Genomic DNA, 55,463 nt, shown 5'->3' on the forward strand with positions numbered 1-55,463 from the left:
CCAACCTCCTCGACGCCAACGTGGCGATCAACTGCGCCGACACCGAGGAGACCGTGCCCGAGGAGCGGGTGCGCGAGCTGGTCGGCGAGTGGAGCGCCCGGTACCCGCTGTTCGGGGCCGGGGCGGCGGCCGGGCTGTTCACCTGCTCGGTGTGGGACGCCGAGCGCACGCCGGTGCCGGAGCGCGACGCCGAGGGCAGCGCACCGATCCTGGTGATCGGCAACGCGGGCGACCCGGTGACCCCGCTGCCCGGCGCCGTCGACCTCGCCGAGGACCTGGACAGCGGCGTCCTGCTGACCTGGCAGGGCCAGGGGCACACCGCCTACCCCAAGACCGAGTGCGTGACCGCCGCGGTCAACGCCTACCTCATCGATCTGGTGGCGCCGGTGGACGGGCTCACCTGCCCTGCGTGAGACTCGGCAGCCCACGGACGAGCGGAGCGGCGGAATGGCGAGCAGCAGCAAGGACGCCGTCGTCCTGCAGGTCGACGGGCACGAGGTGCGGGTCTCCAGCCCGGAGAAGCCGTACTTCCCCGAGCGCGGGATCCGGAAGATCGACGTCGTGGAGTACTTCATCGCCGTGGGCGAGGGGATCCTCTCCGCGCTGAGGGACCGGCCGACGACGCTGGAGCGCTGGCCTGGCGGGGTGTTCGAGGGCGCCCGCATCTCCACGCGGGTGGACAACAGCGGCGACGCGTTCTACCAGAAGCGGGTGCCGAAGAACGCCCCCGACTGGGTGCCGACGGCGCACATCACCTTCCCCAGCGGGCGGACGGCGGATGAGATCGCGCCGGACTCGGTCGCCGTCGTCGCGTGGTGCGCGAACCTCGGCACGCTGACGTTCCACCCCTGGCCGGTGGGCAAGGAGGACGTCGAGTCCCCGAACCAGATCCGCATCGACCTCGACCCGCAGCCGGGCACCGACTTCTCCGACGCGGTGCGGGTCGCGCCGCACGTGCGTGAGCTGCTGCACGAGTTCGGCATGGAGGGGTGGCCGAAGACCTCCGGCGGGCGCGGGGTGCACGTCTACGTGCCGATCCTGCCGCGGTGGACCTTCACCGACGTGCGCCGGGCCGTCATCGCGTTCGGCCGCGAGCTGGAACGCCGGCTGCCCGACCAGGTGACGATGTCGTGGTGGAAGGAGGAGCGCGGCGAGAAGATCTTCATCGACTACAACCAGATGGCCAGGGACCGCACCATCGCGTCGGCCTACTCCATCCGGCCCCGGCCGCACGCGCCCGTGTCGGCACCGGTCGACTGGGACGAGCTCCCCGACGTCCAGCCGACCGACTTCGACGTGCTGACCATGCCGGCCCGGTTCGCCGCCGTGGGTGACAAGCACGCCGGCCTCGCCGACCACGCGTTCCGCATCGAGCCGCTGCTGGAGCTGTTCGAGAAGCAGGAGACCGACGAGGGCCTGGGCGACCTGCCCTATCCCCCGGACTACCCGAAGATGCCGGGCGAGCCGATGCGGGTGCAGCCCAGCCGCGCCCGCAGACCTGCCGGCGCGGACGACTGATCGAGGCGGCGCCGGACTTCGCGCAGCGCTCATTCGCCCGCTGATCTGTCACCGTGGCGATCCGGCTCGAGGACCGCCTGGCTCCCTTCCGGCGGCGCTGCGGGCGGACCGCCGAGGCGGCCCGCCTGCAGCCGACAGGGTGCGGTGGGCGCCGAGGTAGGCGGGTCCAACGCGCGCTGCGAGGTCACCGGCACCGAGCGGCTCGCCAGCGGCGGTACGAGCCACCTGGCCGGCGAAGAACCCGCTTCGGCGACGTCCGCGTGGCCTCGGCGCCCCGCCGGCCGCGTACCGCAGAGGAACCCGCTACGGCGACGGCCAGGTGGTTTCGCGGGTCGGCCGCGTGGTGTCTCGACGGGGATCGCCTTCGGCTCAACCTCGGTCGTGGTCAGCGCCCGCCTCTGCGCCCCACCGTCTGCGCGCCGCCGTCTGCCTCATCGACGGCGGGCACTGCCTGCACCGCGACGACCCTCCACCTGGCTCCAGCCCGTCACCGCCGTCACCGCCGGTGGGCATACCCACCGCGGTGATCTGGCTGGCCGTCGGCGCATCGCCGGTGGCGACGTCGCTCCTGCGGGCCTCGAGACTGCCTGCTCCTGCCAGGCTGGGTGGGTGCCCATGACCGTCAGAGAACAAGAGCTCAAGGCGCAGTACCGGCGCTACAACGCGGTCTGCAACGCCCACCGCTTCGACGAGTTCGGGCAGTTCGTCGCCCAGGACGTTGAGGTCAACGGCCAGGTCCAGGGGTTTGACGCCTACGTGGCGGGCCTGGAGGCCGTCGTGCGGACGTTCCCGGACTACCGGTGGCACCTGGAGCATCTGTTCGTGCGCGACAACTGGGTGTCTGCGCACTTCACCGACACCGGCACCCACAAGAGCGAGTTCCTCGGGGTGCCAGCGACCGGCCGCCGCATCCGGACTCAAGAGTTCGCCGTCTACCGCTTCGAGGCGGATCGAATCGTGCAGGTATGGGTGACGGCCGACAACCTGCACCTGCTCGACCAGCTGCGGTGAGGTCGCAGGACATGGCAGCCGAGCGCCGCGTGAACCCCCACGGCCGGGCATGAGCACGGGGCCACCGGCGACGGGGTCCGCGTCAGCCGTGCAAGACGCCCCAGGACCCCGGCGCGTGATCGGGCAGCGCCAGGTCGGCGACGACGCCGAAGTGGTCGCTGGCCCACACCCCCTCCACGGGCCGGTCCAGAAGCCGGTCGCAGGCAGCCACCTGCAGGGTGGGGCCGTGGATTCCGCTGCGGACCAGGACGTAGTCGATGCGCCGGCTGACGGCGGTGGCCACCTCCCCGGCACGCACCAGCGGGTTCTCGGCGCTGAAGGTGAATCCGGGCTCGGTGGGTCGCACGCTCTCCCACGCGTCCTGGTAGCAGACGCTGATGCCCGCCAGAGACCGGCGCCCACGCCAGAACTGGACGCTCGCGGCATCCGGAGTGGCGTCGAAGTCGCCGAGAACGATCGCGTGCGCCCCGCTGTCGGCGTACTTCTCAAGCATCCGGGCAGCAGCCAGGGCCTGTTGCTCGCGCTCGTGCTCGTAGCCGAACTGCCAGCTCGGCTTGTGATGGGCGACCAGCGTGCGACCAACCGCCGTGTCGACCTCGACCAATAGCGTGGCGCACCAGGCGAAGTCTCGAGACCGCGGAGTGCAGCGCTGGTCGATTTCCTCGAGCACTCGGTGCGGCTGCCGGGTCGCCAGCACAGCGCCGACGCCGTCCTCGGAGGCCCGTGCGAAGCCGCGCACGTGCCAACCGGGACCCAGCAGCTCCTCGACCACCTCCGATCGGCTGGCAATGGGCACTTCCTGCAACGCGACGACGTCCGCCTTCAGCTGCTGAAGCCTCTCGGCGAGCACGCTCCGGCGCCGCTGCCAACCCGGGTTCGCCGGCCCCAGCACGTTCATGGTGACGACGCGGATGCGCCCATGATCAACCATGGCGGGCAGCCAACCGCGCGGGCTCCTTGTCCCGCAAGCCGAACCCTCAGCGGTCAGCGCGACAGCGAAGCGCTCGACCGCTCCTCGTCGAGCCGCGCGCCCGCCAGCCGCACGGGTGCGAGGCTGGGGATGTGCATCGGTACCCGCAAGGCGAACTGGTCATGGTCTTGGACTGCGCCGACCTGGAGCGTGCCGCGGCCTTCTGGACGGCGGTCCTGGGATATCGCTGCGAGGCGTACCGCGGCGGGCCGTACTTGGCCTTGGTGCCTCACGGCGGCCAGGGCATGGAGCTGCTGCTGCAGCGGACCGACGACCGCAAGGCCGGTAAGAACCGGGTGCACCTCGACCTGCGGACCGAGGACCTGGACGCCGAGGTCTCACGCGTGCAGGCGGTCGGCGGTGTGGTGCTGACGCCCGAGCCGGTCGTCGAGGGCGGGTGGCGGTGGCATGTCCTGGCGGACCCGGACGGCAACGAACTCTGCGTGCTGCAGCCACCCCAGGAGTGACGTCCTGCTCCGGTAGCCGATCCTTCACCAGGAACGTGGCCTTGGAGCGGCTGCGCTCCACTCGGCCCCAGCGAGAGACCTACGTCGGGCCGTGGCTGCCCGAGCCGATCCTGACCGGCGGCGACGCGGCGGACGCGGTCACCGACGCGGAGTCGGTGTCGATGGCGACGCTCGTGGTGATGGAGACGCTGAGCCCGCTCGAACGGGCGGTGTTCGTGCTGAAGGAGGTCTCCGCCTTCAGCCACGCCGGGATCGCCGAAACGGTGGACAGGTCAGAGGCCGCCGTCCGTCAGGCAGTCCACCGCGCCCGCGAGCACGTGCAGGGACGGCGGCCCCGATTCGCGGCAGACCGTGCGCGGCAGCGCCCAGGTCACCGATCGGTTCTTCGCTGCCGCGACGGGCGGTGACGTCAACGCACTGACGGAGCTGCTGTCACCTGACGTCACGCTCTGGACGGACGGCGGCGGGAAGGTCCGCCAGGCCCTGCGCCCGGTCGTGGGCGCATCCCAGGTGGCGCGCTGGTTCGCCGGCGTCGGGAGCCGCGCCTACGAGGGCGTGGAGCCGGCGGAGATGAGCGCCGAGCTGGTGGAGATCAACGGTGGACCGGGCGTGGTCCTCAGCGGCGAGCCGGGTGATCTCCACCGTCACGTTCGACTTCCACGCCGATGGCCGCATCACCGCCATCCACAACGTGGCCAACCCGGACAAGCTGCGGGCGATCAGCGCCGGCCACACGTTCGCGCTGCCGTGACCGTTACACCGGAGATGCCCAGAACCGTGCGGTTCTGGGCATCTCCGGTTCAGCGCTTCCGGGACCGTCAGTGCGTCCGGCCGTCCTCGAGCAGCGTGTGGCGCACGAGGGCGTTGGCGTGGCCGTGGCCCAGACCGTGCTCGTCCTTGAGCCAGGTGACCAGCTCCAGGTGCTTCCGGAGCGAACTGGAGCGGATCAGTCTTTTCCACTCCTCGATCGGCCGCCCGTACTTCTTCTCGATCGACGGGAAGTAGGACGCGGGACCGTTCTCGGTGCCAGGCATGACTGCCTCCTTCGTTTCCGTGGTCAGTGGACGTGCTTGGCGAGGTGCGCGAGGACCGCGGACGTCCAGGACCAGCCGAGGACGGCGGCGACGTACTGGACCACCACGCCCACGTCGGTGCCCATCGCGGCCATCGGGACGAACAGCAGGACCCCGTTGGCCGCGGAGTAGAGCGCCCATCCACGGCGGCCGAGCGCGGCGAACCGGCGGGCGAACACGAAGCACGCCGCGATCAGGGCGAGGGCGCCGACACCGAATGCGACGCCGTGCAACGCGCCGTGCCAGCTGATCACCGGCGGAGCCCCGGAGGGTGCGCCGGCCGGGAACCCGAACGACGGGTCGGCCACGAACACCCCGCCACCGAGCATGGCGATGCCGAAGAGCCCGAACAGGCGCGGTCCCCAGGTGGCACCGCGTTCGCCCCGCAGGGCGGTCCGCAGACCGGCTGCCGCGGCCAGGAACGCCAGGCCGGTGGCCACGAAGGTCGCGATCTGGATCCAGCCGAGGCCGCCCAGGCTCAGCATGCTGAAGGGATGCCGCTGGAGGTCGAAGCCGTCCCGGATCAGCGCCTGGGTGAACCCGACGAGGAGGAACAGCGGCCAGGCGAGGGCACCGAGGCACAGTAATCGGCGGACCCGCACAGGGTCCGGGGTGCCGGTCGTCGACGTTGCCGGCCGGGGAAGGGTGGGTGCGGTGGCCATAGCGAGAACTCCCTAGTGAAGCGCTGGTTGACGGCGTTCACTCTTCGCGGGTGCACGATCGCCATCAAGCGATGATCTCGCTACGATCGTTGCCTCAAACGCAACGGTGGAGGCAGTGTGTGGGAGCGGCACGAGCTGGAGACGTTCCTGACGCTCGCGGACGAGCTGCACTTCGGCCGCACCGCTGAACGCTCAGGGGTGTCCACCGGCCAGGTCAGCAGGACCATCCAGCGGCTGGAACGCCGCGTCGGTGCGCCGCTGTTCGAGCGCACCAGCCGTCAGGTCCGGCTGACCTCCATCGGACGGCGACTGGCCGAAGAGCTGGCGCCCGTCATGGTCGACCTGGCTGCGGCGATCGGCACGGCCGTCGATGCGGGCCGTGGAGTATCCGGGATCCTGCGAGTGGGCTACATGACGGCTGGCGCGGAGAACTTGCTGCTCAGGGCCGTCGAACTCTTCGCCGGGCGGCATGGCGACTGCGACGTCCAGATGCTCGAAGCGCAGATCGACGACGCCGAACCACGGCTGCGCAACGCCAGCATCGACGTCCTGGTCGCCGCGTACCCGTTCCCGGGCATGACCTGCGGACCGGTGTTGATGCGGGAGCCGCGGGTGCTCGCGGTGCCGGCGGGCCACGACCTGGCGCGCCGGGACTCCGTCTCCATCGAGATCCTCGCCGAGCACCCGGTGATCCAGCTGCCCTCGGAGATGGCCGAGGAGTTCCGCCAGGACCGCACTCCGAGCCACACCCCGGCAGGATTCCCGGTGCCGGAAGGTCCCGTCGGCACGACGTTCGCCGGCATCCTCAGCCTGGTGGCGATGGGGAAGGGCGTCTATCCGGTCGGCGCGCACACCGAGCGGTACTACCCGCGGTCAGGGGTGGCGTACGTGCCGATGCACGACGCGCCTCCGGTTCTGTGGGGGCCGGTGTGGCTCCCGACGAACGACACGGCCATGGTGCGCGCCTTCGTCCAGGCGGCCCGCGACGCCAATCCGCCGGAAGGATGATCCACCAAGGTTGCGATGATCTTCGCCGCCGGCGGCGGTCAGATCATCGACCGGCAAACCTCGGGAAAGGGAAGCACCCATGTCCTTCCAGGCCTACCTCGACAACATCGAGGAGAAGACGGGGCTGACGCCTCGCCAGTTCATCACACTCGCCCAGGAGCGCGGGTTCGACGATTCCGCTACGAAGGCGGGCACCATCCTCACGTGGTTGGCCGACGACTTCGGGCTCGGCCGCGGGCACGCCATGGCTCTCGCCATGTGATCAAGAAGGGCGAGAAGATTGACGCCAAGCACGTCGGGTCGACCGGCGTGCACCGCGACGAGCCGACACGCTCTGGCTGGACGGCAAGGCCACCCGCCCGTGAGACCGCTCTCCGGGCAGCGGGTTCGACCGGTCGGGGCCGCAGCGCCGGCTGCTCGTAGTTCAACGGCAGCAACAGCGCGGGGTCGCTGATCGGGACCTCCCACACCGCCCCGCCGCCGTCGGGATCGATGACCTCGTTCCGCCCCAGGAAGGCGGCCACCTAGTCCTGTCCCTGCAACACCCATCCCAGCAGGACCACGGGCCCTCAACGTCTCCGGGCCAAGATCACGGTCACCGGCTCACGCCACGTCCTTCACCAGGAACCGAGAAGAGCCGTCATGACCTTCCCGGCTTGACAACTGTCCGTGAAGCCGCCTTCAGACACAGGCGCTGGCGAACCACCGCCGCACTCCACGAGGCAATTGCCGCCCAGTCGTCGGCCCCGTCGCGCATTTCAGCAGTTCCATCCGCGGTGACAATGCCGTCTCCGTGGAGGAACTCCTAACGGGAATGGGGCAGGTCAGGTCGTCGGCCACGGAACAGCCGTCCCGTATGACCCGCCCGCGCGCATGTCCGGTGATGGGGCGATATCCGGCACGGCCTCCCGCCGCCGGAGCGCCCCGTAGGACTCCCCAATGCCAACGGCAGGGTCTCGCTCCGCGGCGATGCCGAGGGGGCACCTCGGCCCTGGACCGTCAGGGCGGAGGGCTCAGGGACGTCGTGCGCGGCTTCCGCTGATCGGCCCTACGCTGCCTGGGTGAGTTCGCCCCCGTGGTGGCAGCGCGGCGCCGTCTACCAGGTCTACCCCCGGTCGTTCGCCGACGGGGACGGCGACGGCGTGGGTGACCTCCGCGGCCTGCGCGCACATCTCGACCACCTGGCCGACCTGGGCGTCACGGCGGTCTGGCTCTCCCCGGTCTTCACCTCCCCCATGGTCGACGCCGGCTACGACGTGGCCGACTTCTGCGACGTCGACCCGGTGTTCGGAACCCTCGAAGACCTCGACGGGCTGATCGCCGACTGCCACGCACGGGGCATCCGCGTGGTCCTGGACTGGGTGCCCAACCACAGCTCCGACCAGCACCCCTGGTTCCTCGCCTCCCGGTCGAGCCGGGACGACCCCAGGCGCGACTGGTACGTCTGGCGCGACAGCGCACCCGACGGCGGCCCGCCCAACGACTGGCGCTCGGAGTTCGCCGCGGCCGGCCCGGCGTGGAGCTACGACGAGCACACCGGCCAGTGGTACCTGCACTCCTACACCCCGCAGCAGCCCGATCTGAACTGGGACAACCCGGAGGTCGAGGCGGCGATGCACGACGTCGTCCGGTTCTGGCTGGACCGGGGCGTCGACGGGCTGCGCATCGACGCGCTGCAGCGGCTGGGCAAAGACCCGCTGCTGCGCAGCAACGCCGGCTCCGACCGGCGCCACGACCAGGACTGGGAGCCGGTCGCGCACGAGCGGCTCCGCGGCATCCGGCGGGTGGTGGACGAGTACCAGGACCGGATGATCGTCGGCGAGGTCTACCTGCTCGACCAGCGGCGCGTCGTCGACTACCTGAGCGGCGGCGACCAGCTGCACATGGCGCACAACTTCGTCTTCCTGCACCTGCCCTGGGACGCCGCCGCCTTCCGGCACGTCATCGCGGAGTTCGAGGCGCTGGCCGAGCCGGACGCCTGGCCGGCCTGGTTCCTCGGCAACCACGACCACTCCCGGATCGCCACGCGCTACGACGACGGCGGCTCCGGGCAGGCCCGGGCGCGGGCCGTCGCGCTGATGCTGACCGCGCTGCGCGGGACGCCGTTCCTCTACCAGGGCGACGAGCTCGGTCTGCCCGACGCGGAGATCCCGCCCGGCCGGGTCGTCGACGTCGACGGCCGAGACCCCGGACGGGCACCGCTGCCCTGGCGGCCACCGTCACTGGCCGGCCCGGGCGCCGGCTTCACGACCGGGGAGCCGTGGCTGCCACTGGTCCGCGAGGCCGAGCAGCTCTGCGTCGAGAGCCAGGCTGCCGATCCCTGCTCGACCTTGTCCCTGGTCCGCCGGCTCGGCGAGCTGCGCGCGGAGTCCGCGGCCCTGCGGTCCGGCGACCAGCACCTGCTCGACGCCGGCCCGGACGTCCTGGCCTGGCTGCGCACCGGGCCCGGTGAACGGCTGCTCGCCGCCGTCAACTTCGCCACGGAACCCCGGCCGCTGATCGTCCCCGGCATCCCGGGCGCGCGCCACGCCGTCCTCGTGTCCACGGACCCGGAACGAACCGGAACCGCGGTCCAGGACGGCACCGGGCCCCGGGCCCGGTTCGTCCTGCAGCCGAGCGAGGCCGTCCTCCTGGAGCTCGTGCCGCACGCCCGGCCGACCTGACAGGGGTCCATCAGGTCGGCCGTGACCGAGTGCGACCCTCAGTCCAGGGCGGCCGCGCGCTCCTCGCGCAGCGCCTGGAAGACCCGCCGGCGCAGCCCGTCCGCGTCCTTCTCCTCGACGTCGTGGAACTGCATGGACAGCAGCCACCGCGCCCCCTGCACCTGCTGGCGGACGATCGCACCGCGGACGTCGACGGTGTCGTCGCCGATCGTCAGGGTCATGTGGGCCCGCGTGCCCGGCTCCGGGGGCAGCCCCCACCCGTCCACCAGGGCGCGGAGCCCGGCCTCGCTGAGGTCGACCGTGGAGCCGACGAGCAGACCATCGAGCCACGGCATGACCACCGGGACCTCGACGCGGGCGCGCACCGTGCGCCGGCGCTGGCTGCGCTCCGCCGGCCCGGTGGGGACGAGGTGCCACAGCGGCTCCTCGCCGACCTCGACGCTGGTGATCTTCGCGGGCAGGGAGCGCTCCTCGTACCCGCTGACCCAGTAGAGGGCGACCGGGTCCCCGGGCTTGATCGCCCGCTTCCACTCCGTACCCTCGCCGAGGGGGCGGACGACGATGGTGTTCTCGTTGGAGACCTCCACCTGCGCCGTCGCCGTCAGGCCACGCGCCACGAGCGTGACGTCGGCCTGGGTGCTCTCCTCGGGCCGGTCGTGCTGCGGCTCGGTCATGGGTCCTCCACTGGGAACGGGACGTGCGGGCGTCGTTGCGCCCGGGCGGAAGCTAGCGCGGCGGCCAGCGGAAACCGCACATCGCCGTGGCGTGTCCCGCCGAACGGTGGGCCACCGATCGCCCGACGACGCAGGAAGGGCATCGGCAGCTCCGGCCCCCGGTAGGACCGGAACGGCCCGCCTCCCCACCCGGAGGGGTGAGGGGCGGCCCGTCGGCGTGCGCCCGCCGGGTCAGCCGGCCAACCGGCGCGCGGCCGCGCCGAGGTGGTGCGCCCGCAGCGCACCCGGCTGCCCGATCCGCCGCGTCAGCTGGGCGGCGGCCACCGCGGCGCGGAGCGCGTCGGCGGACTCGGCGAGGCGGTCGGCGAGGAGCTGGTCCAGGTCGGCGTCGTGCAGGTCCTCCACGTCGCGCAGGAAGACGGCACCGGCCGGGACGGCGGTGCGGGCGGGCACGGGCGAGGCGACGAGCTGCTGCATGGTGGTCCTCCTGGATCGGTGTGCGCCGGATCCGTCCGGCAGGTCCCACCGTCGGGGAGCACCCGCAGGGCGGTCCCGAGGGAAGCGCAGGAAAACCGCAAGACCGCCCGGCCGTGCACCGCTGCCCACCGCCGTCCTCCGCCCGGACGGCGCCGCTCCCCCGGACGGGTGAGCACCGGCGTCCGGACGCCACCGGGTGCTCCAGCGGGCGGTAGCGGTGGTCGATGCACCTGTCGACCACGGCGGAGGAGCACGGGTGAGGATCTGGTTGCTGGCGTACGGCGTGCTGTACGTCGTCGTCGAGATGGTCGGGCACCGGCTGGAGAGCATCGGCTGGCCCCGGATCACCGCCCTCGACGTCGCGACCGCGGTCACCGACGCCTTCCTCACCGTCTCGATCACCCTCGCCGTCCTGCTGGCCGGGCAGCTCCTGCTGCGCCGCTGGTCCCCGGCGGCGGTCGCCCGGCTGCGCCCGCCGGTGCCGCCGGCGCTCCTAGTGGACCGGCCGATCGGCGTCCGCTCGTGGCGCTCGGAGCCACTCGCCCTGCCGGCCGCCGCGCCCCCGCGCGACCCGTACTCGGTCGGCGCCTACGGGCCCGCGCGGATCCGCCGGGAACGGCGCGTGGCGCCCGACTTCCCCGAGGACCCGGGCCGCCTGCTCTGACCGCCGGACCACCCGCAGAAGAGTCGCAGGTCACAGTTCTGCCGCACCGGTGTCCCGATCCGGTGATCGACGGCTAGGGTTGGCGCGTCGGGAAGGCCCTGCGCTATGGCAGGACCCCGATGCACCACCTCAGCTAGGAGCGAGCAATGCCCGAAGGAACTGTCAAGTGGTTCAACGCGGAGAAGGGGTTCGGCTTCGCCACCCCCGACGGCGGCGGCCCGGACGTTTTCGTCCACTACTCGGCCATCCAGTCCAGCGGGTACCGCTCGCTCGATGAAGGCCAGCGGATCGCGTTCGACATCGAGCAGGGCCAGAAGGGCCCGCAGGCTGCGAACGTCACCCCGCTCTGATCACCTGATCAGCACCGCGCCCCCGTCCGGATCCCCGGGCGGGGGCGCTGTCGTTCGCGGGTACGTGCCGCGCGCTGTCGTTCGTGGGACCGGACGTGCCGAGCGTGTACGCCCGGGCCAGCGGAGGCGCGGTCGTTCGCATACCCGGCCGTACCCCGCCTGCGCTGCCGAGCGTGTGCGCCGGCGCGGGCTTTCCGAGCGTGGAACCGGGCGCTCGCGCACACGCAGGGCGCCAGGGCGGCCACCGCTCAGCGGGCGCGCGGCACGTACCCGCCGATGAGCGCCGACATCAGCAGCGCCCCGTCGTGCTCACCCACGGCAGCGGCCGCCTCGGCGAAGGCCCGCCAGCGCTGCCGCTCGACGTCGGTGGGCGCGTTCGCCGCCCGGGCCGCCAGCTGCTCGAGGAGCCGCTCCCACTCTCCCTGCGGCGTCGGCCAGAGCCCGGCCAGCCGGCGGGCCTCCGCCGAGATCGCGGTGATGCGCACGATGTCGCCGGCGTGGTTGGTCAGCGGCTCGATGTACCCGGCCGAGGCCAGCGCCTTCGCCGCGGCGATCACGTCCGCCTTCGGCAGCCCGCTGCCCGGCACGACCGAGCCCAGCAGGTAGGGCGCGCCGCCGTGCTTCGGCTCGTCCACCAGCCGGGCGATCGCCCGGAGCACGGGCAGGTCGCGGGTGAACCAGACGTCGGGCAGGAGGCCGTCGGGCGGCTGGGGGGCGGCGGTCACCCCGCCAGTCTCCCCCGGGGCGCGGACGCGACGGCGCCCCGCCTCCCGGGAGGGAGACGGGGCGGCGGTCGGTCGTTCAGTCGCGGGCGCCGGTGAGGTGCGGGCGGGTGGGTGGCGAGGATGACGCCCAGGGCGACGTACCCGACCAGCAGGTGCGCGGCTCCCACGTACTGGGTGATCGCGGGCAGGAGGAAGGCGGTCGGCACGGTGACCGGCGCCCAGCTCTCGGCAACCATCGGCCAGAAGCGAGCGACGCCCTGCCAGCGGCCGGCGATCGCGATGCGGACTCCCAGGGCGGCCATGCCCAGCATGGACAGCGGCCAGAAGAGGTCGATCACGAAGAAGAAGCCGGTGTCGTAGAGCCCGGGCGTGAATGCCCACATGAGCGAGGACACGATGGCCACCGAGAGCAGCCCGTGCTCGACGTGCAGCAGGCGTCGGGCCAGGCGGCCGGTGCCGATCGCACCGGTCCGCATCTGCACGGTCACCAGGAACATCAGGCCGATCTGGAAGGCGACCGCGGCCAGGTTGACGACGGTGGCCTGCCAGGTGCCGGCCGGCGGCGTCGTCCCGAGCAGGGCGCAGGCGACCGACCAGGAGCCGGCGCCGGCGGCGACCGCGACGCCGGCCCGGCGGACGAAGCCGGTCGAGGTGCCGGGCGCCGTGCCGCGTGCGGTCGCGACGTCGGTGCGGGCGGGGGCCGGGGTGGTGCTGAGGGACATCGGAGGACCTCCTGCTGGATGCGGCACCGGGTGCGCCGCGCTGGGAGAACCGTCGCGGGGACGCGTCCCGGGCTCCCAGGGCCCGCCGCCCCCGATCCGGTCCCGCGAGATGTCCCGCCCGACACGGGACACCGGCCCCGTGACGTCCGGGACGTCGGCGGGCGAGGATGCGCGCGTGCAGACACAGGCGCCGACGACCGGGCGGATCGGTGCGTCGCGGTCACAGGGCCCGCCACCACCCCCACCTCGCCGGGTCCGGGCCGGCCGGCCCGCCGCCTGGGCCGTGCTCGCCCTGTCGCTGGCCGCCTGCGCCGCCGCCGCCGTCCTGGACGTGCTGACGCCGTCCGCGGCGCGGGCCGCCGTCGAGGTCGCCCCCGGCTCGGTGGCCGCGCTCGCCGGTGTCGCCGTCGCCGTACCCGGGGCGCTGCTGCTCCTCCGGGCGCCGGGCAACGCCGTCTCCTGGGTGCTCGCCGGCACGGGGCTGTTCTGGGCGGTCGACGGCCTCGCCGAGTCGTGGCTCGCGTACGCGGTCCAGTACGACCCGGCGCTGCCCGGGGCGAGCCTCGCCTTCTGGTTCCTGCAGCGACTGGGCGCCGCGCTGCTGCTCGGGCTGCCGCTCCTGCTGCTCCTCTACCCCGACGGGCGACTGCCGGGCGGGCGGTGGCGGCCCGTCGCGATCGCCAGCCTGGCGTCCACCGCCTTCCTCCCGGCCCTTCTCCTGGTGGTCCCCGCGGAGGTCGCCTTCGCCGCCGACGACGGCGAGGTGCCCGCTGCCTTCCGCTCCCTGGACCTCGACCTGACCAGCCTGCCGCTGCCCGGCTCGGTCGCCCTCCCCCTGCTGCGGATCGCCTTCCCGATCGCCGTGCTCGGGATCGCGGTCCCCGCGGCCTCGGTGGTCCTCCGCTACCGCCGGACCACGAACGAGGACCGCCGCCGGCTGCGCTGGCTGCTCTGGGCCGCCGTCGTGGACCTCCTCGTCATGCTGGCCACGCTGCTGCTGCCGGGCGAGCCGAGCGCCATGGCCCTGATGGTCGCCGTCGCGCTGACCGGGGGCGCCGTGGCCCTCGGCATCCTGCGACCGCGGGCCGTGGACATCGACCGGCTGCTCGGCGCCACCGTCGTCTACGGCGTGCTCGGGATCGGCGTGGTGCTCCTCGACCTGGCCGTGCTGGCCGGCGCCGGCGCACTGCTGGGCGACCGGTTCGGCGAGCGCGACGCCACGCTGCTGACGCTGCTGGTCGTCGCGGCCGCGTACGTCCCCCTCCGGGCTCCGTTGTGGCGCCTGGTCCGGCGCTGGGTGCTGGGTGAGCGAGACGACCCCTACCGGGTCGTCTCGCAGCTGGCGGCGCGGCTGGAGCGGTCGGAGGGCGTCGAGGCGCAGCTCGTGGCGATCGCGGCGGCGGTCGCGGAGGCCTTCCGGTCGCCCTACGTCGGCGTGGAGGTCGACCACGCGGGTGGCGAGCGGCTGGTGGCCGAGCACGGCCGGCGCCCGGCGGCGGTGCGGTCCCTGCCCATCGCCTACCGCGGCGAGGAGGTCGGCCGGCTGCTCCTGCCCCGGGACGGCGTCCGGGCGCACCTGGTCACCCGCGACGAGGGGCTGCTGGCCGATGTCGTGCGCCAGGCGGCGGCCGCGGCGCGGGCGAGCTCCCTCGCCGCCCAGCTGCAGACCAGCCGGGAGCAGCTGGTGGCCGCGCGCGAGGAGGAGCGCCGCCGGCTGCGCCGCGACCTGCACGACGGCCTGGGCCCCAGCCTGGGCGCCGTCGTCCTCCGCATCGACACCGCCCGCAACCTGACCGCGGCGGGCCGCGCGGAGGACGCCGACCGGCTGCTCCGCGCGGCCCGGGACGACGTCGCCGGCGCCCTGGGCGACGTTCGCCGGCTGGTGCACGACCTGCGACCGCCGGCGCTGGACGACCTCGGCCTGGCCGGGGCGGTGCGCCAGCAGGCCGAGCGGCTGCTGGGCACGGGTACGGCCACCGCGGTGGCGGCGGACCCGATGGCCGATGAGCTCCCTGCCGCGGTCGAGGTCGCCGCCTACCGGATCGCGTCGGAGGCGCTGGCCAACGTCGCCCGGCACGCCCGCGCCGCCACCTGTCGGGTGGAGCTGGTCCGCGACGCCGACCGGTCCCTGGTCCTGACGGTGACCGACGACGGCGTCGGCATCCCGGAGGGTGCCCCGGCCGGGGTGGGGCTGGTGTCGCTCCGCGAACGCGCCGCCGAGCTCGGCGGCCGCTGCACGGTGTCGTGCCCGCCGGACGGCGGGACGGTGGTGCGGGCGGTCCTGCCCGCGGACGGAGGGACGACGACGTGACCGAGGTCGAGGAGCCGCTGCGGGTGGTGGTCGCCGACGACCACCCGGTCTACCGCGACGGGCTGGCCATGCTGCTCGACTCCGTCCCCGGCCTCACCGTGGTCGGCACCGCCGCCGACGGTGAGGCCGCGGTCGCCCTGGCGCTGGAGGAGCAACCCGACGTCGTCGTCATGGACGTGCAGATGCCGGGCATCGACGGGATCGAGGCGACCCGGCGGGTGACCTCGGCCTCGCCGTCGGTGGGCGTCGTCGTCCTGACCATGAGCGAGGACGACGGCACGGTCTTCGCCGCCGTCCGTGCCGGGGCGCGGGGCTACCTGCTCAAGGGCGCCGACCAGGAGGAGGTGGTGCGCGCCATCACGATGGTGGCCAACGGCGGCGCGGTGTTCGGTGCCGCGCTGGCGCGCCGGATCGCCGACTTCTTCGCCGGCGGGCCGGCCGGGCCGGAGACGGCGTTCCCGCAGCTCACCGCCCGGGAGCGCGAGGTCCTCGACCTGGTCGCCGCCGGGCGCTCCAACGCGCAGATCGCCGCCGCGCTCTACCTCTCCCCCAAGACGGTGCGCAACAACGTGTCCAACGTGCTGGCCAAGCTGCAGGTCACCGACCGGGCGCAGGCGATCGTGCGGGCCCGCGATGCCGGCCTGGGCCGCTGAGCACCGGGAATGGTGCCGCCTCGCGGCTCGTTCGACCTGGCATGACGACCTCCCCCCAGAAGCCCAAGGTCACGAAGACCGACGAGGAGTGGCGGGCGCAGCTGTCGCCGGAGGAGTACCAGGTGCTGCGCCAGGCCGGCACCGAGCGCGCCTGGACCGGCGAGTACGTCGACACCAAGACCGTCGGCGTCTACGAGTGCCGCGCGTGCGGCGCCGAGCTGTTCCGCTCGGAGACCAAGTTCGACTCGCACTGCGGCTGGCCGTCGTTCTACGAGGCCTCGGCGGAGGACAACGTGATCCTCCGCGAGGACCGCAGCTTCGGAATGGTCCGCACCGAGGTGCTGTGCGCCACCTGCCACAGCCACCTGGGCCACCTGTTCGACGACGCGCCGCAGACGCCGACCGGCGACCGCTACTGCATCAACAGCGTCTCGGTCCGATTGCAGCCGAGCACCTCGTGATCCTCCGGATCACACCGCTGAGCACATCGTGATCCTCCGGATCACACCGCGATCAGGAGCCGTCCCCGGCCACCGCTGAGCCGTTGCGCGATCGGCGTCGGAAGGCCTCCGGCCCTCGCGACGCCGATCGCCCGGCTCATCACGCCAGGTCGTGGACCAGCTCGGCGACCGGCTTGCGGACGCCGGTGTAGAACGGCACCTCCTCGCGCACGTGCCGCCGGGCGCGGCTGGCCCGCAGGTCGCGCATGAGGTCGACGATGCGGTGCAATTCGTCGGCCTCGAAGGCGAGCATCCACTCGTAGTCGCCGAGCGCGAACGCGGCGACGGTGTTGGCCCGCACGTCCGGGTAGGGCCGGGCCTGCATCCCGTGCTCCTTGAGCATGTCCCGACGCTCCTCGTCAGGCAGCAGGTACCACTCGTAGGACCGCACGAACGGGTAGACGCAGACGTAGCGCCGCGGCTCCTCCTCGGCCAGGAACGCCGGGATGTGGCTGCGGTTGAACTCCGCCGGGCGGTGCAGCGCCAGCTGCGACCACACCGGCTCCAGGTGCCGGCCCAGGGTGGTGCGGCGCAGCCGGGTGTAGGCCTCCTGCAGCGCCTCGGCGGTGGCGGCGTGCCACCACACCATGAGGTCGGCGTCGGCCCGGAACCCGGCGACGTCGTAGGTGCCGCGGACGACGACGTCCTTGCCGGCCAGCTCGGCGAACAGCTCGGTCACCTCGGCGGCGACGTGGTGCCGCCGCTCGTCCTCCAGCGGGCGGGTCAGGCGGAACACCGACCACATCGTGTAGCGGATCGTGGCGTTGAGCTCGTTGGCCCGCTTGCCGATGCTGCGTTCCTCGACCTGGTCGCTCATGCCGCCCATTGTCGCGCGCGCGGCGGCGCCGCAGGCCTCGAGGGTCTGTGATCTACCGCGGGACGGCGACCAGCGGCGGCCGCGACCGGCCGGGCAGGCAGGCCGCGGCGGCGAGGCCGAGCGCGACGGCGTCCTCGAGCAGGGCGGCCTGCAGGTCGGGCATGCGCGACGCCGCCCAGCGGCGCCACCGCAGGCCGCCGACGCTGCCGGCGAGACCGCCGGCCACCGCCGCCACGAGGGGCAGCGCGCCGTTGACGCGCTCGCGCGCGGCCAGCGACGTCCCGCCGACCGCCGCCGCGACCAGCCGCCCGCCCAGCGCGCCGGGCTGCGTGCGATCGGGGGTGGCCGGGTGCTTGTCGGCCACCAGCTCCCCCGCCAGCGACGCCAGCGCGACCACCCGGGCGGGCCGCGACCGGTGCCCAGGGGCACCTGGCCGGGTGGGTGCGGTCAGCGCCGGCCCGGCGAAGCCGAGCGAGCTCCGACCCCCCGTCGCCACGCCGAGCAGCAGCGCCCTGGCGGTCAGGGCCGCCGGAGGCGGCACCGGGGCGGCCCGCTCGGCGTCGGTGGGCACGCTCTCCAGCACCGTCTGCACCGCGGCCCCGTACGCCAGGTGCGGGAGGACGTCGGCGAGCCACTCCTCCCGGCCCCAGGTGCGCGGGTCCTCGACCCCGAGCGCGGCGACCGCGCCGTCGGTGAGGGCCATCGACGTGCCGCCGGCGACGAGCGCACCGAGGGGCGCGGGGAAGCGCACCCCCGCCGAGCGCAGGGCGCTGGCCAGCACGCCGCTCGCCAGCCCGTTGCCGATCCCGGTGAGCGCACCCAGGGCGCTGCGCCGGTTGCGGCGGACCTGTCCGCGGCCGGGGACGTCGCGGTCGAGCGCGGCCGCGGCGGCGTCGACGGTGCGCTCCGGCACCGAACTGGCCGGCCGACCGCGGAGGGCCATGTCGAGGGAGGTGGCGGCGTCCAGGACGACGGTGCCCAGGGCGCCGGCCGCCAGGCCGCGGAGGAAGGTGCCGGTCATCCCCCGACCCTGTGGGGCGGCGGTGCCCTTGGCAACCCGGGGGTCAGCCGGCGGGTCGTTCCCCGGTCGCGGCAGCGCGGCGCGGCGACGGCACGCGGTGCGCCTCGCGGCAGTCGGCGCAGGCGGCCATCCAGACGTGGTGGCGCAGGCAGCGGGAGGTGGTGGTGGGCTTCTGGTCGTGGGAGTGGAGGTGGGTCGTGCTCACCCCGGTCCCAACACCACGACCCCACCGGCGATGCCCCGCCCGGCCCGTGGCCCGCGCCACCGTTTCACGCCAGCGCGTCGACCGCCCGGTGGGCGTCGCGGATGCACGCCGGCAGACCCACCCCGGCGAAGGCCGCCCCCGCGATGCCGAGCCCCGGCACCCCCGCGACGGCGGCGCGCACGGCGTCCACCCGCGCCTGGTGTCCCACGAGGTACTGCGGCAGGCCACCGCCCCACCGGACGACGGCGGTCTCCAGCGGCTCGGGACGCGACAGCCCGAGCAGGTCGGCGACGTCGGCGACCACCGCGGCAGCCAGGTCCTCGTCGGTGCGCTGCAGCTCGGACTCGTCGCGGAACCGGCCCACCGACGAGCGCACGAGCAGGGCATCCCCGCCCAGGTGCGGCCACTTGCTCGAGGAGACGGTCACGCCCTTCACCAGCCGGCGGGTCACCGGGGGCACCAGCAGCCCGCTGCCGGCGTCGACCTGCTGGGCGGGGAACGCCATGGCGACCACGGCCATCGAGGCGTACGGGATGCCCTGCAGCGGCTGCACCGCGCCGGACGCGACACCGGCCAGCAGCCGGGCGGCCTTGCCGGCGGGAACGGTGACCAGGACGGCGTCGGCGGTCAGCACCTCCGGCGTCCCCACCGGGCCCACCGAGACCTCCAGACCCGCGGCGGTCCGCCGGATGCCGTGCGCCGGGGTGCGCAGCCGGACCTCGGCACGCGATGCGGCGACCAGCGCCGCGGGCAGCGCGCCGATGCCCTCGTCGACGGTCGCGAACACCGGGCCGTCGACGTCGCCGCGGCTGCGGCTGCCGGCGTCCCGGGCGGCCGCGGCGGCGGCCAGCACCGAGGCGGAGCCGGGCAGGTGGGCGAACAGGGCCGGCATCGTCGCCTGCAGGGAGAGCTCGTCGGCCCGGCCGGCGTAGACGCCGCCCAGCAGCGGCTCGACCAGCCGGTCGACCACCTCGTCGCCGAGCCGCTCGCGGAGCAGCGCGCCGACGGCGACGTCGCCGTCCACCGCCGGCGGGGGCAGTGCTGCCTCCGCCCGGACGCGGGCGACACCCGCGGGCGACAGGATCCCGTCGAGGCCGTCCGCCGAGGCCGGCACCCCGAGCACGGTGCCGGCCGGGAGCGGGAACCGGCCCTCGGGCAGCACGACGGCGGCCTGGGTGGTCGCCGGCGCGACCAGCCGGTCACCCCAGCCGAGGGCCTCGACCAGCCCGACCGCCTCCGGGACGCGGGCCAGCACAGCCTCGGGCCCGGTGTCGTACCAGTGGCCGGCCAGCTCGATGCGGTGCAGCTTCCCGCCGACGCGGTCGCCGGCCTCCAGCACGACGATCTCGTCGTCCGGGCGCCGGCGGCGCCACTCGAAGGCGGCGGCCAGGCCGGTGATGCCGGCACCGACCACGACCAGGCGGGAGGGAGTCACCGGGCCGTGAGCTCGTGGACCAGCTCGACGACGTGGGTCAGCACGTCCGGATCGGTCTCGGGCAGCACGCCGTGGCCGAGGTTGAAGATGTGCCCGCGGGCCCCCTTCGCCTGTTCGACGACGCGGCGCACCTCCCGGTCGACGGTCGCCCGGTCGGCCAGCAGGACGGCGGGGTCGAGGTTGCCCTGCAGCGACCGCCCCGGCCCCACGCGCCGCACGGCCTCGTCGAGCGGCACCCGCCAGTCCACCCCGACGACGTCGGCGCCGGCGTCCCCGATGAGCGGCAGCAGCTCGCCGGTGCCCACGCCGAAGTGGATGCGGGGGACGTCCCTCTCCCCCAGCCCGTCGAAGGCCGCCCGCGAGTGGGGCAGCACCCGCTCGGCGTAGTCGGCGGCCGAGAGCACGCCGGCCCACGAGTCGAACAGCTGGACCGCCGAGGCGCCGGCGTCGATCTGGGCGCACAGGAAGGTCGACGACGACACCGAGAGCTTCTGCAGCAGCCGCGACCACGCCTCCGGCTCGGCGTACATGAACGCCTTGGTGCGGGCGTGCTCCTTGGAGGGCCCGCCCTCGATGAGGTAGGTGGCGAGCGTGAACGGTGCCCCGGCGAAGCCGATGAGCGGGGTGGGCCCGAGCTCGGCGACCAGCGCGCGCACCGCCGTCTGCAGGAACCCGAGCCGGTCGGGCTCGAGGTCGGGGAGGGCGTCGACGTCGGCGACGGTCCGCACGGGGCTCGCGACGACCGGTCCGACGCCCGGCTTGATCTCGATGTCCACACCGGCCACCACGAGCGGCAGGACGATGTCGGAGAAGAAGATGGCCGCGTCCACGCCGTGCCGGCGGACCGGCTGCAGGGTGATCTCGGTGATCAGGTCGGGGTCCTGGCAGGCGTCGAGCATCCTGGTGCCGGCGCGCAGGGCCCGGTACTCGGGGAGCGAGCGGCCGGCCTGGCGCATGAACCAGACCGGGGTGCGGCTCACCGGGAGGCCACGGGCGGCACGGACGAGATCGGAATCGGCCGGGGACGCCGAGGCGGGAGCGGGACTCACGACCGCCGATCCTCCCAGACCGCCGGGTGGCACCGCGTCGCCGCGTCCGCACGCCCGTGCGGCGCGTCGGCGCCGCCGTGCCGCGTCCCGGCCTACTCTGCGGACGTGGAGCCGCGCAACCTGGCCGATGCCGGGGACCGGGACCGGGACGTCGACGTCCCGGCCGCCTTCCGCGCTGCCCTGGAGTCGCTGGCCGCGGTGCGGGTGCGCCCGGAGATCGAGCTCGGCCGCATCCCCGCCCCGCAGCGCCTGGCGCCCCATGCGTTCGCGCTCGGCGCCCGGGTGGCCGATCCCGAGGCCGAGGACGAGGACGACGCCGAAATCGCCAGCGCGCGGTTCATCGTGCTGTTCGACCCCGAGGGCCACGAGGCCTGGCACGGCACCACCCGCTGCGTCGGCTATCTGTCCGCCGCGACCGACGAGGAGCTGGTGGACGACGCCATGTTCTCCGAGGTGGCCTGGAGCTGGCTGACCGACGCCCTCGGCGACTCCGGCGCCACGCACCACACGGTCGGCGGCACCGTCACCCGCACCGCATCGACGCGCTTCGGTGAGCTCGCCGGCCCCGAGCACTCGGTCGACGTCGAGATGCGCGCCTCCTGGACGGCCGGGGACAGCGACCTCGCCTGCCACCTGGCGGCCTGGCTGGAGGTGCTGGGCAACGCCGCGGGGCTCCCACCGCCCGGCGTCCGGCTCCTGGGTCCCTCCGACCGGGTCGGCAGCGAGACTCTCTAACATCGGTGCGGCACAGCGGCACGGAGCCCGTTGAGCCGGTGCTCCTCCTCGGATCGGCGCGGTCGTCGCCCTCCCGGCCCGGGCGCCGGTGGACCGAAGGACGAGGACCGGCAAGAAGGTGGACGGCAACTGAGCACCGAGCCCACTCCCCGGCCACCGCAGGACCCGGCGGCCGCCGAGACCCCCGAGGCGACCCCGCTGCTGGCCCCCCGCGACGGCCTGCCGCCGGTCATCGAGACCTCCACGCAGCTGGTCGGGTACGCCGAGGCGCTCCGCGCGGGCACCGGCCCGGTCGCCGTCGACGCCGAGCGCGCCTCCGGCTACCGGTACGGCCAGCGCGCCTACCTGGTGCAGCTGCGGCGCGCCGGCTCCGGCACCGGCCTGCTCGATCCGATCCCGCTGCCGGACCTCTCGGTGCTCCAGGCCGCGATCGCCGACGCCGAGTGGGTGCTGCACGCGGCCAACCAGGACCTGCCCTGCCTCGCCGAGATCGGGCTGACCCCCGCGCGCATCTTCGACACCGAGCTCGCCGCCCGCCTGGCCGGGCTGCCGCGGGTGGGGCTGGGCGCCGTCGTCGAGTCGCTGCTGGGCTTCTCGCTGCAGAAGGGGCACTCCGCCGCCGACTGGAGCACCCGCCCGCTGCCGGAGGAGTGGCTGGTCTACGCCGCGCTCGACGTCGAGGTGCTGGTCGACCTCCGCGACGCGCTGGCCGCCATCCTCGAGGAGCAGGGGAAGACCGAGTGGGCGCGGCAGGAGTTCGAGGCCATCCTCGCCGCCGGCCCGCCAGCCCCGCGGCAGGACCCGTGGCGGCGCACGTCCGGGGTGCACGGGCTGCGCAGCCGCCGCCAGCTCGGCATGCTGCGGGCCATCTGGGAGGCGCGCGACGAGCTGGCCCGCAAGCGGGACGTCGCGCCCGGCCGGGTGCTGCCCGACTCGGCGATGGTCGCCGCCGTCCAGGCCGATCCGAAGAACGAGGGTGCCCTGCTCGAGCTGCCGGTGTTCCGCGGCAGGGCCAACCGCCGGCTGGTGGCGCACTGGTACAACGCCCTGGCGCATGGCAAGGCACTGCCCGAGGACGAGCTGCCGCTGCACAGCAGGCCCGGCGACGGTCCACCGCCGGTGAACCGGTGGGCCGACCGCGACCCCGCGGCCGCCACCCGGCTGCAGGTGGTACGGGCCGGGCTGGCCGAGCTGTCGGAGAAGCACTCCGTGCCGGTGGAGAACATCCTCTCCCCCGACCTGGTGCGGCGGATCATGTGGAGCCCGCCGGAGCCGCGCGAGCCGGCCGCCGTGGCCGAGGCGCTGCGGGCCGGTGGCGCCCGCGGGTGGCAGGTCGAGCTCACCCGCGACCTGCTCGCCGACGCCGTCACCCGCGCCTGACGCCCTCTGGGCATAGGAAGCTCTACCTACGGATCGCGTCGCCGATCTGCAGGTAAAGCTTCCTATGCCTTCGCCGGGGCCGGGGGCCGTGACCAGTGCACACGCCGACGCCGGCGCCGTCCGCGGGGTGCGGACGACGCCGGCGTCGGCGTGGTCACCTGCCGCCCGCCGGCGCTGAGCACGGCGGGCGGCAGGGGTCATCGTCGGGCGGTGGCGGCCCGTCGGCGGGCGAGCGCGTCGACGCTCGCGGCGAGCAGCAGCACCCCGCCGGTGATGATGAAGTTCAGGTACGCCGCGACCCCGAGCAGCCCCAGCCCGTTGGCGATGATCGCGATGACCAGACCACCCAGGACGGCGTCCCGGGCCCGCCCGCGCCCGCCGAAGAGGCTGGTGCCACCGATGACGGCGGCACCGACCGCGTAGAGCAGGGTGTTGCCCGCACCGGCGTCGGGCGTGACCGAGCTCAGCCGCGAGGTGGCCAGGATGCCGCTGATCGCTGCCAGGCTGGACGAGATCACGAAGGCCAGCACCCGGATGCGGGTCACGTTGATGCCGGCGCGGCGCGCGGCCTCGGCGTTGCCGCCGACGGCGTAGACGTGCCGGCCGAAGCTGGTCCGCGACAGCACGAACGTCAGGACGAGCAGCAGGAACACGACCAGCGGGACCGCGTACGGGATGCCGGCGAGGTCGATGGCGGCGGCCAGCGCCCGGTCGACGCTGAGGATGGCCGTCACCGTGAACACGACGGCCGCGATCACGACGATGCGCAGCACCACCAGGGCCAGGGGCTGGTGCGCCAGGCCGCGGGTGCGCTGCGAGCGCCACCGCCAGAACTCCACCCCGGCGTAGGCGACGACGACCAGCACGGCCAGGATCCAGCCGAGGGTGACCGGCAGGTTCTCGTTGGCCAGTGCCCGGATGACCGGCTCGCGCACGGGCACGGTGCCGCCCTGCCCGATCAGCCGCAGGGTGACGCCCTGGAAGCCGAGGAACAGCGCGAGGGTCACCACGAAGGACGGGATGCCGACGATGCCGACCAGGCTGCCGGTGAAGCCGCCGATGATGGCGCCGGCCGCGATCGCGCCCAGGACCGCGATCGGCCAGGCCACCCCCGCCTGCACCAGCAGCTGGGCCAGCACCGCCGAGCAGACGCCGCTGACCACACCGGCGGAGAGATCGATCTCGCCCAGCAGCAGGACGAAGACCAGTCCCATCGCCAGCACGATGATCGGCGTCGCCTGGACCAGGAGGTTGGAGAGGTTCAGCGGCGTCAGGAAGGTGCCGGGGCGCAGCACCGTGAACAGGATGCCCAGCACGACGATGCCGAGGACGGCGGGCAGCGCACCGAGGTCGCCGGCCCGGAGCTTGTTCAGGTAGCCGCGGACGGCGCCGCCCACGGTGTTGTCCTGCCGGTCGCCCTCGAAGCCCGCGGCCGGCTTGTGCGGCCCGCTCGCCTCGGCGGCGGTCAGGGTGTTGCTCGACATGGGGGTCCTCTCAGTCCTCGAGCGCGTCCGGCGCGAGCCCCAGCTCGCCGGAGCGTCCGGAGGTGATCAGCTCGATGACCTGGGTGCGGTCGACGTCGGAGATGGCGACGTCGGCGGCGACGCGGCCCAGGTACAGCGCGGCGACGCGGTCGGCGACCTCGAAGACGTCGACCATGTTGTGGGTGATGAAGACGACGGCGTGACCGGTGTCTGCCAGCCGGCGGACGAGGTCGAGCACCTGCCGGGTCTGGGCGACGCCGAGCGCGGCGGTCGGCTCGTCGAGGATGACGAGCTTGGACTCCCAGAGGACGGCCTTGGCGATCGCCACGGTCTGCCGCTGGCCACCGGACAGGCTGGACACCAGCTGGCGCACCGACTTCAGCGTGCGCACCGAGAGCTTGGTGAGGGTGTCCCGCGCGGCCTCCTCCATCGAGGCCTCGTCGAGGACCACGCCGCGCGTGCGCTCGCGGCCCAGGAACATGTTCTGGACGACGTCGAGGTTGTCGGCGAGCGCGAGGTCCTGGTAGACGACCTCGATGCCGAGGCGGGCGGCGTCGCGCGGGCCGTTCAGCTGCACCGGCTCGCCCTCGAACTCGACGGTGCCCGAGTCGACCGGGTGGATGCCGGCGATGGCCTTGATCAGCGTGCTCTTGCCGGCCCCGTTGTCGCCGACCAGCGCGGTGACCGTGCCGGGGTAGACGTCGAGGTGGACGTCGTGCAGGACCTGGACGGCCCCGAAGCTCTTGTTGACCCCCCGCAGGCTGAGCGTGGGCCGCTCGAGGGTCGAGGTGGGAGGGGTCTGTTCGGGTGCGGACACCGCTGCGTCCTTCCAGCAGGGAACGGTCCGGAGACCGTGGGCGGGACGATAGGGCGCCTGCCGCCCCGGGGCGAACCGGGGTCGGCAGGGCGGAAGCACGCGGCCGGGGCACCCGCGGAACGGGCACCCCGGCCGGATGGCTCAGGAGATTCCCAGCTCCGTGCAGGCAGCGGCGAACTCACCGGTGCAGACATCCTCGGCGGACTGGTAGCCGTCGTCGATGACCTGCTTCACGTTGTCCCGGAAGATCGACACCGGCTCGAGCAGCACCGAGGGGACCTCGCGGTCGCCCTCGGGGTCCTCGACCGAGCCGGCGACGGTCGGCTCCTGACCCCGGACCAGTTCGACGGCCAGGTCGGCCAGGGCCTGCGCCTCCTCGGCGATCGGCTTGTAGACGGTCATGCACTGCTCGCCCGCGAGGATGTTCTGCAGCCCCTCGACCGTGGCGTCCTGACCGGTCACCGGCACCTGCCCGGCCACGTTGTTGCGGGCCAGGATCGAGACCACGGCGTTGGCCAGGCCGTCGTTGGCGGCCAGCACGCCCTGGATGTCACCGCCGGCCTGGGTGTACATCTGCTCGAAGATCGTGGCGGCCTGCTGGTTGTCCCACTCCGGCACGGCCTGCTCGGCGACCTGCGTGTACTGGTCCATGTCGTCGAGGACCTCGTGCGCGCCCTGCGAGAAGAGGGTGGCGTTGTTGTCGTCGGGCGAGCCGTTGAGGAAGGCGATGTTCGCCGGCTCGTCGCCGAGGCACTGCGCCAGGCCCTCGCCCTGGAGGCGGCCGACCTCGGTGTTGTCGAACGAGACGTAGTAGTCGCTCTCGCCGCCGAGGGTCAGGCGGTCGTAGTCGATCGTCTGGACGCCCTGGCTCTCGGCCTGGCGCTGGATCGCCGCGCCGGAGGCCGAGTCGAGGTTCGTGATCGCCAGGACGGTGACGCCCTCGGTGATCATCTGCTCGGCGATCGTGTTCATCCGCTGGGCGTCGCCCTGCGCGTTCTGGATGTCGTACTCGACACCGGCCTCCTCGAAGGCGGCCTCGAGCAGCGGGCGGTCGGCCGACTCCCAGCGGGCCGAGGAGGCGGTGTCGGGGAGGATCACGCCGACCTTGCCCGCGGCGGCCTCGCCACCGCCGCCGCCGCCGTTGCCACCGCTGCTGTCGTCGCCACCACACGCGGCCAGCCCGAAGACCAGGGCCGCAGCGATCGCCGTCGTCACCGTGCGCCGTCGCGCCATGAGAGGGACCTCTATTTCGTTGGGGTTACAGAGAAATTCCGGCGGGTCATCTTGCGCGCCGCGTCCCTGTGACCGCAAGCACACCCCTTCACCGTTGCCGGACCGTGATCCGGGACCCCCCTCGTCCGGGGGCCGTGCCGCGCTTGGCCGGTGGGTTACCGACGGGTAACTTGTAGCCCGCCGCGCCCTCCCGGGCCGGCTACGAAACCTGCGGAGGTTCTGTGTCTTCTCCTGAGCGGCGGCCACGCTCGCTGCGTGAGGTCGTCTTCGTCGACGGCGTGCGCACCCCCTTCGGCAAGGCGGGACCTGCGGGCATCTACGCCGAGACGCGCGCCGACGACCTCGTCGTCCGCGTCATCCGCGAGCTGCTGCGCCGCAACCCGGCGCTGCCGGCCGACCGCGTCGACGAGGTGGCCATCGCCGCCACCACGCAGATCGGCGACCAGGGCCTGACCCTCGGCCGGACCGCCGCCCTGCTGGCCGGCCTGCCCACGTCGGTGCCGGGCTACTCGATCGACCGCATGTGCGCCGGCGCCATGACCGCGGTGACCACCACCGCCAGCGGCATCGCCTTCGGGGCCTACGACGTCGCCATCGCCGGCGGGGTCGAGCACATGGGCCGCCACCCGATGGGCGAGGGCGTGGACCCCAACCCGCGCATCGTCAGCGAGAAGCTGGTCGACCCGTCGGCGCTGGTCATGGGCTCGACCGCGGAGAACCTGCACGACCGGTTCCCCCACCTGACCAAGGAGCGCGCCGACGCCTTCGCGCTGGCCAGCCAGCAGAAGTTCGCGAGGGCCCTGGCCAACGGCAAGATCGGCCCGGAGCTGGTCCCGGTCGCCACCCGCTCGGCCGAGCACGGCTGGGGCGTGGCGACCGTCGACGAGCCGCCGCGCCCGCAGACGACCCTCGAGGGCCTGGGCACGCTGAAGACGCCGTTCCGCCCGCACGGCCACGTCACCGCCGGCAACGCCGCGGGCCTGAACGACGGCGCCACCGGCTGCCTGCTGGCCGCCGAGGACGTCGCGCTCGAGCTGGGTCTGGACATCGGCATGCGGCTGGTCGGCTACGGCTTCGTCGGTGTCGAGCCGGAGGTGATGGGCGTGGGCCCGGTGCCGTCGACGGAGCGCGCGCTGGCCCGCACCGGCCTGACCATCGAGGACATCGGCCTGTTCGAGCTGAACGAGGCCTTCGCCGTCCAGGTGCTGGCGTTCCTCGACCACTTCGGCATCGCCGACGACGACGAGCGCGTCAACCCGTGGGGCGGCGCCATCGCCGTCGGCCACCCGCTGGCCTCCTCCGGCGTTCGCCTGATGACCCAGCTGTCCCGCCAGTTCGCCGAGCGCCCCGACGTCCGCTATGGCCTCACCGCCATGTGCGTGGGCCTGGGCATGGGCGCCACCGTGATCTGGGAGAACCCGAACTGGGAGGGGTTCCAGCAGTGACGAACGCCGTCTTCGAGCACGAGGTCGTGACCGCCGCCAAGGTGCGGTTCCTGACCTACCCGGGCCTGGTCGGCGAGATCGCGCTGATCACGCTCGACAACGGGCACGACCACACCCGGCCGTCCACGTTCGGCCCCCGCGGGCTGGCCTCGCTGGACGCCGCGCTGGACGAGATCGCGGCGCACTCGCCGGCGCCGGCGGCCATCGCCGTCACCGGCAAGCCGTTCATCTTCGCCGTGGGCGCCGACCTCTCCGGTGTCCCGGCGGTGACCGATGCCGCCGCGGCGCGGGAGATCGCCGAGACCGGTCACCGGGTGTTCCGGCGGCTCAAGGACTCCTCGATCCCGACCTTCGCGTTCGTCAACGGCGTCGCGCTGGGCGGTGGCCTGGAGCTGGCGCTGCACTGCCACTACCGCACCATCAGCGGGGGCGCGGCGGTCGGCTTCCCCGAGGCCTTCCTCGGCCTGGTGCCCGGCTGGGGCGGCACGCAGCTGCTGCCGAACCTGATCGGCATCGACGCCGCCGTCACGGTGGTCGTCGAGAACGCCCTGGCGCAGAACAGGATGACGCCCGCCCCCAAGGCCGCGAAGCTGGGCATCGCCGACGCCCTGTTCGAACCGGCCGACTTCCTGGAACGCTCGCTGGAGTGGGCCGTGGGCGTGCTCGACGGCTCGGTCGCGGTCTCCCGCCCGGAGGTCGACCGCTCCGCGTGGGACGCCGCCATCGCGCGGGCCCGCGCGATCGTCGCCGGCCGCACCCGCGACGCCTCCCCCGGCGCCGTCCGGTCGGTCGAGCTGCTCGACCTGGCCCGGGCCGGTGTCGACGGCGAGGCGTTCACCACCGGCACGGCCGCGGAGGACGACGCGCTCACCGAGCTGCTGATGAGCGACCCGCTGCGGGCCTCGCTCTACTCCTTCGACCTGGTGAACAAGCGGGCGAAGCGGCCGGCCGGCGCGCCGGACAAGAAGCTCGCCCGCAAGGTCACCAAGGTCGGCGTCGTCGGCGCCGGCCTCATGGCCTCGCAGCTGGCGATGCTGTTCGTGCGGCAGCTGAAGGTGCCGGTGGTCCTCACCGACATCGACCAGGCCCGCGTGGACAAGGGCGTGGCCTACGTGCACGGCGAGCTGGACAAGCTCGCGCAGCGCGGCCGGCTGACCGCCGACAAGCTGAACCAGCTCAAGAGCCTGGTCACCGGCTCGCTGTCCAAGGACGCCTTCGCCGACGCCGACCTCGTCATCGAGGCCGTGTTCGAGGAGATGTCGGTCAAGCAGCAGGTGTTCGCCGAGGTGGAGGCCGTCGTCTCGCCCGAGTGCGTGCTGGCGACCAACACGTCGGCGCTGTCGGTGACCGAGATGGCCGCGAAGCTGGAGCACCCCGAGCGCGTGGTCGGGCTGCACTTCTTCAACCCGGTGGCGGTCCTGCCGCTGCTGGAGGTCGTGCGCGCCGAGCAGACCGACGACGCCACGCTGGCCACGGCCTTCGCCGTCGGGAAGTCGCTGAAGAAGAGCTGCGTGCTGGTCGCCGACGCCCCGGCGTTCGTGGTCAACCGGCTGCTCACCCGCTTCCTGGGCGAGATCACCTCGGCCGTGGAGCAGGGCACGCCGGTCGAGGTGGCCGAGCGCGCCCTCGACCCGCTGGGCCTGCCGATGACGCCGTTCGAGCTGCTCTCGCTCGTCGGCCCCGCGGTGGCGCTACACGTGGCCGAGCGGATGCACGAGGCCTTCCCCGACCGGTTCGCCGTCGGCGAGGGGCTCAAGCGGATCGTCGAGCTCGGCAAGACCGGCGTGTTCGTCGAGCCGGGCGTCGTCGACCCGGAGCTGGCGGGCGCCTTCACCGGCGACTCGAAGCTCACCGCGGAGCAGGTGCACGACCGCGCGGTCGAGGCGCTGGCGCAGGAGATCCGGCTGATGCTGGACGAGGGCGTCGTGCAGGCGGTGCAGGACATCGACCTGTGCATGATCCTCGGCGCCGGGTGGCCGTTCTGGCTGGGCGGCATCTCCGCCTACCTCGACCGCACCGGCGTCTCGGAGCGGGTCACCGGCTCGCGGTTCCTGCCGGCGGGCGTGGCCTCCCTCCCCACCTGATGATGATCAGCTGACCTGATCGTTCCCGGCCCTGGCTCACGGTCGGCGGTGAGCCAGGACCCGGAACGGTGAGCCAGGACGACGGCCCGGCCCCTCGCAGTGCAGGGAGCCGGGCCGTTCGCCGTCCTCGCCCAGCTCAGGGGCGCGGAGCGCACGGCGCGCCGGCAGCGCATCCTCCGCGGGACGCCAAAGGATCTTGACGGCCCTGCGACCCCCCTGCCAGGTTCGGCGTCCTTCGCCGGGCCGTGCCGACGGCCCGGATATCTGGATTGGGCAGGGGAAACGATGAGACGTCTCGTGTGTGCAGCGGCCACCGCCGGTCTGGCGGTCACGACGCTGGTGATCAGTCCCGCCGCCGCTGCGCCGCCGGCCGGTCCCGCCGACGCCTCGCGGCTGGCCCCGGTGCCGGTCGCGCGGCAGCTGGACAACCCGCGGCAGCTGGACATGACCAGCGACGGCGTCCTCGTCATCGCGGAGTCCGGGACCGGCGGCGACGACTGCGCCGACGTGGGCGGGGACACCGTCTGCGTCGGGACCACCGGGGCGGTCAGCATCGTCCGGCACCCGGCGAAGGTCCAGGGGGTCACCGCGGAGCGCGTGGTGACCGGCCTGCTGTCCGAGGCGGGCCCCTCCGGGATCGGCGCGACCGGCAACGACGCGGCGAGCGCGCGCACCCTGGGCCGGATCTACATCGCCAAGGACGTCGACGTCCCGGACGGCATCACCGGGCTGCCGGAGGAGCAGGAGGGCAAGCTGCTGCGCGCGGCGGCGGGCCGGCCGGCCTCGGTCGTCGCCGACATCCGCGCCTTCGAGGCGGCGAACGACCCCGACGGCCAGGGGGTCGAGTCGAACCCGTACGCCGTGCTCGACATCGGCGACAAGGTGCTCGTCGCCGACGCCGCGGCCAACGCCGTCCTCGCGGTCGACAGGCGCGGCCGGATCAGCGTGTTCGCCGTCCTGCCCACCATCACCGGCGGCGCCTGCGACACCCGGCTCAACCAGGACGGCAGCTACTCCTGCGACCCGGTGCCGACGGCGCTCAGCTTCAGCCGCGACGGGGACGTGATCGTGGGCGGCCTCGGGTCGCTGGTCCCCGGCGCCGGCCGGGTGTGGGAGCTCGACCACCGGACCGGTGCGATCCAGCAGACCTGGACCGGCTTCACCGGGGTGACCGGTGCGGCGCAGGACCAGGCGGGCAATCTCTACGCGAGCGAACTCTTCGGCGGCGATGACGGGTCCGGTCAGCTGGTGATGGTGCCGAAGAACGGCGCCCGGGCCACGCTGCCCGTGCCCTCGCCGGCGGGCGTGGTCGTCGACCAGCGCGGGAACGTGTACGTGGCCGCCAACTCGCTCTCCCCCGGCACCGGCATCGGTGCGCCGGACAGCGACGGGCAGGTCTGGCGGCTGACCAAGCGGTCGTTCTGACGCGCTGACCACGACCGGCGGCGACGTCGGAGGCGGTGGGTCGACGACCTCGACCTGCCGCCGCCTTCCTCGCCGCCGGGCCCCCGCTGGGATCATGTGACCTGATCATGGAGCGCCCTCCCTCACGGTGTGCGGTGAGGGAGGACGCTCTCCGGTGAGGGAGGACGACGACGGACGCCGCTGCCAAGCCCGAGCGCATCGGCGGGCTCGACCTCGCCGTGCGGCGGCGAACCGCGCCGCACACCGCGCGGAGGGCTGACGTACGGCGAGGACGAGCCGGAGGGGGGCTCAGCGGAACTTGGCGGTGAGGCTGTCCATCGTGCGGTTCACCGAGGCGACCTTGAGGTGCGAGAGGCCCGCGTCGGCGCCAGCGGCGAGCATCGCCTCGTGCGCGGCGCGCAGTGTGGCCCACACCTCGTCGGCCTCGCCCTCGAGCGTGGTGCCCAGCGCACCCACCTCGTAGCGCAACCCGGATGCCTGGATGACGGCGATCGCCGCCTCCACGTGGGCGTGCGGGTCCTCCGCCGTGCCGGGCGGCGAGGGCGCCACCTGGATCTCCGCGATGACGGTCATCGCCCGCCCTCGACCGGCTCGACGACGGGATTCTCGGCGCGCTCGGTCAGCCGGGCGGTCCACTCGGCGATCCGCCGGGCGACGTCCTGCTCGGTCAGCCCTGCGTCGGCCAGCACCTGCCCGCGGCTGCCGTGCTCGAAGAATCGCTGCGGCAGGCCCAGCGTGCGCACGGGGACGTCGACGTCGCGGTCCTGCAGCGCCTGGGAGAGCGTGGTGCCCACTCCCCCGGCCCGGCCGCCGTCCTCGACCGTGACGACCAGCCGGTGCCCGGCGGCCAGCTCGACCAGCTCGGGAGAGACCGGCAGGACCCAGCGCGGGTCGACGACGGTCACCTCGATGCCGTGGTCGGCGGCCCGCTCGGCCACGGCCTGGCACATCGGGACCATCGACCCGACGGCGACCAGCAGCACCTCCGCCCGGCTGCCGCGGCGCAGCACGTCCACCCGACCGCGCCGCTCGACGGCCGGGATGTCCGGCGGCAGCGAACCCTTCGGGAACCGCACCACCGACGGCCCGTCGGTGATGTCGACCGCCTCGCGCAGCGCCTCGCGCAGGGTGGCCTCGTCGCGCGGCGCGGCCAGGGCCAGCCCGGGCACGACGGAGAGGATCGACATGTCCCACATGCCGTTGTGCGAGGCGCCGTCCTCACCGGTCACCCCGGCGCGGTCGAGCACCACCGTCACCGGCTGCCGGTGCAGGGCGACGTCCATGAGCAGCTGGTCGAACGCCCGGTTGAGGAACGTCGAGTAGACGGCGACGACCGGGTGCAGCCCGGCCATGGCCAGCCCGGCGGCCGAGGTGAGCGCGTGCTGCTCGGCGATGCCGACGTCGAAGGTGCGTTCGGGGAACCGCTCGGCGAACGGGGCCAGGCCGGTGGGGTGCAGCATCGCGGCGGTGATCGCGACGACGTCGGGGCGCTCGGCACCCACCCGCACCAGCTCGTCGGCGAAGGCGTCGGTCCAGGCCAGCCCCGTCTTGCGCACGCTGGCGCCGCTGTCGGGGTCGAAGACACCGGTCGCGTGCCAGGCGTCGATCTGGTCGGTCTCGGCCGGCGGGTAGCCGAAGCCCTTGGTGGTGACGGCGTGCACGATGACGGGGCCGCCGAAGGAGCGGGCCCGGCGCAGCGCCGACTCCACCGCCCGGATGTCGTGGCCGTCGACCGGGCCCACGTACTTCATGCCGAGGTCCTCGAACATGCCCTGCGGCGAGAGGACGTCCTTGAGGCCCTTCTTGATCGCGTGCAGCGCGTCGTAGAGGGCCGAGCCGACGACGGGCGCCCGGTGCAGGGCCTGGCGCACCTGCAGCAGCGCGTTCTCGTAGCCCGGGCGCAGCCGCAGGGTGGCCAGCGCGTCGGCGACGCCGCCGATCGTCGGCGAGTAGGAGCGGCCGTTGTCGTTGACCACGATGACGACCGGGCGGTCCTGCGCGGCGGCGATGTTGTTCAGCGCCTCCCAGGCCATCCCCCCGGTCAGCGCGCCGTCGCCGATGACGGCGACGACGGGGCGGGAGTCGCCGCGGATGGCGAAGGCCTTGGCCAGCCCGTCGGCGTAGGACAACGACGTCGAAGCGTGGCTGTTCTCCACCCAGTCGTGGTCGCTCTCGGCGCGGCTGGGGTAGCCCGACAGACCGCCGCGCTGGCGCAGCCGCTCGAAGCCCTCGACCCGGCCGGTGAGCATCTTGTGCACGTAGGACTGGTGGCCGGTGTCGAAGACGATCGGCTCGCGCGGGGAGTCGAACACCCGGTGCAGGGCGATGGTCAGCTCGACGCAGCCCAGGTTCGGGCCGAGGTGACCCCCGGTCCTGGCCACGCTGGTGACCAGCGCATCACGGATCTCCGCCGCCAGGGCGGGAAGCGCTTCGGACTCGAGGGCCCTGACGTCTTCCGGGCCCCGCAGCGATCGCAGGAGCGGCACGGTGCGGCGGTGTCCTCTCGGTCGGGCGGCCCCGGGAAGCAGCCGCCGATCCACTGTAGCTGCGGTTTACCGGCACTTCCGGTCGAGCGGGTGCCGCGGATGCAGCTCACAGCCGCGGCACCCAGCGCTCCCCTCGCAGCGCCCCGCCGACGACCTCCACCCCGCGGGCGGCCGCGGCCAGCCGGGCGCCCTCGCGCTCGTAGGCACCCATCGCCGCCTCGATCGCCTCCGGCGGGAGCTGGTCGGCCAGCTCGACCCGCAGGGTCCGCCAGCCGGCGCGGGCGGCCTCCAGGCCGGCGGCGACGTGGTCGCCGGCGAACCGGGCGAGCAGCACGGGGTAGCGGCGGAGCACCTCGTGCGCGCGGTAGTCCGGTGGCACGAGGTCGAACAGCCAGGCGACGGCGGTGCGCTCCCAGTCAGGGGCGCCCGGCGGGCGGACCTCCTCCGGCCAGCCCGGTGGCAGCGACGTCTCCACCGCACCATTCTGCCCCACGCGTCGAACATGCGTTCGACACCGGGGCGTGTCGGGTCAGGAGGACTGGCGCTTCAGCCAGAACTGCTCGAAGCCCCACGTCCCGGCGCCGCTGGAGTGGTAGCTGACCAGCTCCCACCCCTCGGCACCGAGCTTGTTGAGCACCGAGCTGGTGTCGCCCTGCTGGCGTTCCGACTGTCCGCCGGGGAGCTTGACGCTCACGCCGGCCCGCTGCGACTCCGCATCGTTGGCGGTGATGACCGAGGCGTATTCCCACGTGGGCACCCCCTGACCGTAGCGAGGCGGGCGGCATCGCGGGCAGCCGGGCGGGCGCGACGGACCGCCCAGGGCCGCCGGCCACCCCCGCCGGCGACGGTCAGAGGGCGACGCCGTCCTCCACCTCGAGCCCCAGCGCCAGCGCGGCGCCGGCGGCGACGAACCACCAGCCGAGCGCCAGGAACTTGCGGGCGGCCGCCACGTGCGGGTGGGCGGCGCCGGTCGTGCTCTGCATCGCATCTCCCCTCGTCACGCGGCGGACGCTACGCAGGACACCGGGCAGGAGGTCGACGGGTGTGACTGCTGCGACGGGAGTGGTCCTCCGTCGCCGAACCGCCACGTGGCAGGCGGACCGGGGTGTCGTCAGGCGGGCACGAGCAGCGCGACGCACTCCACGTGGGCGGTCATCGGGAAGGCGTCGAACCCGCGGAGCGCGGCCAGCCGGTACCCGGCGGCGGAGAAGGCGGCGACGTCCCGCCCCAGCGCCGCGGGGTCGCAGGCCACGTAGACGACGGCCCGCGCGCCGGCGCCGGCGAGCAGGCGGCTCACCGCCGTCCCGGCACCGGCCCGGGGCGGGTCGAGGACGACGACGTCGGGCCCGGGACCCAGCTCGGCGAGGAGGCCGGCGAGCCCGTCGGCGTCCACCTCGCCCTGCCACACCTCCGCCTGCGGCAGGTCGGCGAGGTTGGCGTCCGCGGCCGCGCAGGCGCCGGGGTCGGCCTCGACGCAGACGACGCGGCCGCCGGCCCCCACCGCCGGGGCGAGCGCACCGCCGAACAGCCCCGCGCCGGCGTAGAGGTCGAGCACCGTCTCGCCGGCCGCCACGGCGGCGAACCCGGCGACGGCGTCGACCAGCGCGTCGGCTGCGGCGGGGTGCACCTGCCAGAATCCGGTGCCCTCGACCTCCCAGTCCCGGCCCCCGGCGCGCCGCTCGGAGCGGCCCGCGGGCTCGGCGGGCAGCTCCTCCCCCGCGCGCCGCACCTCGGCGGCGCGCGGCCGTCCGCGGCGGTCGAGCGGAGCGGTCGTCACCGCACCGGTCGAGTCGATCGACACGTCCACGGCGCCCGCGCCGGGCCAGCGCCGTCCGAGCACCGCCCGGGCGGCCGGCTCGGCGGTGATCGGGCAGTCGTCGAGCACCACGACGTCGTGCGAGCGGTGCCGCCGGAGGCCGGGAACGCCGGTGCCGTCGACGGCGAAGCGGGCACGGGAGCGCCAGCGCAGCGGGCCGCCGGGCAGCTCCTCGACGGCGAGCCCGGCCACCACCGGCTCCCCGGCGTCCAGGCCGCCGAGCCGGACCAGCTGCTCGCGGACCACCGACGCCTTGAGCCGGCGCTGCTCGGCCGGGTCGACGTGCTGCCAGTCGCACCCGCCGCACTTCCCGGGACCGCTGTACGGGCAGGGGCGCTCCACCCGCCCTGGCGCCGCCTCCAGCACGTCGACGGCGTCGGCGCGGCAGAAGCCGGGGTGCCGGTCCTCGGTGACCCGCACGCGCACCCGCTCGCCGGGGAGCGCATGCCGGACGAACACCACCCGGCCCTCGTGCCGGGCGACGCAGTGCCCGCCGTGCGCCACCGGCCCGACGTCCACCTCGAACTCACGCCCGGTCCACCCCAGGCCCCGGTCAGGTGACGTGCTGGAACGGCCCCGCTGCAGGGGGCCGCCGCGAGCTCGCGAGCGGCGGGGGGCAGCGGCAGCCTCGTCCCGAGCCTCGCCCCGAGCCTGCGAGGGGTGAGGAGGACGGGGTCCTTCAGCCATACGGCGTCACGTCGACCTCGTCGTCGGTGAACCCGCGCCGCAGGTCACCCGGGACCGGGCCGCCGCGGCGTCCGTCGTCGTCCTGGCCGACCGAGCTCTCCAGCTGCCACGGCACGGTCGTGATCATCACGCCGGGCTGGAACTGCAGCCGGGCACGCAGGCGCAACGCGCTCTGGTTGTGCAGCACGTTCTCCCACCAGTGCCCGACGACGTACTGCGGCACGAAGACCACCACCAGCTCGCGCGGGCTGTCCCGCCGGATGCCCTTCACGTAGTCGAGGACCGGCCGGGTGATCTCCCGGTACGGCGACTCCAGCACGGTGAGCGGGACCGGGATGTCGTAGCGCTGCCAGTCGGCCTGCAGCGCGCGGGTCTCGCCGTCGTCGACGTTCACCGTGAGCGCGGTCAGCGCGTCCGGGCGGGTCGCCCGGGCGAAGCTCAGCGCGCGCAGCGTCGGCTTGTGCACCTTCGAGACGAGGACGACGGCGTGCACCTTGCTCGGCAGGGTGCGGGCGTCGGCGTCGGGCTCGAGCTGCTCCGACACGTGGCAGTAGTGCCGGTTGATCCCCTTCATCAGCGCGATGAGGACGGGCATGGCCAGCAGCACCAGCCAGGCGCCGTGGGTGAACTTGGTGACGACGATGATGACGAGGACGACGCCGGTGAGGGTTCCGCCGACGGCGTTGATGGCCTGGGACCGCCGGATCCGGGCGCGCACCGCCGGGTCGGTGACGCTGCGCAGCTCGCGGTTCCAGTGCCGCACCATGCCCGTCTGCCCCAGCGTGAAGCTGGTGAAGACCCCGACGATGTACATCTGGATGAGCCGGTTGACGTCGGCGTCGAAGGCGAAGATGAGCAGCCCGGCGAAGCCCGCGAGCAGCAGGATGCCGTTGCTGTAGACGAGCTTGTCGCCGCGGGTGTGCAGCTGCCGCGGCATGAACCGGTCCTGGGCGAGCACGTTGCCCAGCAGCGGGAACCCGTTGAACGCCGTGTTGGCCGCCAGGATCAGGACCAGCGCCGTGGCCGCCTGGACGAAGAAGAAGCCGAACGAGGTGTCGCCGCCGAAGGTGGCGGCGGCCAGCTGCGCGATGACCGTGCGCTGCGGATCGGTCTCGCAGTCCCCGGGGAACCCGACCAGGTCGCAGGTGTGCTCGACGTACTTCACGTCGGCGAGCAGGGCGAGGGCGGTGACGCCGGCGAACATCGTGGCCGCGATCCCGCCCATGAGCGCGAGGGTGGTCGCCGCGTTGCGGCTCTTGGGCGGGCGGAAGGCGGGAACACCGTTGGCGATCGCCTCGACGCCGGTGAGCGCGGTGCAGCCGGAGGCGAAGGCGCGCAGCGCGAAGAAGATCAGGGCGAGCCCGGTGACGTCCTCGTACCCCGGCTCGGGCAGCACGGTCCACGAGGCGCTCTCCGCGACCAGGCCGCCCCCGGTGACGAAGTACTTCAGCAGGCCGGTGACGACCATGATCATGATGCCGCTGATGAAGAGGTAGGTCGGCGCCGCGAAGGTCCGCCCCGATTCCCGCACGCCGCGCAGGTTGACCGCGGCCAGCAGGGCCACGAGGCCCAGGGCGATCAGGACGCGGTGCTCGTTGAGCTCGGGGAACGCCGAGATGATGTTGTCGGTCCCCGCCGACACCGACACCGCGACGGTGAGGACGTAGTCCACGAGCAGCGCGCTCGCCACCGTCACACCGGCCCACTGCCCGTGGTTCTTGACGGCGACCTCGTAGTCACCACCGCCCGACGGGTAGGCGCGCACCACCTGCCGGTAGGAGAGCACCACCGTCGTGAGCAGCACCACGACGCCGATCGCGATCCAGGGGGCGAAGAAGAGGAACGCCGTGCCGGCCAGCGTCAGGACGATCAGGATCTCCTGGGTGGCGTAGGCCACGGAGGAGAGCGGGTCGCTGGCGAAGATCGGCAGCGCGAGCCGCTTGGGCAGCAACGACTCCCCCGCCCGGTCGCTGCGCACGGGTCGGCCGAGGACGAGGCGTTTCGGTAGTTGTCCGAGGTCGGACAGGCTTGGCACGGCGCGATGGTACGGACGCGCGGCACCCCGGCGGGCGTGACTCGGCCCACCCGGCCCCGATGGGGGATACGGGCGTCCTGGCCGCTGGCGCATCCCCGGCGGGTGTAGCTTCGCGGCCGGTGATGCGCAGGCGGACGGCGCCGGCGCCACCGGGGATCTGCGGGAGTGACGCGTGCACGTGGTCGTGATGGGCTGCGGCCGTGTCGGCTCGGCCATCGCCCGGCGCCTGGAGCAGATCGGGCACAGCGTGGCCGTGATCGACCAGGACCCCGAGGCGTTCCGCCGGCTGGGGCCGGACTTCGCCGGGCGCCAGATCAAGGGCCTGGGCTTCGACCGGCAGACCCTGCTCGACGCCGGCATCGACTCCGCGGGCGCCTTCGCCGCGGTGAGCAGCGGCGACAACTCCAACATCATCTCGGCCCGGGTGGCGCGGGAGACCTTCGGCGTCCAGCACGTCGTGGCGCGGATCTACGACTCCAAGCGGGCCGAGGTCTACGAGCGCATGGGCATCCCCAGCGTGGCCACGGTGCCGTGGACGGTGAACCGGCTGCTGCGCGAGCTGCTGTCGGTCAAGGTGAGCGAGCTGTGGCGCGAGCCCACCGGGAAGGTGCTGCTCGTGCGCGTCACCGTCACCGACGCCTGGGTGGGCCGCAAGCTGGCCGCCCTCGAGGCGGCGACCGGCGCCCGGGCGGCCTGGCTGACCCGGTTCGGCGAGGCCCAGCTGCCGACGCCGACCACGGTCCTCCAGGACGGCGACCAGCTCGTCGTCGCCGTCACCGACGAGCTGACGGCGCGGGTGCACGAGGTCGTCGAGCGCGGCCCCCAGGAGGCTGGTCACTGATGCGAGTCGCGATCGTGGGAGCCGGCGCGGTCGGCCGCTCCATCGCTGGTGAGCTGCTGGAGAACGGCCACACCGTCATGCTCATCGAGAAGGACGGCCGCAAGGTGCGCACCCGCTCGGTGCCGGGCGCGGAATGGGTGCAGGCCGACGCCTGCGAGGTCTCCTCCCTGGAGGAGGCGCAGCTGGCGACCTGCGACGTCGTCGTGGCCGCGACCGGTGACGACAAGGCCAACCTCGTCGTGTCGCTGCTGGCCAAGACGGAGTTCGCGGTCAACCGCGTGGTCGCCCGGGTCAAGGACCCGCGCAACGAGTGGCTCTACACCGAGGCGTGGGGGGTCGACGTCGCCGTCTCCACCCCCCGCGTGCTGGCCGCCCTGGTCGAGGAGGCGGTGACCGTCGGCGACGTCGTCCGGCTCATGAGCTTCCGCAAGGGCGCGGCCAACCTGGTCGAGATCACCCTCGGCGACGACACCCCCTGGGTCGGGCGCGCGCTGCGCGAGGTGCCGCTCCCCCGCGAGACGGTGCTCACCACGATCCTGCGCGGCGACCGGGTGATCACCCCGTCGCCCGACGAGCCGCTGGAGTCCGGTGACGAGCTGCTGTTCGTGTCGCACGGCGACACCGAGGAGGAGCTGCAGTACGTCTTCGCCCCGGAGGGCCCGGGCGGCACCGCCCGCTGAGGGAGGACCTGGTCCGCTCCCTGCCGCGGACGGGCCGGCTCAGGCGGTGCGGTCGGCCTCGGGCGGGCCGGGGCTGCGGTGCCGGTGCAGGCGGGCGACCACCCACAGGCTGATCACCAGCACGACGGCGGTGAGCGGCAGGCCGAGCACGACCGACGCGGTGCCCAGCAGCTCCACCTCGTCGGCGCGGTAGAGCACCCACTGGACGCCCGCGCGCAGGAGGAACGAGGCGGCCCACAGCGCGGTGAGCCACGAGTAGGCGCGCAGCAGCCGGGGCTCACGGCGCCAGTGCAGCTGCGGCGCGGCCGTCGGATCGGGGCGAACCGGCGTGCTCGCCGCCGGCTCGGTGCCCCGCGCCGCCCGGCGGTTCCAGGGCATGGAGTGCGCGGCCATCGAGCCGAGGTGGCTCGGCGCCAGGAACTCCGCGACGACGCCGACGAGGGGCCACCGGAACGGGATGGAGCCCAGGAGCACCACCCCGACGACGAGGCTGCGCACGATCCCGAGCACGAAGAAGTCGCGGGCCTCGCCGGTGTTGGCCGCGATGGCCACCGCGATGCCGACCCCGATCAGCCCGCTCACGGCCTGCTGCACGCTCTGCCGCCGGGCCAGCCGCAGGGCGAACACCACGACCGCCGCGGCCACCGCCGCCCAGATGCCGGTGCGCAACCCGGCCAGGCCGTTGGCCACGATGAACGCGATGGTGGGCAGCGTCGCGTCGACCATGCCCCGCCAGCCGCCCAGCTGCGACAGCAGCCGCTCGCGGTCGAACACCGAGGTGGAGGAGCCGGTCTCGGGACCGTCCTCGCCGTCGTCCGGCCGGCCCGCTGCGGTCACCCTCGTCCCCCTCGTTCGCTCCCCGTCCCGCGCGTGGCGGTCCCCGGCCACCGTGCGGCGGTCAGCCGGCGTTCAGCTCGTACCAGGGGTTGTAGATGACCTGCCGCCCGTCGAAGGCGGCGAACCGCCCGCGCGCGGTCAGCGAGCGGCCCGGTTCGATGCCGGCGATGCGCCGCCGCCCCAGCCAGACCAGGGTCACCGACCCCGACCCGTCGAACAGCTCGGCCTCGAGCGTGGGCACCGTCTCGCGAGGGGTGTAGACGACCGACTTCAGCCGGCCGGTGACGGTGACCACCGCGCCCTTGCGGCAGGCGCTGACCGGTTCGCAGCCGGCGCTGGCCGATCCCGCCCGCAGCTCCTGGGCGTCGATGGTGTGGTCGTCGGCGGTGAGTCGCTGCAACGTGCGCGACCACCAGCCCGCCGGTCGGGTCTCCGTCACGGGACCAGCGTAGTTCGCCGTCGTGCACAGGCGGACGCGCACCGGTGTTCGCTGCGTCGCGTCGTCAGGCGGGGTCTCCGGCGGGGCCGCCGGCCGGCGGCTGCCGGGCGGCGCCCGGAGGGGGCTGCGGGGCCGCGCCCGGAGGGGACGGGGGCGCGCCCGGAGGGGGCTGCTGCGCCGCCAGCTGCGCCGCGGCCTGCGGCGGGAGGGCGAGCGGGAGCGGCTCGCGCACCGGCATGGGCTCGGAGCCCCGGACGACGACGATGCCGCGGAAGGCGGCCTCCAGCGCCGCCGCCTCCGCCTCGCCGCCCGCGGCCGCGGAGCCGCTGAGCAGACCGCGCAGGAACCAGCGCGGACCGTCGACGCCGAGGAAGCGGGCCGGCCGCCGCGTCGCCGGCGGGGTGGGCTGCCCGGGCTGCGGTGCCACCGCCGCCATGACGGTCCCGGCCAGCTCGAGACCGAACGGGCCCTCCACCTCGCGCAGGGACGCGCCCTGCCCGGAGGCGCTGCGGGCCAGCTCGGCCCGGACGTCGTCCCAGATGCCGCCCGCCCGGGGCGCGGCGAACGCCGCGACCTGCAGCAGCGAGTTGCCGTGGCGCAGCGTCGCGCCGATCACCTTCTGCTGCTGGTTGAGCTCCACCCGCAGGTCCATCCCGGGGAGCGCCGGCAGCCGGATGGCCCCCAGGTCGATGCGCGCCAGCCCGTCCTCGGGGGCGTCGGCCTCGTCCCAGGGCCCGGTGGTCTCGTCGATGTCCCGGATCCGCTGCTGCGGCTCCGGGGGCACGCCCCGCTCGCGCAGGCTGCGGTCGATGCGGCTGCGCCGCCGTCCGAACGGCATGTCAGTTCCGCCCCTCGAGTGATGATGCGTCGGAGGACCCGGGCGTGGCGGCGCCGTGCCCGCCGGTCGAGCCGTGGCCGCCCTCGCCGCGGGCGCTGGCCGGGAGGTCGCGCACCGGGACGAACCGCGCGCGGACCACCGGCTGCACCACCAGCTGCGCGATGCGGTCGCCGCGGGAGAGCCGCAGCGGTGCCACCGGGTCCAGGTTGATGAGGTTGACCATGATCTCCCCGCGGTAGCCCGCGTCGATGGTCCCGGGTGCGTTCACCATGCTCAGCCCGAGCCGGTGCGCCAGCCCCGAGCGCGGGTGCACGAAACCGGCGTAGCCCTCGGGGATCGCCACCGCCACCCCGGTACTCACCAGCCGGCGCTCGAAGGGGGCCAGCTCGACGTCCTCGGCCGCGGTCAGGTCGGCGCCCGCGTCACCGGCCAGGGCGTAGCGCGGGACGGCGCCGTCGGGCGCGGTGAGCCGGACGGGCACGTCCAGCTCGGCGGAGAGATCGGGCACGTCGGCGACCCTATAAGGACCGCCCTGCCCCCCACCGCTCGCGGGCTCGCGGCGGGCCCCTGCAGGGAGGCCGTGCCATGCCGTCACCAGGCTCTGGGCGGGGCCGGGGCCGCGGGGCCGACGCCGGGACCCCGGACGGACCCGGACCGTCAGGCCGGGGGGTCCCGCAGGTCGTCGAGGATGCGGCGCGCGAGGCCCTCGGTCGCACGGCGGTTGCCGCGGCCGGAGAGCGCGGCGCCGACGAGGAACGGGGCCGCCGCCGGCAGCGCCCCGGCCAGCCGGCGGGTCAGCCGCCGGCGCAGCGCACGCACGCCCGCGGCGCCCAGGACCGCCCCCAGCCCGGCGACGCCGCCGTCCCGCACGGCGCGCTGCTCCGACCACCCGGCCAGGTAGGCCTGGGCGCGCGCGGCGGCATCCCCCGGGGCGCGCCGGCCGTGCAGCTCGTGCAGCTCGCCGATGAGCACGACCTCCACGGCGGCGACGAGGACCGTCTCGGCCCCCAGCTCCAGGGGGACGGCGAGCAGCGACGGCGGCGCGAACCAGTGGGCGGCCGAGAGCCCGCCCGTGGCCGCCCCGATGCCCGAGGTGGCGCGGGCGGCGCGCTGGACGAGCGCCTCGGCGATCTCCTCGTCGCGCATCCCGGGGTGGGCGGCGCGCAGCTTCTCCCGGTCACGGATCGGCAGCCGGGGCGCCGCCGCTGCCAGGAGGTCGCCGAGCAGCGCCCCGGGCGCCCCGCCGGCCTTGCCGGTCACCCGGGTGCCGGACGGACCGGGTGACGGCTGGGCGCCGCTGCCGAACGCGCCGGCCACCGCGCCGGCGACGGCGGCGACGACGTCGCGCAGCCCCCCGCCGGCGGACCGGTCCGCGCTGCCACCGGTCAACCCGGCGACGGCGTCGGCGATCGCCCGCCCGGCGCGCGCGAGCGGGCTCTCCTCCGCCGTCGCGGGGGCGTCCTGCTGCGCGACCGGGCGCGGCGGCGGGACGTCACGGGGCGACCCGGTGCGCGAGCCGTCGGTCATCCGTCGTCCCTTTCACGGTGAGGCGCTGGAACAGTCCCTCGCGAGGCGCGCGAACGGCCCCCTCGCAGGATCCCGGAACGGCCACCCTCCAGGGTCCCGCGCCGAGCGGGTGACCGTCTGGAACGGCCGTCCTTCAGGGGCCCGCGCCGAGCCTGCGAGGCGTGGGGGGAAGGGCGGTCCTTTCTCAGGCGCAGTCGCGGCAGAACAGCTGGTCGCCGCGCGTGGAGGCCAGCCGGCTGCGGTGCTGCACCAGGAAGCAGCGCGAGCAGGTGAACTCGTCCTCCTGCTTGGGCAGGACGCGGACGGTCAGCTCCTCGTTCGACAGGTCGGCGCCGGGCAGCTCGAGGTTCTCGTTGAAGTCCGTCTCGTCGACGTCGACCGACGAGGACTGCGCCTCGGCCCGTCGCGCCTTGAGCTCCTCGAGCGAGTCCTCGCCGAGCTCGTCGGTCTCGTTGCGGCGCGGGGCGTCGTAGTCGGTGGCCATGGGGTGTGCCCCTCCTCCGGGGTTCCGCGGGCGTCGTGCCCGCTCGTCTGACGCGGCGCGGGGTGCGCGCCGTCGTCCTGGCCGTTCGCCGGTGGGCGACCGGTGGGTCGGTGTGTGGGGGCGGCCCGCACCGGGCGCCCGTCCACGTGCGCCGGCCCTCCTCGCGGAAGGCCAGCAGCCCCCCAACGCCGTCCGGCCCCGATTTGTGCCCGCCTCCTACGAGGTGACACATCGGGGACCAGGAACGGTCGGGCGGGTCGCGGAGCGCCAGAGGTTACCCTGCGCCGGTGGCGACTTCCCCGGGTGCTGATCCAGCCGTCGTCGGGCCGTACCTGGCCTCCGCGCTGGGGCACGAGCGATGGCGATCGGTCACCGTCGAGCTGATCGCCGCCGGCATGTCCAACCTGACCTACGTGGTGACCCCCGAGGGCGGGGCGGCCGAGGACGCGGTGATCCTCCGGCGTCCGCCGACGGGGGCCGTGCTGGCGACCGCGCACGACATGGCCCGCGAGCACCGGGTGATCTCCGCGCTGGTCCCCACGCCGGTACCGGTGCCGCGGACGCTGCACCTGTGCACCGACACGAGCGTGCTGGGTGCGCCGTTCTACGTGATGGAGCGCGTCGTCGGCCTGCACGTCATCGACCGGATCCCGGACGGCTACGCCGACGAACCGGCCCGGCGGCGTGCGATCGGGGAGGGCCTGGTCGACGTCCTGGCCGACCTGCACTCCGTCGACCCCGTCGCGGTGGGCCTGGGCGACTTCGGCCGCCCGGAGGGCTTCATGGCCCGCCAGGTGCGTCGCTGGACCCAGCAGTGGGAGGCCACCCGCGACCGCGAGCGCCCGGGGTTGGACGCCCTCGCCGCCCGGCTGGCGGAGACCGTGCCCACCACGCAGCGGCACGGGATCGTCCACGGTGACTTCCGGTTGGACAACTGCCTGCTCGACCCGGAGGTCCCCGGCCGCGTCCGGGCGGTGCTGGACTGGGAGATGTCCACCCTGGGCGACCCCCTGGCCGACCTGGGGATGCTCCACGTCTACTGGCCGCAGGCCGGAGAGCGGAGCGTCGCCGGGCAGAGCACGGTGACCGCGCTGGAGGGCTTCCCCACCCGCGCGGAGGTCGCGGCGCGGTACGGCGAGCGCAGCGGTCTGGACCTCTCCGACCTGTCCTGGTACGTGGGCTTCGCCTACTTCAAGTTCGCCGCGATCGTCGCCGGCATCGTCGCCCGCTCGGCCGCCGGCGCCATGGCGGGCAAGGACACGGCGGGCTACGCCGACCGGATCGACCCCTGCGTCGAGCGGGGACGCGCCGCGCTGGACGACGGTGCGATCTAGCCACGTCGGCCGCCCCTAAGCTCGCAACCGACAGCCGTCCGCAGCAGTCGCGGCGCCGTCCCGTCCGTCCCGGGCGGTCCGGCCCCGGCTGCCCGGTCCTCGCCGAGGAGAACCACCGTGACCGAGCGCACCGTCCAGCCTCCGGTGCGCCCGCGCAGTGGGCGCCGCCCGCTGCCCCCGCTGGCCTTCCTGCTCGTCCTCGCCCTGGCCGCCGGTGCGGTGTGGTGGACGGTGCTCCGCGAGGACCAGGAGCGGCGCGCCGAGGCCGCCGAGGAGTGCGCCGCCGCCGAGGAGCCGCCGCCGTCGCTCGATCCGGCGGCGGTGTCGGTGCGGGTGTTCAACGCCACGGACGAGGGCGGGCTCGCGCAGACGGTGGCCGACGAGCTCGCCGCCCGCGGCTTCACGATCAGCGAGGTCGCCAACGACCCCACCACCCGCGAGGTCGAAGGCGCCGGTGAGGTCCGCCACGGCTCGCCCGGACGGGACGCCGCCCGCTTCCTCGGGGTGTACGCCCCGGGCGTCAGCTTCTACCCCGACACCCGGGCCACCGCGGTCGTCGACCTCGTCATCGGGCCGGAGTTCACCGGCGTGGCGCCCCCCGAGGAGGTCGAGGCGGCGCTGACCGCCCCGGAGGACGCACCCGCCGAGTGCTGACGGGAGGACCTCCCCCGCCCAGCGGCGCTGCTCAGCGGTGCAGCTCGGACACCAGCGCGCGGAAGGGGCCGGCCACCGAGGGCGCCACCGCGATCACCATCGGCTCCCCCACGGGCGCACCGTCCAGCCCCGTCACGTCCGCTCCGGCCTCGGCGGCCACCAGGGCGCCGGCAGCGTGGTCCCAGGGGTTGAGGTCGAGCTCGTAGTACGCGTCGACCCGCCCGGCCGCCACCGCGCACAGGTCCAGCGCCGCGCTGCCGAACCGCCGGATGTCGCGCACCCGCGTCACGAGCTCCGCCACGACCGCCCCCTGCGCCCTCCGCTGCTCCACGCGGTAGCCGAAGCCGGTCGCGACCATCGTCCGGTCCAGCGACGGCGGCGTCCCGACCGCGAGCCGGCGGACCGGCCGCCCCGGCGCCTCCAGCCACGCACCGCCGCCGGACGTCGCCGTGAACAGCTCGCCGGTCGCCACGTTGAGCACCGCACCGGCGCGGACGACGCCGTCGACCTCGGCGGCCACCGAGACGGCGTAGGCCGGGATGTCGTAGAGGAAGTTCACGGTGCCGTCGATCGGGTCGACGATCCACCGGACCCCGCTGGTGCCCTCCCGCGCGGCGCCCTCCTCCCCCAGCACGCCGTCCTCCGGCCGGGCGTCGAGCAGGCGGCGGACGAGCAGCTCCTCGCTGGCCGCGTCCACCGCCGTCACGACGTCGACGGGGCTGGACTTGGTGGTCACCTGGTCACCGGCGGACTCGCGCCCGTGGGCCACCAGGACGGCGGCCTCCCGGGCCGCCGCCACGGCCAGCTCCAGGAGCGCGCCCGGTGCCGGGCGGTCGGGGACGGCTGCGCGCACGGAGGTCATGCACCGATCCTGCCGCAGCGGCCCCCTCGCAGGGGCCCGCTGCGAGCATGCGAGCTGCGGGGGGCGAGGGGGTCCTTCTACTAACCTGTCGGCGTGCAGGGCTTCGGGGTGGACATCGGCGGCAGCGGCATCAAGGGGTGCCTGGTCGACATGGACGCAGGACGGCTGATCGGGGAGAGGGTGCGCGTCGAGACGCCGCAGCCCTCGCTGCCCGGGCCCGTCTTCGACGTCGTGGCGCGGATCGTGGACTCGTTCGGCTGGTCCGAGCGCGTCGGGGTGACGTTCCCCGGGGTGCTCAAGTCCGGCATCGCCCACACGGCGGCCAACGTCGACAAGAGCTGGCTGGGTACCGACCTGGCCGCAGGCGTGGCCGAGCGCATCCCCGGCACGGTGGAGACCCTCAACGACGCCGACGCCGCGGGCCTGGCCGAGATGCGCTACGGCGCCGGCCGCGACCGCAACGGCGTGGTGCTCATGCTCACGTTCGGCACCGGCATCGGCAGCGCGCTCTTCGTCGACGGCCGGTTGGTGCCCAACACCGAGTTCGGCCACATCCAGGTCGACGGCGAGGACGGCGAGAGCCGGGCCTCCGCCGCCGCCCGGGAGCGGGAGGAGCTCAGCTACCCCGACTGGGCGCTGCGCGTCGACCGCTACCTCGACGTCCTCGAGGGCAGCGTGTGGCCGGACCTGATCATCGTGGGCGGCGGCGTCAGCAAGAAGGCGCACAAGTGGGTGCCGCTGCTCTCGACGCGCACCCCGGTCGTGCCGGCGGAGCTGCAGAACGACGCCGGCATCGTCGGCGCCGCCCTGGCGGCCGCCGAGCACATCCCGGCCTGACGCCGCCGGAGCCCGGCCAGGGCCGCCGCCGTTCCCCTCCCGGGGCCGTCCGCCCGCCCCCTCGGAGCGAGGGGCCCGGGTGCGAGGCGCTGGTTTCGCCCGGCGACGTCGTTACAATGGTGGAGCCCCAGCCCGCCGCTCTCCAGCCGGGAGGGATCCCCCGACCCGAACGCGGCCAAACGCCGTGCCGGTCACGCGGGGTCCGCTCCCCGTTCGAGCGCAGGCCGGAGCCGCTGCCCGCGGACCACACGGTCCTCCGGGGAACGCACCCAGCACGGGAAGGAACCTGAGTGCCCGCCGATCAGCCAGCACCGGAAGCAGCCGCAGCGAGCACCCCGCGCGCCAGGACGGCCGCCGCCGGTACCCGTGCCAGGAAGCCGGCCACCGAGCCGGCGGCCGCACGGAAGAAGGCACCGGCCAAGACCGCCGGCGCCAAGGGCCGCACGAAGCCGGCGATCACCCCGTCGCCGGGCGCCGGCGAGGGCGCCGTCCTCACCGCGGTGGCCACCGAGGACGGTGCGGTCGCGGTCGTCGACGCCGGCTCCGAGGGGCTGAAGCTCGACGAGACGGTCGTCACCGGCAAGGACGGCGTCGAGGTCGCCGCCGAGGAGGAGACCGCCGAGGGCGGCACCGACTTCGAGTGGGACGAGGAGGAGGAGTCCGAGGCGCTGCGGCAGGCCCGCAAGGACGCCGAGCTCACCGCCTCGGCCGACTCGGTCCGCGCCTACCTCAAGCAGATCGGCAAGGTCGCGCTGCTCAACGCCGAGGAGGAGGTCGACCTCGCCAAGCGCATCGAGGCCGGGCTCTACGGCGCCGAGCGGCTGCGCCAGGCCGAGGAGGAGGGCCAGAAGCTCTCCCCGCAGATGCGCCGGGACCTCAACTGGATCGTCCGCGACGGCGAGCGCGCCAAGAACCACCTGCTGGAGGCCAACCTCCGCCTCGTGGTCTCCCTGGCCAAGCGCTACACCGGCCGCGGCATGGCCTTCCTGGACCTCATCCAGGAGGGCAACCTCGGTCTCATCCGCGCGGTCGAGAAGTTCGACTACACCAAGGGCTACAAGTTCTCCACGTACGCCACCTGGTGGATCCGGCAGGCGATCACGCGCGCCATGGCCGACCAGGCCCGCACCATCCGCATCCCGGTGCACATGGTCGAGGTCATCAACAAGCTCGGCCGCATACAGCGTGAGCTGCTCCAGGACCTGGGCCGCGAGCCCACCCCGGAGGAGCTGGCCAAGGAGATGGACATCACCCCGGACAAGGTGCTGGAGATCCAGCAGTACGCCCGGGAGCCGATCAGCCTCGACCAGACCATCGGCGACGAGGGCGACAGCCAGCTCGGCGACTTCATCGAGGACTCCGAAGCCGTGGTGGCGGTCGACGCGGTGAGCTTCACGCTCATGCAGGACCAGCTGACCAGCGTGCTGCAGACGCTCTCCGAGCGGGAGGCCGGCGTCGTCCGGCTGCGGTTCGGCCTCACCGACGGCCAGCCGCGCACCCTCGACGAGATCGGCCAGGTCTACGGGGTCACCCGGGAGCGGATCCGGCAGATCGAGTCCAAGACGATGTCGAAGCTGCGCCACCCCAGCCGCTCCCAGGTGCTGCGCGACTACCTCGACTGAGCCAGCCTGCGAGCGAGGGCCCGGTGTGCGGACGCACGCCGGGCCCTCGCCCGTTCTGGAGGCGACCAGCATGGTCGGCCCGAGTGGACCCCGGAGGGGTCCGCGCAGGGACGACGCAGCGGCTCCCCGCGATCGGGGGACGGCACGTGGCCGCGATGCGGTCCAGAGGACCGCCGTGACATCGCCCGAGAGGGTCACGAACTCGTGACACCGGTGTGCGCCGACACCTGTCGGGTAGACGGCGTAGCGTGGGTCCCGTCAGAACAGCAGCGGACCCACGGTCGGGCCGGTCAACCACCGGTCCGGCAGATGATCACCAGCACGTGCACCACCAGTTCCACCCCAGTGACGTCCCCTGCTGGACCCGCTCCGCCCACGCCCGGTGTGTTACGGACTCATCTCTTTCGGCGAGTCCGGGATGAACCGGGTAGGAACGGGAATCCGAGGGGCCATCCTGGCGCTGTGCAGGAGGCCGATCCGCAGCCGCGGGTCCGTGCGGTAGAGAGCGAGTGATGACCCAGATGACCCAGACGCTGACGACGACCCCCGCCGCCGACGACCTGGTCGTGCCCTTCCACTGCGACCGCTGCGGCGCACTTGCCAAGGTCCGTGTCGTGCTCGCCAACGGCAGCGACCTCGTGTTCTGCGGGCACCACGCCCGCGAGTACGAGGGCAAGCTGCGTGACATCGCCGTCGACATCATCGACACTGAGGGCGAGCAGCGCGTAACTGCGTGAGAGAGGCGCTATCGTCGCGCCCGCGATGACCGCCTCACCTGACGACGCCGCCGCGTCCGACGTCCCGCCTCGTGCGGGCGCCGGGCCGGCGGCTCCGTCGTCTCCGGGGACCCCCGGTCGGCGGCGACCGGAGGAAACCCCCATGTCCCAGCACCACCCCGCACCCGACGAGACGGTGCGCATGCGTCCCGACGGCGGGGACGGGCCACCGCCGCCGACCGGCCAGACGCCGGGGTACGAGGCCGCACCGGACGACACCCGCCCGGTGGGCCGCGACTGGCAGCGCGGCGCTCCTGCCGCCTCACCGGCCACCGCGGAGACGGCCACCGCGGAGACGGCCACCGCGGACACGCCCTCCGCGGAGACGCCCTCCGCCGAGCCCGGCCCGGCGGAGCAGGCGGACAGCACCCGCCGCATCCAGCAGGACGCGGACGGCCCGGTGGCCGACGACCCCGCCGGCACCGCCGTCATCCCCCCGGTGGAGCACCGCGAGACCATGGCCACCGTGCCCGTGCACACCGGCGACGGGGGCACCGACGGCCCGCCGCCACCCGGTGACGACCGCCGGGGGGCGCCCCGCGGGCCCTGGTGGCGTCGCCGCACGACGCTGATCCCCGCGGGCGTCCTCGCGGCGCTGGCCGTGCTCTACGGCGCCGACCTGCTGGTGGCCTCCGGTGAGGTGCCGCGCAACACGGTCGTGGCCGGGGTCGACGTCGGGGGGCTCACCCCGGCGTCGGCCGCCCAGCGGCTGGAGGAGCGACTCACCCCTCGGGTGGTCGCCGACCACACCGTCACCGCCGCCGACGTGACGGGCACCCTCTCCCCCGCCACGGCGGGCATCACCCTCGACGTCCCGAGCACCGTGGACGCCGCCGAGGAGCAGCCGCTCAACCCGTGGACCCGCCTGGTCACCCTCTTCTCCGACCGCGAGGTGGAGCCGGTCATCACCGGGGAGGAGACGGCGCTGCAGGCCCAGATCGAGGGCATCGCCTCGCAGGTCGACCGCGCCCCGCAGGACGCCACCATCGCCATCGACGGCACCACCCCGTCGGTCGTGGAGCCGGTGGACGGCCGGACGCTGGACCGCGAGGGCGCGGCGGACGCGATCACCGACGCGCTGGCCTCCGGGGGCGACCCGAGCACGCCGATCGAGCTGCCCGTGGACGTGACCCCCGTGCGCGTCGACGCCGAGGAGGCCGGGCGCGTCCTCGAGGAGACCGTCACCCCGGCCCTGTCGGCGCCGGTGGAGGTCGTGAGCCAGGACGGCGCCACCTCCGTCGAGGTGCCCGTCACCGCCATCGCCGGCTCCCTGACCTTCACGCCCCAGGACGACGGCGAGCTCGCCGTCGGGCTGGACCCCGAGGCGCTGCAGACGACTCTCGGCGACGAGCTCTCGGTCTTCGGCACCCCGGCGGAGGACGCGACGTTCGAGGTGTCGGGTGACGCGGTCAGCGTCGTCCCGTCGGTCGACGGCACCGGCATCGCGCCGGCCCGGCTGGCCGAGCAGCTGCTGCCGGTCCTGACCGAGGAGGCGCCGCGGACCGTCACCGCGGAGCTGGGACCCGTGCCGGCGGAGTTCACCACCCAGGAGGCCGAGGCCATCGGCATCCGGGAGGAGATCTCCAGCTTCACCACGAACATCGGCAACCCGGCCAGCGGCACGAACATCCGGGTGGTCGCGGAGGAGGTCGACGGCGCGATCATCATGCCCGGGGAGACCTTCAGCCTGAACGGCTTCACCGGGCCGCGCGGCCTCGCGCAGGGCTATGTGGAGGCCGGCGTCATCAACAACGGCGAGTTCACCACCGCCGTGGGCGGCGGCATCAGCCAGTTCGCCACCACGATGTTCAACGCCGTCTTCTTCGCCGGCCTCGAGGACGTCTTCCACAAGCCGCACAGCTACTACATCAGCCGCTACCCGGCCGGCCGCGAGGCGACGGTCTACTACGACTCGATCGACCTCAAGTGGCGCAACGACGGCGACACCGCCGTCTACGTCGACACGGCGTGGACCCCCGGGACGATCACGGTCACCTTCTACGGGACCAAGCGCTACGAGATCCAGTCGATCAGCAGCGAGCGCTACAACTTCCGCGAGCCGGTCGTGCAGAACAAGCCGGACAGCCCCACCTGCGAGCCGCAGTCGGGCTCGACCGGCTTCGACATCACCGTCACCCGCGTCTTCCGCGACCTGGGCACCGGCGCGGAGATCAAGCGCGAGGACTTCCGCACCCGCTACGCCGCCGAGCCGGTGATCAACTGCGTGCCGGCGGAGCCGCCCGCACCCGGCCCCGAGGGCACTGCCCCGGGCGGCGCGCCGGCACCCGGCGGCCGGCGCCCGGCGCGCCCACGGGCGGCCTGACGTCGCGTTCCGACCCGACCCGGTGGGGTGCCGTGCGCGGCACCCCACCGGTCGGAGCGTGCCCTGACATGCACACTGGGCAGGTGAGCGCCGTCCTCCCCAGCGGCTCGCCCGCCGGGGTCGGTGCGGACGAGCCCGACGAACGTGCCGGCGCACCGGGGGCGACGCGGGCCGACGTGCCACGACCGTCCCGGCTGCGCCGGTGGCCGGCCGCGCTGCGGGTCCCCCTGCAGGTGCTCGGCCGCACGCTGGCCAAGGCGTGGCAGGACCGCATCATCGGGCTGTCCGCCGAGGCGGCGTTCTGGCAGATCCTGTCGGTGCCACCGCTGCTCATCGGTCTGCTGGGCTCGCTGGGCTACCTGGGCTCGCTCATCGGCGGGGACGCCGTCGCCCAGATCGAGGAGCAGCTGCTCGACGCGTCGGCGCAGGTGCTCACCGCCGACGTCGTCGACGGCCTGGTGCGGCCGACGCTGACCGACATCCTCGGCTCCGGCCGGCTGGAGCTGGTCAGCGTGGGTTTCCTGCTCTCCCTGTGGGCGGGGTCGTCGGCGACGGCGACCTTCATGAACACGATCGTCATCGCCTACGACCAGCGCGACGTGCGCGGACCGATCCGCACCCGGCTGAAGGCGCTCTGGCTCTTCGTCGTCGGGCTGCTCCTCGCGGTGCTGACGCTGCCGCTGCTGGTGCTGGGACGCGGCCGGCTGGTCGGTCTCGTGCCGCAGGACTGGCGGGACACGACGGACATGCTCATCAACGCCGTCTACTGGCCCATCGTGGTGATCGGGATGCTGCTCGCCCTCACCAGCTTCTTCCACGTCGTCCTGCCGCACCGGCTGCCCTGGCGGCGGCAGCTGCCCGGCGCGGTGCTCAGCCTCGGCTTCTTCCTGGTGGCCGCGCTGCTGCTGCGGGCCTACGTCAGCGACATCCTGACCGTGGCCCTGCCCTACGGCGCGCTGGCCGCACCCATCGGCGCGCTGCTGTTCTGCTTCCTGTTCGGCATGGCGGTGCTGCTGGGCGCGGAGCTCAACGCCACCATCCACGCGCGCTGGCCGGCACCGCTGCGCCGCCACGGGCGCCGGCGCCAGGAGCGGCGGCAGGCCAAGCTCGAGGAGGAGGCGCGCCGGCTGGGCCTGCGATGACGCGGTGACACCGTCGTCCTCCGGACGACACCGCGGCCAGGTGCCGTGCCCCTGCTGCGCGGAGCCGCTGCGTCGTCCCTGCGCGGACCCATGACACTGCGGTCCTCCGGACCGCACCGCGGCCAGGTGCCGTCCCGGCTGCGCTGAGCGCGTTCGTCGTCCCTACGCGGACCCCTCCGGGGCCCACTCGGGACGACAGGTCACTCAGTCCTTTTTGAGCTGGTTGTAGACCTCCTTGCAGGCCGGGCACACCGGGCTGCCGGGCTTCGGGCTCTTGGTCACGGGGAAGACCTCGCCGCACAGCGCCTCGACGAGGGTGCCCATGACGGCGCTCTCGGCGATCTTGTTCTTCTTGACGTAGTGGAAGACCTCGTTGGCGTTGCCGGTGTCGGAGTCGCGGACGTCCGGCCGCTCGAGGATGTCGCTGCTGCTCATGACGCGCTCCCTGCTCGACGGTCGAGTGGTGCGGCGGGGGGCACCACGGTGCTCCCGTACCCGCCGACCATGATGACAGGGTGCCGCTGCCGATCACCGCTCCCCGCCCGGTCCTGTCCCCCGAGGTCGCCGACGCCCTGGCCGCCGGTCGGCCGGTGGTCGCGCTGGAGAGCACGCTGCTCGCCCACGGGCTCCCCCGGCCCGACAACCGGGCGGCCGCGGACGATGTCGAGGCCGCGGTCCGGTCCGGCGGCGCCGTCCCGGCCACCATCGCCGTGCTCGACGGCACCCCGCACGTCGGGCTGACCGCCGCCCAGGTCGACCGCGTCTGCGCGGACCCGGACCTGGCCAAGCTGGGGGTCCGCGACCTGCCGGTGGCCGCCGCGCTCGGGATGAGCGGTGCGACGACCGTGTCCAGCACCGCGCTGCTGGCCGAGGCGGCCGGGGTGAGCGTGTTCGCCACCGGCGGTCTGGGCGGGGTGCACCGCCAGTCGGTCGAGACCTTCGACGAGTCCGCCGACCTGACCGCCCTGTCCCGCACCTCGCTGGTGGTGGTCTGCGCGGGTGTGAAGTCGATCCTCGACGTCCCGGCGACGCTGGAACGGCTCGAGTCGCTCTCGGTCACCGTGGTCGGGTACGGCACCACCACCTTCCCCGGCTTCTACGTCGCGGACTCGGGCTCGACGGTCGACTGGTCGGTCGCCGACCCCGAGCAGGCCGCCGCGGTGTTCGCGGCCCGCCGCGGGCTGGCGCCCGGGGCGGTGGTGGTGGCCAACCCGCTGCCGGCCGACCAGCAGCTGGACCGGGAGCTGCACGACCGGGTCATCGCCGACGCCCTCGCCGCGGCGGGCGCGGCCGGGGCGCGCGGCAAGGACGTCACCCCCTTCGTGCTCGACCACCTGCACCGGGCCAGCGACGGCGCCACGCTCGAGGTGAACGTCCGGCTGGTCCTGCGCAACGCCGAGCTCGCCGGCCGGATCGCCGCGGCTCTGGCCGCCCGCGCGGCCTGAGCGCGACCGTGCCGCCCCCGGTCGTCGTGGTCGGCGACGTCGCCACCGACGTCGTCGCCGTCCTCTCCGGGGAGCCGGCCCCGGGGTCGGACCGGCCGGCACGCATCGTCAGCCGCGGCGGTGGCGCGGGCGCCAACGTGGCGGCGCACCTGGCGCGCCTGGGGACGCCGGTGGTGCTGGCCGGCTGCATCGGGGACGACGCCGCCGGTGCGGGGCTGAC

General features: G+C 74.2%; 59 protein-coding genes (2 of these 59 running past the window's edge). 29 read left to right on the top strand and 30 right to left on the bottom strand.

From position 1 onward, the window contains the following. From BMW62_RS09205 to BMW62_RS09215, 3 genes are all read left to right on the top strand, one after another. On the top strand, positions 1-413 hold the 3' portion of the coding sequence (locus BMW62_RS09205; RefSeq protein ID WP_091930639.1) for an alpha/beta hydrolase. Its footprint begins 1,150 nt before the window's first position; the window shows 413 of its 1,563 coding nt (coding positions 1,151-1,563); the start codon falls outside the window, past its left edge; the stop codon is at positions 411-413. A gap of 34 nt (positions 414-447) precedes the next feature. Beyond that, complete coding sequence (locus tag BMW62_RS09210; RefSeq protein WP_091930558.1) at positions 448-1,518, top strand: DNA polymerase domain-containing protein; 1,071 nt, start codon at positions 448-450, stop codon at positions 1,516-1,518. A 615-nt stretch (positions 1,519-2,133) separates the two neighbouring features. After that, positions 2,134-2,529: an ester cyclase gene (locus BMW62_RS09215; protein WP_091930559.1), complete on the top strand. Its 396-nt coding sequence runs from the start codon at positions 2,134-2,136 to the stop codon at positions 2,527-2,529. Positions 2,530-2,611: 82 nt separating this feature from the next. Here BMW62_RS09215 and BMW62_RS09220 read toward each other — a convergent pair whose 3' ends face one another. Next, positions 2,612-3,427, bottom strand: coding sequence for an endonuclease/exonuclease/phosphatase family protein (locus BMW62_RS09220; protein WP_170852299.1), 816 nt, complete (start codon positions 3,425-3,427; stop codon positions 2,612-2,614). Positions 3,428-3,621: 194 nt separating this feature from the next. Here BMW62_RS09220 and BMW62_RS09225 point away from each other — a divergent pair, with 194 nt between their 5' ends. Together BMW62_RS09225 and BMW62_RS22930 are read left to right on the top strand one after the other, a co-directional pair. After that, positions 3,622-3,966 carry a VOC family protein gene (locus tag BMW62_RS09225; protein WP_091930561.1) on the top strand — a complete coding sequence of 115 codons (345 nt, stop codon included), beginning with the start codon at positions 3,622-3,624 and terminating at the stop codon, positions 3,964-3,966. 41 nt (positions 3,967-4,007) lie between these two features. After that, positions 4,008-4,373: a sigma factor-like helix-turn-helix DNA-binding protein gene (locus tag BMW62_RS22930; protein ID WP_211435055.1), complete on the top strand. Its 366-nt coding sequence runs from the start codon at positions 4,008-4,010 to the stop codon at positions 4,371-4,373. Between the two features lie 411 nt (positions 4,374-4,784). Here the strand turns inward: BMW62_RS22930 and BMW62_RS09235 are convergent, their stop codons facing one another. Then, a complete protein-coding gene (locus BMW62_RS09235; protein WP_091930562.1) occupies positions 4,785-5,000 on the bottom strand; it encodes a DUF4287 domain-containing protein in 216 nt (71 codons plus the stop codon). A gap of 23 nt (positions 5,001-5,023) precedes the next feature. Continuing rightward, positions 5,024-5,701 (bottom strand): DUF998 domain-containing protein, encoded by a 678-nt coding sequence (locus tag BMW62_RS09240; protein ID WP_091930563.1) that lies wholly within the window; start codon positions 5,699-5,701, stop codon positions 5,024-5,026. 117 nt (positions 5,702-5,818) lie between these two features. On the opposite strand from BMW62_RS09240, the gene BMW62_RS09245 reads away from it, so the two are divergent. The 3 genes from BMW62_RS09245 to BMW62_RS09255 all read left to right on the top strand — a co-directional run bounded on the left by BMW62_RS09245 (position 5,819) and on the right by BMW62_RS09255 (position 9,372). Then, complete coding sequence (locus BMW62_RS09245) at positions 5,819-6,709, top strand: LysR family transcriptional regulator (RefSeq protein WP_091930564.1); 891 nt, start codon at positions 5,819-5,821, stop codon at positions 6,707-6,709. A 79-nt stretch (positions 6,710-6,788) separates the two neighbouring features. Beyond that, on the top strand, positions 6,789-6,971 hold the full coding sequence (locus BMW62_RS22935) for a DUF4287 domain-containing protein (protein WP_211435056.1): 183 nt from the start codon (positions 6,789-6,791) through the stop codon (positions 6,969-6,971). Between the two features lie 799 nt (positions 6,972-7,770). Then, positions 7,771-9,372: an alpha-amylase family glycosyl hydrolase gene (locus BMW62_RS09255; protein ID WP_091930565.1), complete on the top strand. Its 1,602-nt coding sequence runs from the start codon at positions 7,771-7,773 to the stop codon at positions 9,370-9,372. Between the two features lie 38 nt (positions 9,373-9,410). Here the strand turns inward: BMW62_RS09255 and BMW62_RS09260 are convergent, their stop codons facing one another. Both BMW62_RS09260 and BMW62_RS09265 read right to left on the bottom strand, forming a co-directional pair. After that, positions 9,411-10,046, bottom strand: coding sequence for a PilZ domain-containing protein (locus BMW62_RS09260; protein ID WP_091930566.1), 636 nt, complete (start codon positions 10,044-10,046; stop codon positions 9,411-9,413). A 231-nt stretch (positions 10,047-10,277) separates the two neighbouring features. Next, entirely contained in the window at positions 10,278-10,523 is a 246-nt protein-coding gene (locus tag BMW62_RS09265; protein ID WP_091930567.1) for a hypothetical protein, read from the bottom strand. Between the two features lie 256 nt (positions 10,524-10,779). Here BMW62_RS09265 and BMW62_RS09270 point away from each other — a divergent pair, with 256 nt between their 5' ends. Together BMW62_RS09270 and BMW62_RS09275 are read left to right on the top strand one after the other, a co-directional pair. Next, positions 10,780-11,187: a hypothetical protein gene (locus tag BMW62_RS09270; protein WP_091930568.1), complete on the top strand. Its 408-nt coding sequence runs from the start codon at positions 10,780-10,782 to the stop codon at positions 11,185-11,187. A 146-nt stretch (positions 11,188-11,333) separates the two neighbouring features. Further along, complete coding sequence (locus tag BMW62_RS09275) at positions 11,334-11,537, top strand: cold-shock protein (protein ID WP_014377016.1); 204 nt, start codon at positions 11,334-11,336, stop codon at positions 11,535-11,537. Positions 11,538-11,785: 248 nt separating this feature from the next. Here BMW62_RS09275 and BMW62_RS09280 read toward each other — a convergent pair whose 3' ends face one another. Both BMW62_RS09280 and BMW62_RS22165 read right to left on the bottom strand, forming a co-directional pair. After that, positions 11,786-12,262 carry a hypothetical protein gene (locus BMW62_RS09280; RefSeq protein ID WP_091930569.1) on the bottom strand — a complete coding sequence of 159 codons (477 nt, stop codon included), beginning with the start codon at positions 12,260-12,262 and terminating at the stop codon, positions 11,786-11,788. Further along, on the bottom strand, positions 12,259-12,984 hold the full coding sequence (locus tag BMW62_RS22165) for a hypothetical protein (RefSeq protein WP_139206227.1): 726 nt from the start codon (positions 12,982-12,984) through the stop codon (positions 12,259-12,261). The genes BMW62_RS09280 and BMW62_RS22165 overlap by 4 nt, the downstream gene beginning before the upstream one ends. A gap of 175 nt (positions 12,985-13,159) precedes the next feature. On the opposite strand from BMW62_RS22165, the gene BMW62_RS09290 reads away from it, so the two are divergent. Genes BMW62_RS09290 through msrB form a run of 3 tightly spaced genes read left to right on the top strand, consistent with a single transcriptional unit; the run spans position 13,160 to position 16,409 of the window. Then, a complete protein-coding gene (locus tag BMW62_RS09290) occupies positions 13,160-15,295 on the top strand; it encodes a sensor histidine kinase (protein ID WP_170852300.1) in 2,136 nt (711 codons plus the stop codon). After that, positions 15,292-15,948: a response regulator gene (locus tag BMW62_RS09295; RefSeq protein ID WP_091930572.1), complete on the top strand. Its 657-nt coding sequence runs from the start codon at positions 15,292-15,294 to the stop codon at positions 15,946-15,948. Before BMW62_RS09290 ends, BMW62_RS09295 begins: the two co-directional genes overlap by 4 nt. Positions 15,949-15,989: 41 nt before the next feature. After that, complete coding sequence (msrB, locus tag BMW62_RS09300; RefSeq protein ID WP_091930573.1) at positions 15,990-16,409, top strand: peptide-methionine (R)-S-oxide reductase MsrB; 420 nt, start codon at positions 15,990-15,992, stop codon at positions 16,407-16,409. A gap of 139 nt (positions 16,410-16,548) precedes the next feature. Here the strand turns inward: msrB and hemQ are convergent, their stop codons facing one another. The 5 genes from hemQ to hemE form a co-directional block, all read right to left on the bottom strand. Then, the gene (gene hemQ / locus BMW62_RS09305; protein WP_091930640.1) at positions 16,549-17,265 is read right to left on the bottom strand and encodes a hydrogen peroxide-dependent heme synthase; all 717 of its coding nucleotides are present in this window, start codon (positions 17,263-17,265) and stop codon (positions 16,549-16,551) included. A gap of 52 nt (positions 17,266-17,317) precedes the next feature. Continuing rightward, positions 17,318-18,286, bottom strand: a complete 969-nt coding sequence (locus BMW62_RS09310) for a hypothetical protein (protein WP_091930574.1) — start codon at positions 18,284-18,286, stop codon at positions 17,318-17,320. 43 nt (positions 18,287-18,329) lie between these two features. Next, the gene (locus tag BMW62_RS22590; protein WP_170852301.1) at positions 18,330-18,491 is read right to left on the bottom strand and encodes a hypothetical protein; all 162 of its coding nucleotides are present in this window, start codon (positions 18,489-18,491) and stop codon (positions 18,330-18,332) included. Between the two features lie 64 nt (positions 18,492-18,555). Further along, complete coding sequence (hemG, locus tag BMW62_RS09315; protein ID WP_091930575.1) at positions 18,556-19,926, bottom strand: protoporphyrinogen oxidase; 1,371 nt, start codon at positions 19,924-19,926, stop codon at positions 18,556-18,558. After that, a complete protein-coding gene (gene hemE, locus BMW62_RS09320; protein WP_091930576.1) occupies positions 19,923-20,975 on the bottom strand; it encodes a uroporphyrinogen decarboxylase in 1,053 nt (350 codons plus the stop codon). Before hemE ends, hemG begins: the two co-directional genes overlap by 4 nt. A 105-nt stretch (positions 20,976-21,080) precedes the next feature. Between hemE and BMW62_RS09325 the strand changes: the two genes are divergently transcribed. Both BMW62_RS09325 and BMW62_RS09330 read left to right on the top strand, forming a co-directional pair. Continuing rightward, positions 21,081-21,710, top strand: coding sequence for a DUF3000 domain-containing protein (locus BMW62_RS09325; protein ID WP_091930577.1), 630 nt, complete (start codon positions 21,081-21,083; stop codon positions 21,708-21,710). 30 nt (positions 21,711-21,740) lie between these two features. Then, positions 21,741-23,090 (top strand): ribonuclease D, encoded by a 1,350-nt coding sequence (locus BMW62_RS09330; RefSeq protein ID WP_244523930.1) that lies wholly within the window; start codon positions 21,741-21,743, stop codon positions 23,088-23,090. Positions 23,091-23,287: 197 nt separating this feature from the next. Here BMW62_RS09330 and BMW62_RS09335 read toward each other — a convergent pair whose 3' ends face one another. The 3 genes from BMW62_RS09335 to BMW62_RS09345 all read right to left on the bottom strand — a co-directional run bounded on the left by BMW62_RS09335 (position 23,288) and on the right by BMW62_RS09345 (position 26,624). Further along, the gene (locus BMW62_RS09335) at positions 23,288-24,574 is read right to left on the bottom strand and encodes a sugar ABC transporter permease (RefSeq protein WP_091930578.1); all 1,287 of its coding nucleotides are present in this window, start codon (positions 24,572-24,574) and stop codon (positions 23,288-23,290) included. Positions 24,575-24,584: 10 nt separating this feature from the next. Beyond that, a complete protein-coding gene (locus tag BMW62_RS09340; protein WP_091930579.1) occupies positions 24,585-25,391 on the bottom strand; it encodes an ATP-binding cassette domain-containing protein in 807 nt (268 codons plus the stop codon). Between the two features lie 141 nt (positions 25,392-25,532). Continuing rightward, entirely contained in the window at positions 25,533-26,624 is a 1,092-nt protein-coding gene (locus BMW62_RS09345) for a sugar ABC transporter substrate-binding protein (protein ID WP_091930580.1), read from the bottom strand. Between the two features lie 221 nt (positions 26,625-26,845). Here BMW62_RS09345 and BMW62_RS09350 point away from each other — a divergent pair, with 221 nt between their 5' ends. The 3 genes from BMW62_RS09350 (at position 26,846) to BMW62_RS09360 (ending at position 31,578) form a co-directional block, all read left to right on the top strand. Beyond that, positions 26,846-28,069 (top strand): thiolase family protein, encoded by a 1,224-nt coding sequence (locus tag BMW62_RS09350; protein ID WP_091930581.1) that lies wholly within the window; start codon positions 26,846-26,848, stop codon positions 28,067-28,069. Further along, positions 28,066-30,153 (top strand): 3-hydroxyacyl-CoA dehydrogenase NAD-binding domain-containing protein, encoded by a 2,088-nt coding sequence (locus BMW62_RS09355; protein ID WP_211435057.1) that lies wholly within the window; start codon positions 28,066-28,068, stop codon positions 30,151-30,153. The genes BMW62_RS09350 and BMW62_RS09355 overlap by 4 nt, the downstream gene beginning before the upstream one ends. Positions 30,154-30,450: 297 nt before the next feature. After that, positions 30,451-31,578, top strand: a complete 1,128-nt coding sequence (locus BMW62_RS09360; RefSeq protein ID WP_091930582.1) for a ScyD/ScyE family protein — start codon at positions 30,451-30,453, stop codon at positions 31,576-31,578. A 288-nt stretch (positions 31,579-31,866) separates the two neighbouring features. On the opposite strand, the gene BMW62_RS09365 is transcribed toward BMW62_RS09360, so the two are convergent. From BMW62_RS09365 to BMW62_RS09390, 7 genes are all read right to left on the bottom strand, one after another. Beyond that, the gene (locus tag BMW62_RS09365) at positions 31,867-32,151 is read right to left on the bottom strand and encodes a thiamine-binding protein (protein ID WP_091930583.1); all 285 of its coding nucleotides are present in this window, start codon (positions 32,149-32,151) and stop codon (positions 31,867-31,869) included. Beyond that, on the bottom strand, positions 32,148-34,064 hold the full coding sequence (dxs, locus tag BMW62_RS09370) for a 1-deoxy-D-xylulose-5-phosphate synthase (protein ID WP_091930584.1): 1,917 nt from the start codon (positions 34,062-34,064) through the stop codon (positions 32,148-32,150). Before dxs ends, BMW62_RS09365 begins: the two co-directional genes overlap by 4 nt. A 106-nt stretch (positions 34,065-34,170) precedes the next feature. Continuing rightward, positions 34,171-34,539: a hypothetical protein gene (locus tag BMW62_RS09375; RefSeq protein ID WP_091930585.1), complete on the bottom strand. Its 369-nt coding sequence runs from the start codon at positions 34,537-34,539 to the stop codon at positions 34,171-34,173. Positions 34,540-34,593: 54 nt separating this feature from the next. After that, positions 34,594-34,821, bottom strand: coding sequence for a DUF4177 domain-containing protein (locus BMW62_RS09380; protein WP_091930586.1), 228 nt, complete (start codon positions 34,819-34,821; stop codon positions 34,594-34,596). A 91-nt stretch (positions 34,822-34,912) separates the two neighbouring features. Further along, positions 34,913-35,047 carry a hypothetical protein gene (locus BMW62_RS23445; protein WP_280138631.1) on the bottom strand — a complete coding sequence of 45 codons (135 nt, stop codon included), beginning with the start codon at positions 35,045-35,047 and terminating at the stop codon, positions 34,913-34,915. Between the two features lie 128 nt (positions 35,048-35,175). Then, the gene (locus tag BMW62_RS09385; protein WP_280138633.1) at positions 35,176-36,465 is read right to left on the bottom strand and encodes a class I SAM-dependent RNA methyltransferase; all 1,290 of its coding nucleotides are present in this window, start codon (positions 36,463-36,465) and stop codon (positions 35,176-35,178) included. A 94-nt stretch (positions 36,466-36,559) separates the two neighbouring features. Then, positions 36,560-38,602, bottom strand: a complete 2,043-nt coding sequence (locus tag BMW62_RS09390; protein WP_091930588.1) for an APC family permease — start codon at positions 38,600-38,602, stop codon at positions 36,560-36,562. 172 nt (positions 38,603-38,774) lie between these two features. Here BMW62_RS09390 and BMW62_RS09395 point away from each other — a divergent pair, with 172 nt between their 5' ends. Next, positions 38,775-39,443, top strand: coding sequence for a potassium channel family protein (locus BMW62_RS09395; RefSeq protein WP_091930589.1), 669 nt, complete (start codon positions 38,775-38,777; stop codon positions 39,441-39,443). Further along, positions 39,443-40,123 carry a potassium channel family protein gene (locus BMW62_RS09400; protein ID WP_091930590.1) on the top strand — a complete coding sequence of 227 codons (681 nt, stop codon included), beginning with the start codon at positions 39,443-39,445 and terminating at the stop codon, positions 40,121-40,123. The genes BMW62_RS09395 and BMW62_RS09400 overlap by 1 nt, the downstream gene beginning before the upstream one ends. A gap of 39 nt (positions 40,124-40,162) precedes the next feature. On the opposite strand, the gene BMW62_RS09405 is transcribed toward BMW62_RS09400, so the two are convergent. The 6 genes from BMW62_RS09405 to BMW62_RS09430 all read right to left on the bottom strand — a co-directional run bounded on the left by BMW62_RS09405 (position 40,163) and on the right by BMW62_RS09430 (position 44,248). After that, the gene (locus tag BMW62_RS09405; protein ID WP_244523932.1) at positions 40,163-40,960 is read right to left on the bottom strand and encodes a DUF3159 domain-containing protein; all 798 of its coding nucleotides are present in this window, start codon (positions 40,958-40,960) and stop codon (positions 40,163-40,165) included. Positions 40,961-41,021: 61 nt separating this feature from the next. Further along, the gene (locus BMW62_RS09410) at positions 41,022-41,399 is read right to left on the bottom strand and encodes an OB-fold nucleic acid binding domain-containing protein (RefSeq protein ID WP_091930644.1); all 378 of its coding nucleotides are present in this window, start codon (positions 41,397-41,399) and stop codon (positions 41,022-41,024) included. Between the two features lie 64 nt (positions 41,400-41,463). Next, on the bottom strand, positions 41,464-42,237 hold the full coding sequence (locus BMW62_RS09415) for a DUF3710 domain-containing protein (RefSeq protein ID WP_091930591.1): 774 nt from the start codon (positions 42,235-42,237) through the stop codon (positions 41,464-41,466). Position 42,238: 1 nt separating this feature from the next. Next, entirely contained in the window at positions 42,239-42,745 is a 507-nt protein-coding gene (dut, locus tag BMW62_RS09420; RefSeq protein ID WP_091930592.1) for a dUTP diphosphatase, read from the bottom strand. 149 nt (positions 42,746-42,894) lie between these two features. Continuing rightward, on the bottom strand, positions 42,895-43,764 hold the full coding sequence (locus BMW62_RS09425) for a hypothetical protein (RefSeq protein WP_091930593.1): 870 nt from the start codon (positions 43,762-43,764) through the stop codon (positions 42,895-42,897). A 184-nt stretch (positions 43,765-43,948) separates the two neighbouring features. Then, a complete protein-coding gene (locus BMW62_RS09430) occupies positions 43,949-44,248 on the bottom strand; it encodes a DUF4193 domain-containing protein (protein ID WP_091930594.1) in 300 nt (99 codons plus the stop codon). Positions 44,249-44,535: 287 nt separating this feature from the next. Here BMW62_RS09430 and BMW62_RS09435 point away from each other — a divergent pair, with 287 nt between their 5' ends. Together BMW62_RS09435 and BMW62_RS09440 are read left to right on the top strand one after the other, a co-directional pair. Further along, positions 44,536-45,582 (top strand): phosphotransferase family protein, encoded by a 1,047-nt coding sequence (locus BMW62_RS09435; RefSeq protein WP_091930595.1) that lies wholly within the window; start codon positions 44,536-44,538, stop codon positions 45,580-45,582. Between the two features lie 117 nt (positions 45,583-45,699). After that, entirely contained in the window at positions 45,700-46,236 is a 537-nt protein-coding gene (locus BMW62_RS09440; protein WP_091930596.1) for a LytR C-terminal domain-containing protein, read from the top strand. Positions 46,237-46,267: 31 nt separating this feature from the next. Here the strand turns inward: BMW62_RS09440 and BMW62_RS09445 are convergent, their stop codons facing one another. After that, positions 46,268-47,098, bottom strand: coding sequence for an inositol monophosphatase family protein (locus BMW62_RS09445; protein WP_091930597.1), 831 nt, complete (start codon positions 47,096-47,098; stop codon positions 46,268-46,270). 93 nt (positions 47,099-47,191) lie between these two features. On the opposite strand from BMW62_RS09445, the gene ppgK reads away from it, so the two are divergent. From ppgK to BMW62_RS09470, 5 genes are all read left to right on the top strand, one after another. Then, entirely contained in the window at positions 47,192-47,935 is a 744-nt protein-coding gene (gene ppgK / locus BMW62_RS09450) for a polyphosphate--glucose phosphotransferase (protein ID WP_091930598.1), read from the top strand. A gap of 290 nt (positions 47,936-48,225) precedes the next feature. Beyond that, complete coding sequence (locus BMW62_RS09455) at positions 48,226-49,557, top strand: RNA polymerase sigma factor (RefSeq protein WP_091930599.1); 1,332 nt, start codon at positions 48,226-48,228, stop codon at positions 49,555-49,557. Between the two features lie 512 nt (positions 49,558-50,069). Continuing rightward, positions 50,070-50,294, top strand: coding sequence for a DUF7455 domain-containing protein (locus BMW62_RS09460; protein WP_091930645.1), 225 nt, complete (start codon positions 50,070-50,072; stop codon positions 50,292-50,294). 142 nt (positions 50,295-50,436) lie between these two features. Continuing rightward, on the top strand, positions 50,437-52,656 hold the full coding sequence (locus tag BMW62_RS09465) for a VanW family protein (RefSeq protein WP_091930600.1): 2,220 nt from the start codon (positions 50,437-50,439) through the stop codon (positions 52,654-52,656). Between the two features lie 83 nt (positions 52,657-52,739). Beyond that, positions 52,740-53,798: a YihY/virulence factor BrkB family protein gene (locus BMW62_RS09470; RefSeq protein WP_244523933.1), complete on the top strand. Its 1,059-nt coding sequence runs from the start codon at positions 52,740-52,742 to the stop codon at positions 53,796-53,798. A 204-nt stretch (positions 53,799-54,002) separates the two neighbouring features. On the opposite strand, the gene BMW62_RS09475 is transcribed toward BMW62_RS09470, so the two are convergent. Next, on the bottom strand, positions 54,003-54,233 hold the full coding sequence (locus BMW62_RS09475) for a DUF3039 domain-containing protein (protein WP_091930602.1): 231 nt from the start codon (positions 54,231-54,233) through the stop codon (positions 54,003-54,005). A gap of 80 nt (positions 54,234-54,313) precedes the next feature. On the opposite strand from BMW62_RS09475, the gene BMW62_RS09480 reads away from it, so the two are divergent. Then, on the top strand, positions 54,314-55,243 hold the full coding sequence (locus BMW62_RS09480) for a pseudouridine-5'-phosphate glycosidase (RefSeq protein ID WP_211435058.1): 930 nt from the start codon (positions 54,314-54,316) through the stop codon (positions 55,241-55,243). Positions 55,244-55,251: 8 nt separating this feature from the next. Continuing rightward, positions 55,252-55,463, top strand: partial view of a carbohydrate kinase family protein gene (locus BMW62_RS09485; protein ID WP_091930603.1) — the 5' portion only. It continues 667 nt past the right edge of the window; only the first 212 of its 879 coding nucleotides appear in the window; the start codon lies at positions 55,252-55,254; its stop codon lies off the right edge, out of view.

The organism is Blastococcus sp. DSM 46786 (assembly GCF_900109665.1).
In the GTDB taxonomy this organism is placed as follows: Bacteria; Actinomycetota; Actinomycetes; order Mycobacteriales; family Geodermatophilaceae; genus Blastococcus; species Blastococcus carthaginiensis.

What these genes read in the sequence shown, in the direction of transcription:
- BMW62_RS09365 (WP_091930583.1), bottom strand. Translation starts at nt 32,151, where the DNA reads ATGACCGTCATCGCGGAGATCCAGGTGGCGCCCTCGCCGCCCGGCACG.
- BMW62_RS09310 (WP_091930574.1), bottom strand. Translation starts at nt 18,286, where the DNA reads ATGACCGGCACCTTCCTCCGCGGCCTGGCGGCCGGCGCCCTGGGCACC.
- BMW62_RS09240 (WP_091930563.1), bottom strand. Translation starts at nt 5,701, where the DNA reads ATGGCCACCGCACCCACCCTTCCCCGGCCGGCAACGTCGACGACCGGC.
- BMW62_RS09225 (WP_091930561.1), top strand. Translation starts at nt 3,622, where the DNA reads ATGGTCTTGGACTGCGCCGACCTGGAGCGTGCCGCGGCCTTCTGGACG.
- msrB (WP_091930573.1), top strand. Translation starts at nt 15,990, where the DNA reads ATGACGACCTCCCCCCAGAAGCCCAAGGTCACGAAGACCGACGAGGAG.
- BMW62_RS09400 (WP_091930590.1), top strand. Translation starts at nt 39,443, where the DNA reads ATGCGAGTCGCGATCGTGGGAGCCGGCGCGGTCGGCCGCTCCATCGCT.
- BMW62_RS09475 (WP_091930602.1), bottom strand. Translation starts at nt 54,233, where the DNA reads ATGAGCAGCAGCGACATCCTCGAGCGGCCGGACGTCCGCGACTCCGAC.
- BMW62_RS22165 (WP_139206227.1), bottom strand. Translation starts at nt 12,984, where the DNA reads ATGTCCCTCAGCACCACCCCGGCCCCCGCCCGCACCGACGTCGCGACC.
- BMW62_RS09465 (WP_091930600.1), top strand. Translation starts at nt 50,437, where the DNA reads ATGTCCCAGCACCACCCCGCACCCGACGAGACGGTGCGCATGCGTCCC.
- BMW62_RS09265 (WP_091930567.1), bottom strand. Translation starts at nt 10,523, where the DNA reads ATGCAGCAGCTCGTCGCCTCGCCCGTGCCCGCCCGCACCGCCGTCCCG.
- BMW62_RS09275 (WP_014377016.1), top strand. Translation starts at nt 11,334, where the DNA reads ATGCCCGAAGGAACTGTCAAGTGGTTCAACGCGGAGAAGGGGTTCGGC.
- BMW62_RS23445 (WP_280138631.1), bottom strand. Translation starts at nt 35,047, where the DNA reads ATGCAGAGCACGACCGGCGCCGCCCACCCGCACGTGGCGGCCGCCCGC.
- BMW62_RS09210 (WP_091930558.1), top strand. Translation starts at nt 448, where the DNA reads ATGGCGAGCAGCAGCAAGGACGCCGTCGTCCTGCAGGTCGACGGGCAC.
- BMW62_RS09260 (WP_091930566.1), bottom strand. Translation starts at nt 10,046, where the DNA reads ATGACCGAGCCGCAGCACGACCGGCCCGAGGAGAGCACCCAGGCCGAC.
- BMW62_RS09215 (WP_091930559.1), top strand. Translation starts at nt 2,134, where the DNA reads ATGACCGTCAGAGAACAAGAGCTCAAGGCGCAGTACCGGCGCTACAAC.
- BMW62_RS09425 (WP_091930593.1), bottom strand. Translation starts at nt 43,764, where the DNA reads ATGACCGACGGCTCGCGCACCGGGTCGCCCCGTGACGTCCCGCCGCCG.
- BMW62_RS22935 (WP_211435056.1), top strand. Translation starts at nt 6,789, where the DNA reads ATGTCCTTCCAGGCCTACCTCGACAACATCGAGGAGAAGACGGGGCTG.
- BMW62_RS09430 (WP_091930594.1), bottom strand. Translation starts at nt 44,248, where the DNA reads ATGGCCACCGACTACGACGCCCCGCGCCGCAACGAGACCGACGAGCTC.
- BMW62_RS09345 (WP_091930580.1), bottom strand. Translation starts at nt 26,624, where the DNA reads ATGGCGCGACGGCGCACGGTGACGACGGCGATCGCTGCGGCCCTGGTC.
- BMW62_RS09415 (WP_091930591.1), bottom strand. Translation starts at nt 42,237, where the DNA reads ATGCCGTTCGGACGGCGGCGCAGCCGCATCGACCGCAGCCTGCGCGAG.
- BMW62_RS09335 (WP_091930578.1), bottom strand. Translation starts at nt 24,574, where the DNA reads ATGTCGAGCAACACCCTGACCGCCGCCGAGGCGAGCGGGCCGCACAAG.
- BMW62_RS09220 (WP_170852299.1), bottom strand. Translation starts at nt 3,427, where the DNA reads ATGAACGTGCTGGGGCCGGCGAACCCGGGTTGGCAGCGGCGCCGGAGC.
- BMW62_RS09460 (WP_091930645.1), top strand. Translation starts at nt 50,070, where the DNA reads ATGACCCAGATGACCCAGACGCTGACGACGACCCCCGCCGCCGACGAC.
- BMW62_RS09235 (WP_091930562.1), bottom strand. Translation starts at nt 5,000, where the DNA reads ATGCCTGGCACCGAGAACGGTCCCGCGTCCTACTTCCCGTCGATCGAG.
- hemQ (WP_091930640.1), bottom strand. Translation starts at nt 17,265, where the DNA reads ATGAGCGACCAGGTCGAGGAACGCAGCATCGGCAAGCGGGCCAACGAG.
- BMW62_RS09445 (WP_091930597.1), bottom strand. Translation starts at nt 47,098, where the DNA reads ATGACCTCCGTGCGCGCAGCCGTCCCCGACCGCCCGGCACCGGGCGCG.